Origin of the sequence: Jiella flava, assembly GCF_017349315.1 — a bacterium.
Classification (GTDB): Bacteria; Pseudomonadota; Alphaproteobacteria; order Rhizobiales; family Rhizobiaceae; genus Jiella; species Jiella flava.
Genome location: NZ_JAFMPP010000011.1, coordinates 56,662 through 113,758, shown reverse-complemented (window position 1 = coordinate 113,758; position 57,097 = coordinate 56,662). Strand labels below are relative to the sequence as shown.

The following is a 57,097-nucleotide window of genomic DNA, read 5'->3' as shown; positions in this document are numbered from 1 at the left end:
AAAGCCGATCGAATTGCAGATCATGAAAGAAGTGGCGGCCTGGCGGGAGCGCGAGGCGCGCGACAGCAACAAGCCCCGCGGCCGGATCTTGAAGGACGAAGCGATCTACGAGATCGCCCAGCAGCAGCCTCGCGACGAGCAGACACTCGGCCGCCTGCGCACGCTCTCCAAGGGCTTCGAGCGCAGCTCCGCCGGCAAAGAGATCCTCGCAGCCGTCCAGCGGGCGCATGCCATGCCACAGTCCAATCTGCCGCCCGTTCCCCGGCCACAGGCTCTGCCTGAAGGCACCGCCGCCGCCGTCGAGTTCCTCAAGGTGCTGCTGAAGATCGTCGTCGAGGAAGAGGGCGTCGCCGGCAAGCTGATCGCGTCGGCCTCCGACCTCGAGCAACTTGCCTCCAAAGGCGAAGCGGCCGAAGTGGCCGCGCTGGTCGGTTGGCGTCGACAGATCTTCGGCGAGCGCGCGCTCGAGCTTTTGTCCGGCAAGGCCGGTCTCGTCTATCGCAACCGGCGGGTCGAACTGCTCACGATCGACTGAACTCGCAAGACAATCGGTCGCACAGAGCGTCGTCGGGCCGATGCGAAGCGGTCCGAGGGCGCGGCAAGCACGGCGCCGTCGTGCAATGCAGCGATGGTCTCTGGCAAGCCCACAAACCGTGTCCAATGGCCAAGGCCGTCCTTGCCAAATCCCACGGCTGTTTCGCTCACCCTCACGCCGTTTACAGGAGACGGATTCGGCGGGTAATGACCGCCCCCGCCGGAACAGGCGCGCATTCACGGATTGCATTGCTGCATCGCGAAAAGTGAGTCTCGTCGCTGCGGATCTTTCGGATATCATATCCCTTGAATTTATTCTCTCAGCCAGCATCTATCAGCCTTAATGACAAACTGTGGCTCTGACACAACTGCTTGAATCCGGCCCTTCAAACAATTGCCGCAAACATCGGCTTTTTCGGCGGCAGAGGGGTCGTATTCTACGTCATGTCGGCAAGCAATTGTATGCCACACTGCGACAATGTGGCTGCCATGCATCAATAGGGTTGAAACTGACGGATTCTAAAACACTCGACTCATTTCGGCGCGACTCCGAGTCGATGATCGAGTAATCGCGAATGAAGCTCTTCCACCGGCGCGCAACGCCTGACGGTGGCAAGGATAGAGGGGAGCGTTGCAAACCATGCCGACGAAGCGAATCTTGTTCGTCGGCGCTCCGTTCGGACAGTTCTTCCGTGAATTGGCGGAACGATTGGAAGATGAGGGTGCCGAGGTCTACCGTATTGTGCTGGAAGGCGGCGACTGGGCGGAAACGCCGGCCCGCAACCGCATCATGCTGGACCGTTCCATGAGCTGGGCACGCTTTCTGCGCTCCGTCATCCGCTCGCGTGGCATCCAGACCATCGTCACATATAACGATACCCTTCCCCGAAACCGGATTGCGCTCAGCATCGCCAAGCGGCTCAATCTCACCCGGCTGGTTCTCGAAAACGGCTATCTGCGCCCCCATCATGTGACGCTCGCTCAGAACGGCGTCAACGGCAACAGCGAGCTAAGCTGCGATCCCGCGGTGATCAGTCAGGCGCTGCCGCCGGCACAGGCGTGCAAGACCTTCCCAGTGCACATGCGCCCGCATGTGATGAATACCATCCGGCACTTCCTCTGGAGCACCCTGCTCAAGCCGATTTTACCTTATAATTCAAGCTACTATGGCGACTCCGTTGCTCGTCAAGGGCGGGGATATATCGGCGAATATTGCTGGCGCGCCTTACACAACGAGGACGCCGCTCTCGCGCGGGTCGACGCCCATAAAGCAAAGCCGGGATCGCGCCTCTATCTCGTGCTGATGCAAAAGCCCGGCGACGGTCAGATCCGCTATCACTCGCCCTTCGGCACCAATTCGCGCTTCCTTGAAGAGGTGCTGACATCCTTCGCCGAGAGCGCCCCCGACGAGGCTTTTCTGGTCGTCAAGCAGCACCCGCTTGACTATGGCATCGAACGGCTGCCCCAGATGTTCGCGTCCCTCACTGAAAAGCTCGGTATCCAGGATCGCGCCGTTTACATGCGCAAAGCTGGAATCGCCGGTCTGATGGAGCGAACCAACTGCATGATCACCATCAATTCCACCGGTGGCCTGCAGGGGGTAATGAGCGGCATCCCGGTGAAATGCCTCGGCAAGGCCGTCTACGACGTCGAGGGGCTGACCTTCCAGGGCCCGCTTGCCGACTTCTGGTCGAGCACCCAGAAGCCGGATCCGGAGATGATTCGCGCTTATCGCAACTTCCTGCTGATGACTTGTCAGTTGAATGGCGGGTTCCACACGCAGGAGGCCCGCGCTATTTTGCTGCCGGCGATGGCCGAGCGCATGCTCTCACTCACCGCGCCGAGTGCCGATGCCGCTTTGACGAGCATTGCCGAGAGGAGGTGGTCCGACCAGCCAAGCGGCATGTTCGGGCACGAAGGCCTGGTGCCCGCCGAATAACGCGCGGCTCGGCTGGCTTGCCGACCAGCGTCAGAGGCATTCACGACATCTCGGTCACGCACAGCCGCCGATGAGGTGGCTTATGAATGTGGTCTCCATCTCAAGACTGCGTGCCGCGCCGGCACCGGACAGAGCCGAAAGGCGGGTGGCAGCCCACCACGCCCACCCGTGGCAAGCCGTCTCAAGCAGCGCCGAGAATGGCTTTCACCGCCGGAAGATCGCTGAGCGGGGTTTGCGGCCGGGGACCGATCTGCTGGATGATGTGGCTTGCGGCAGCCACACCGAGGCGCGCCGAGGCTTCGTGATCAAGGCCGAGCGTATAGCCGCGCAAAAATCCCGCCGCAAACAGGTCGCCCGCCCCGGTTGTGTCGATGAGTCTGTCGATCGATTGCCCCGAAACCGCGATTTGCTCGTCGCCCTCGAGCACCACGCAGCCCTTCTCAGAGCGCGTGACGACGGCAAATTGCGGCGCGTCCTTGGCCAGTTGGGCGCAGGCCGCGTCGAAATCCTCGGTTTCGTAGAGCGCCAAGACCTCCGCCTCATTGGCGAAGACGATACCGACCGTGCCGGAGCGCAGAAGATCGAGAAATTCGGCCCGATAGCGATGCACGCAGAAGGCGTCCGACAACGTCATCGCCATCGATCGGCCGTGGGCCTTGGCGATTCTCGCGGCCTTGACGATCGCTTCTTTAGCGCGCGGCGGATCCCAGAGATAGCCCTCGAAATAGGTGACCTTCGACGCTGCGACGACGGCTTCGTCGATGTCCTCGGGGCCGAGCTCGACGCAGGCACCGAGATAGGTGTTCATCGAGCGTTCGCCGTCCGGCGTCACCACCACCATGCAGCGGGCCGTCGGCGGCTCCTTAGCGAGCGGCTTGGTATCGTAGGCAACGCCCAGCGAGCGAATGTCATGGGTGAAGATCGCGCCGAGCTGGTCGTCGGCGACCTTGCCGAAATAGGCGCCTTTGCCGCCAAGGCTCGCGAGGCCGGCGATGGTGTTGCCGGCGCTGCCGCCTGAGGTTTCGACGCCCGGTCCCATCGCCGCGTAAAGATGCTCGGCCCGCTCGGCATCGACCAGCGTCATGCCGCCTTTCTGGATCCCTTCTTTTGCAAGAAAAGCGTCGTCGCCGCGCGCGATCACGTCGACGATGGCGTTGCCGATGGTGAGAAGGTCGTATTCCGCCATGGTGCTGTCCGTCTGATTGCCAGTGGCGCACCGGTATCGTTTCTCAGGCGCGCTGGCTACCGCAGACGAACGAAAAGCCGGTCCCTTGCGGATCGGCTGCCCATGCCGCCATCGCCGAGCGTGTCGTGCGTGCGACGGGACGCACCTTACTGAGCCCGCCGAGCGATCGTGAAATCAGTCGATCTTCTCGTCGGGATAGACGCCCCAGATATCGTCCTGGCGCACATAGCCATCTCGCTCGGAAACCGTGATCTCGCACCATCCCGAGCTGCATTCGTCGACCTTGGAGACGACGCCGGGCTCGAGCCGAGCGACCAGGGGCGCATCGAGCGCCGGGCTGGAGTGAACGTCGATCATCGTCGCCTTGCCCTTCAGCCAGGGCGCCGCGATGGCGGTGCGATCGCCGGACAGCAAGGAATGATAGACCCAGCCCTCAGAGCCCTCGGAGTCGCGAATTCGCCGCCACAGCTCATATTCCTGGATCACCTCGACCGGCAGACCGGGCTTCAGATAGAGCCAGGTAACGGGATAGTCGCGGCCAGGTCCGATGCGGGCATTCACCCGCGCCGCCTTGAGACTGACATAACGCGGCAGCGGCAGCTTGGAGACTGGGCCGAGTTCGACCGACCACGCCACCGGCGGGATCGCCGGAGCGGCGATCGCCAGCGCGGCGAGCCCGAGCAGCGAGCGGCGGATGACGGAACGAAGGACAGTGGACGACATGACGGCTTCTCCTTAGAGCGCCCTGCGTCCGATCGGACGCAGGGCGCTCTCACCCTTTGAATCGACGCATCGTGCTTTGCCGAAAATCGATTCCGATTTTCGGGCCGATGCTGTAGCGGCCGAGACGACACATCCACCACGGCCAGACGCTTGATGAACCGACGGACGATCACGGCGCGGAGCGGAACTTTTTTTCCCGCCGCTCGACTGCTAGGAAGGACCATCGGCATAGCCCGGAATAATCGACTGGTTCGGTTAACAACCCCTTGCGAACGCCCTGCACGCCCATGAGCGCGCAGCAAATGTTCGAAGGCATTGACTGTGAACATCACGGCTTGTTTGAAGATCGATCCAGATTTTCGAGCCGATGGCCTGGAATAAGCCGGAAAGGCGAGCGATGGACGAGCGCAGCAAGCCAATCGTGGTCCTGACGCGCAAGCTGCCCGACACGGTCGAGAACCGCATGCGCGAGCTGTTCGACACCCGCGTCAACATGACCGACCGGCCGATGTCGCAGCCCGAGCTTGTCGCCGCGGTGCGCGAGGCCGATGTCCTGGTGCCGACCGTCACCGATCGCATCGATCGGTCTGTGATCGAGCAGGCCGGGGAGCGGCTGAAACTGATCGCCAATTATGGCAACGGCATCGACAACATCGACGTCGAGGCCGCCCTGGCGCGCAATCTCTATGTGACCAACACGCCGAATGTCCTCAACGAGGACACCGCCGACATGACCATGGCGCTGATTCTCGCCGTGCCGCGCCGGCTGGTCGAGGGTGGAACACGGCTGGTGGCGGGCGGGCGCTGGCCTGGCTGGTCGCCGACCTGGATGCTCGGCCGGCGGATCTGGGGCAAGAAACTCGGCATCGTCGGCATGGGGCGGATCGGCACCGCCGTCGCCCGGCGCGCCAAGGCATTCGGCCTCGAAATCCATTACCACAATCGCCAACGCGTGAGCCCCAGAACCGAGGCCGAGCTCGGCGCCATCTATTGGGAAAGTCTCGACCAGATGCTCGCTCGCATGGACATCATCTCGGTCAATTGTCCCTATACGCCTGCCACCTATCACCTGTTGTCGGCGCGCCGTCTGGCGCTGATCCAGCCACACGCCTTCGTGGTCAACACCGCCCGCGGCGAGGTGATCGACGAGGCGGCTCTCGTCGCGGCGATCGAAAATGACGCGATCGCCGGCGCCGGGCTCGACGTCTTCGAGCAGGAACCGACGGTTTCGAAGAAGCTGCTGCGGCTCGCCGAGGAAAACCGCGTCGTGCTGTTGCCGCACATGGGATCGGCAACGCTCGAAGGCCGCATCGAGATGGGCGAGAAGGTGATCATCAACATCCGCACGCTGATGGACGGCCATCGCCCGCCGGATCGGATCCTACCGGGACGGCACTGATTCACTGACGTGGCGACAGAATCGGCCCGAGAATCGAAATCGACTTTCGGGCCGATGCTGAGACTCAAGCAGAATGCGCGTCCTTTGTGCGTCCTATCGGACACGCGGCGCGCCGAGGCATGGCGCCGACGCGCAGCCCGCAGCCACGCGCGACCCTCAACGCCGTCTCAGTTCGGATCGATCTCGATCTGCGTCGCCGCCAGGATCGGACCGGGACTTCCATCGGACTTCACGGCCTGCAAAAGCACCGCGCAGCCATAGGTCTTGGCGCCATCGTGGATGATCGAGGAGAGCGGCATGTCGACCTCCATGCCTTCGGCACCGACCATGCCCATCAGTTGCCAGCTTCGGACGGGATGGACAGAAACCAGCGTCTTACCCTGGTTCTCACCGCGATCGACCGCCACCGTCGCCACATCACCGAAATTCACGAGCACAAGCATGGGCTTGCGGGCGCCCGGCGGCGTTGCCACGTCGTGGGCGCTGATGTGAATGCTGTCGCCGATCCGCCGAACGCTGAGGCTGGCTGCGCCGGGCCCGGTGGCGAGCCCGCCTTCGGCCATCGTCCTTTCGATCTTGGCGATGTGCGAGCCGACCAAGTCGACATGGCCGTTGATGATCAGCTGCGGCGTATAGACCATCTTGTTGGCGAAAGCCTTGGCGTAGGCGGCTTGGCGATCATCGTTGTGCTCCGAGCCGAAGGTATCGCGCCAGCCGATATAGTCCCAATAGTCGACATGATAGGAAAGAGCGAGAACGTGTGGCTTGTCGACCTGCTCGGCGAGAAACGCGTCCGCCGGCGGGCAGGAGGAGCACCCCTGGCTGGTGAAGAGCTCCAGGACATGGGTGATTTGCTGTTTCGTCCGCTCGCCGCCAAAGGCCAAAGCGGTGGGCAAAAGAACGGCGATCGCCGCGGCCATGACCGGGCGCATCCGTCGGACGTGGGGTCGCTGTCCCAAATCCCGCATCAGGCAAAAACCCTTTCACGACGCGGCCAGCCACCGGCCATCCGTCGTTCGGAATCGGCTTGGGCCCGCGAAGGTGGTGAGGTGACGCCGCTGGGAATGGTTGGATCGACGGCAGACGTGGAATGCATGTGAACAGAAACCCTTTCCGCGTCGGACCCTAAGGGATCAAGCCAGACACGGGCTAGTCAATTGCGGGTGAAAAATGCGTTTGCTCCCGCAAAGCATCCGATAAGTTCGACCCGCGGGATCACGATGAGAAAGGGCCGAGCGACATCGCCGCCCGGCCCCATGATCATGATTTTCAACGCGCCGATTTATCGATCGCGGCACCTGTGACGGGTCGCGGAACGAGCCGTCACAGCATCGCTCAGGCAGCGAGACGGCGCAGAACGTAGTGCAGAATGCCGCCGTTCTTGTAGTATTCGAGCTCGTCCTCGGTATCGATGCGGGCCTTGAGCTTGACCATCTCGCTCGAGCCATCGGCCCGTTCGATCTTGGCTTCCATCTCCTGACGCGGCTTCAAGCTGGTGAGGCCGTCGATGGTCACCGTCTCGTCGCCTTTCAGACCGAGCGAGGCCCAAGACGTGCCCTCTTCGGCAAAGACGAAGGGCACGACGCCCATGCCGACGAGATTGGAGCGATGGATGCGCTCGAAGCTCTCGGCGATCACCGCCTTGACGCCGAGAAGCACGGTCCCCTTCGCCGCCCAGTCACGCGACGAACCGGTGCCGTATTCCTTGCCGGCGAAGATGACGAGCGGCACGCCCTCGTCCTTATAGGTCATCGCCGCGTCGTAGATCGACATCTCGTTTCCGGAGGGATGGTGAATGGTCACACCGCCCTCGGTGCCGGGCACCATCTGGTTCTTGATGCGGATATTGGCGAAGGTGCCGCGCATCATCACCTGATGGTTGCCGCGCCTTGCGCCATAGGAGTTGAAGTCGACCGGCCGGACCTGATGGGAGACCAGATAGTCGCCGGCCGGACCGTCCTTCTTGATCGAGCCCGCCGGCGAGATGTGGTCGGTGGTGATCGAATCACCGAACAGGCCGAGAATGCGCGCCCCCTCGATATTGGTGACGGGCTTCGGCTCAGCGTCCATGCCCTCGAAATAGGGCGGGTTCTGAACGTAGGTCGAGCGATCGTCCCAGTCATAAGTGAGGCCGCCCGACACGGCGATCTTCTGCCAGTGCTCGTCGCCCTTGAAGACGTCGGCATAGCGGGTCTCGAACATCTCGCGGGTGACGGTCTTGCGAACGATCTCGGCGACCTCCTGGGTCGAGGGCCAGATGTCCTTCAGATAGACGTCATTGCCGTCCTTGTCCTGGCCGAGCGGCTCCTTGGTGATGTCCTTGAACATCGACCCGGCGATCGCATAGGCGACGACCAGCGGCGGCGAGGCGAGATAGTTCGCCCTGACGTCGGGATTGACCCGGCCCTCGAAGTTGCGGTTGCCCGACAGCACCGAGCAGGCAACGAGGTCGTTATCGTTGATCGCGTCGGAGATCGGCTCCGGCAGCGGGCCGGAATTGCCGATACAGGTGGTGCAGCCATAGCCGACGAGATTGAAGCCCATCGCGTCCAGATCCTTCTGGAGGTCGGCCTTGGCGAGATACTCCGTCACCACTTGGGAGCCCGGGGCCAGCGAGGTCTTCACCCACGGCTTGACCTTCAGGCCCTTTGCGAAGGCTTTGCGGGCGACCAGGCCGGCCGCCACCAGCACATTGGGGTTCGAGGTGTTGGTGCAGGAGGTGATCGCGGCAATGACGACGTCGCCATCGGCAAGGCCGTGATCGGCGCCTTCCACCGGGAAGCGGGCCGCTTCCACGGCGCCGGTGGCCGCACCCTCGTCCATGAAGCGGGAATCGCCATCCGACTGCGGCGTCTCGCTCTTCTTGCGGCCGCCCTTGATCTCGCTGAGAGCCTTGTCGAAGGCGCCGGCAGCGTCGGTCAGCGCGACGCGGTCCTGCGGACGCTTCGGGCCGGCCAGCGAGGGAACGACCGTTGCAAGGTCGAGCGACAGCGTATCGGTGAACACCGGATCGGGCGTGCCATCCTCGCGGAACATGCCTTGCGCCTTGGCATAGGCCCCGACGAGGGCGATCCGGTCTTTGTCGCGGCCGGTCGCCTCGAGATAGGCGAGCGTGTCCTTGTCAATCGGGAAGAAGCCGCAGGTCGCGCCATATTCCGGCGCCATGTTGGCAATCGTCGCCTGATCCTCGAGGGAGAGGTTCGACAGGCCCGGGCCGAAGAACTCGACGAACTTGCCGACGACCTTCTTCTTGCGCAGCATCTCGGTGACCATGAGGACGAGATCGGTCGCGGTCGTTCCTTCGGGCAGTTTGCCCTCGAGCCGGAAACCAATGACCTCGGGAATCAACATCGAGATCGGCTGACCGAGCATCGCCGCTTCCGCCTCGATGCCGCCAACGCCCCAGCCGAGAACCGACAGGCCGTTGACCATGGTCGTATGGGAATCGGTGCCGACCAGCGTGTCAGGATAGGCGACGGTCTCGCCGTCGACATCACGGGTCCAGACGGTCTGGGCGAGATATTCCAAATTCACCTGATGGCAGATGCCGGTGCCGGGAGGCACGACGCGGAAGTTCTGGAAGGCTTCCTGGCCCCAGCGCAGGAAGGTGTAGCGCTCGCCATTGCGGCCATATTCGGCATTGACGTTCTTTTCGAACGAATCGCTCTGGCCGAAGAAATCGACCATCACCGAGTGGTCGATCACAAGATCGACCGGCACCAGCGGATTGACCTTCTTTGGGTCGGCGCCGAGATTTTCGGTCGCATCACGCATCGCCGCCAGGTCGACCACGGCCGGAACACCGGTAAAGTCCTGCATCAGCACGCGGGCCGGGCGATAGGCGATCTCGTAGCCGGCCTTGCCCTTGTCATTCAGCCACTGGGCGACGGCTTTGACGTCGTTGGCCGTGACGGTGCGCCCGTCCTCGTTGCGCAGCAGATTTTCCAGCAGCACCTTCATCGAGAAGGGCAGGCGCGAGGCGCCCTCAAGGCCGTTCTTCTCCGCTTCCTTCAGGTCGAAATAGATATAGGTCTTGCCGTTGACGTCGAGCGTTTTCTTGGCTTTGAAACTATCTGGGTGGTTAGTCACGAGGCTCACATTCCTTCTCGAACCGATAAAATAGTCCGAAGGGCGAACGGCCTTCATGCGCCGCGGATCAGCGCGCTCGAAGATGCGGGTACGACCATTTCCGCTGTCCGCCCTGACGCCCGTCGGTGCCGATGCGGGCGCCATGAGATCGGCGCTTGAATTGTCCACGCCGGTCGCTGGAGTGGCTGAGCGGGTTATAGGGAAGTTTGTAATGGCTATAAAGGCCCGCGGAGAACAAAGGCGACAAAATATGACAGGGCGCAGCATCCGCCGGGCCGACTCTGCATCGATTTGGCGCAACGCCCTGATCACAAAGGCAATCGCGTGACATCCAGCCAGGTTGCGCTCGACGCACTGATCGTTGGACGAGCAGAAACGGCCGTCGCCGGCCCCTTCGAAATCGCGGTGAAGGCAGGCGAAGCGCTCGTCGTCACCGGCCCGAACGGGGCGGGAAAATCCACCCTTTTGCGCACCCTTGCCGGTCTGCTGAGGCCGGTCGGCGGGGCGATTCGCCTGAACGGCTTGATTGCGGCCGACGGCGAACCGGCCGCGCGGCTGGCCGATGTCGCCCATTATGTCGGCCATCGCCATGGCATGAAGCCGCAGATCACCATCGCCGACAATCTGACGTTTTGGGCCCGCTATCTCGGCGGCGCACCGGGCCTTCGCCCGAGCGCGGCGCTGGCCGCCGTCGGCCTTGCCGGCATCGACGATGTGCCCTTCGGCTATCTCTCGGCCGGCCAGCAGCGGCGGGCAAGCCTGGCCCGCCTGGCGGTGGTGCGGCGGACCGTCTGGATCCTCGACGAGCCGACCGCGGCCCTTGATCTCGCCTCACAGGAGCGCTTCGCCGGCATGGTTGCCGATCATCTTCGAACCGGCGGCATCGCGATTGCCGCGACCCATCATCCGCTCGGCCTCGACCAGGCCGAGACCCTTCACATTCCGGCCCGCGACGCGGCAAGCGAGGCCGCGATGACGATCGACGAAGCGGATCTTGCCACCGCCGAGGGCTGGCTGTGAGGGCTCTGTTCCGGCGCGATCTGAAACTCGCCTTTTCCAGCGGCGGCGGCATGACCGCCGTCATCTTCTTTCTCGCGGTGATCGCGACGGTGCCCTTCGGCGTCGGACCCGATCTCAATCTGTTGTCGCGAATCGGCCCGGCGATCCTGTGGATCGGCGCGCTGCTCTCGACACTCCTCACCCTCGACCGGTTGTTCCAGGCCGACCGCGAGGACGGCACGCTCGATCTGCTGATCGCCGGCCCGGTGCCGATGCCGCTGGTGGTTCTCATAAAATGCCTGGCGCTGTGGACCGCGTCCTGCCTGCCGCTGGTGCTTGCTTCGCCGCTTCTCGGCCTGTTCCTGGCGCTGCAGCCGACGGCGCTCTTCGCCGTCATGCTGACGCTCTTCGTCGGCACCCCCGCCATCGTCTTCATCGGCGCCGTCGGCGCGGCGGTCGCGGTCGCCCTGCCCCGCGGCGGCCTGCTCGTCTCGGTGCTGGTCCTGCCTCTGACGATCCCGGTGCTGATCTTCGGCGTCTCGGCCACCTATGGCGCCGTCACCGACCCCGCCCCGTTCCTGCCACCCTTCCTGATTCTGTGCGCTCTCACCCTGTTTTTCGGTGCCCTTGGCCCATTGGCAGCCGCCGCGGCGCTGAAGGCGAGCGGGGATTGAGGGCTCTTGGCAAACTTTGCCAACAATTGCATGATGCGAGCTGGAGGCTTTGCGATGGCGACCATGAATGTTTCCCTGCCCGATCCGATGAAGGAGTGGGTCGAAGCTCAGGCTCGATCCGGTCGATACAGCAATGCCAGCGATTATGTCCGCGATCTGATCCGCCGCGATCAGGAGCGCGCGGTCAAGATCGCTCAGATGCAGGCGCTCGTCACCGAGGGACTGGAAAGCGGCATCAGTACGCGTTCGATGGACGAAATCGAAGCGGCCGCTCTTCGCACCGCGGGAATCGATCCAGCCGGACATGACCTATAAGCTCACGGAAAAAGCCGCGGACGACGTCCAGCGGATCTACGCCGACAGCATTCGCTTCTTCGGAGCAGCACAAGCAGCACGTTATCATGCACGCTTGCGACAATGCTTCGAGGTCCTGGCCCGCTTCCGGACCTTGCCCGCGAACGCACCGAATTGACGCCGCCGGTCCGTATCCATCCCTGTGGTTCCCATCTCGTCGTCTACACCAGGACGCAGACTGGCGTGTTGATCATTCGCGTCCGCCATAGCCACGAGGATTGGAGCCACGACCAGTCAATCGAGGATCCGTGAGACGATTGCGAGGCCGAAACAGCTATAGCCGGGATGCTGAATGCGCTGGCATCTGAGGCCAGCTGCGCCTATCGGAGGGTGTTCCGCCGCCACCCTTCCGAGGTTTGTCCCCCAATGACCGACTGGAATGCCGACCTCTATCTGCGCTTTGCCGACGAGCGCACACGGCCGGCGGCCGAGCTTTTGGCGCGGGTGCCGCTTGAGGTGCCGGCTCGGGCCGTCGATCTCGGCTGCGGCCCCGGCAACTCGACCGAATTAATTGCGCAACGCTACCCGGCCGCCAAGCTCGAAGGGATCGACACCTCGCAGGACATGCTCGCCAAAGCCCGCGCCCGGCTGCCGCAGGCGCAGTTCACGCGTGGCGATGTGGCCGCGTTTCAGGCCGAACCGCCCGCCGACCTCGTCTTTGCCAATGCCGTCCTGCAATGGCTGCCGAACCATGCGAGGCTGCTTCCAAAGCTGATGGCGTCGCTCGCACCGGGCGGCGTGCTGGCCGTGCAGATGCCGGACAATCTCGACGAGCCCTCCCATCGGCTGATGCGCGAGACGGCGGTCGAGCCGCGCTTTGCCGCCAAGATCGGCGACGCGGACAAGATCCGGGCCCGTATTCTCACCGCAGAGGCCTATTACGATCTCCTTGCACCCCACGCCGCGTCGATCGACATCTGGCGCACCACCTATTGCCATGTGCTTCCCGGGCCGGCGGCGATCATCGACTGGGTGCGGGCAACAGGCCTGCGCCCCTTTCTCGATCTGCTGAACTCCGCCGAGCAGACCGATTTCCTCGCTGCCTATGCGACTCGGATCGCCAAGGCCTATCCGGTCCGTGCCGACGGTAAGGCACTTTTCGCCTTTCCGCGGCTTTTCATTGTCGCGGTGCGCTCCTCAGACCAAGCGCGATAAGCCACCGCGATAGGCAAGGCAGCGACGCCGACCGCTTTGTTCGGCTGGCGCCGGAGTTACTCTCCGCCAGGCGACCGCCCCACCGATCACGGCATTGTGTGCCGTTGCGGAGGATCTGAGCAAAGATTGGAAAACCTCCATTTGCCCCGCGCTTAAAGAGGTTCTAACCTCGCCCCATGACCGACCTCTCCGCCGGCGCCAAGTCGTCTCGCTTCACGATCCTCGCCAACCCGACGCGGTTTCTCGATCTGTCGGGCAAGGTCCAGCCTTGGCTCTACGCCGTTGCGCTCCTGGGCATTGCCGTCGGCCTCGGTCTCGGGCTGACGGTCCCACCGGACTATCAGCAGGGCACGACGGTCGAGATCATGTTCATCCACGTGCCCTTCGCCTGGCTCTGCATGATGATCTGGACGGTGATGAGCGTCTCGGCGCTCGGCACGCTGGTCTGGCGCCATCCGCTCGCCGATGTCGCGATCAAGGCGGCGGCGCCGATCGGCGCGGTGTTCACCGCACTTGCCTTGATCACCGGCTCGATCTGGGGCCGGCCGATGTGGGGCACATGGTGGGTGTGGGACGCGCGGCTGACCTCCGTCTTCGTGCTGTTCATCATGTATCTCGGCCTGATCGCCCTGACCCGCGCTCTGGAGGAACCCGGCAAGGCGGCGAAGCCGGCTGCGATCCTGGTGCTCGTCGGTTTTATCAATATCCCCATCATCAAATTCTCGGTCGACTGGTGGAACACGCTGCATCAGCCGGCGAGCGTGTTGCGGATGAACGGTCCGGCGATGCCAGCGACCTATCTGGTGCCGCTGCTCATCTCGGCGCTCGGCTTCACGGTGCTGTTTTTCGCGCTGCATCTGACGGCGATGCGCACCGAAATTTTGCGCAGGCGGGTCGCCGCACTCTCGCGGCTGGCCGCCCGACGTGCCGAGGCCTGATCCGGAGACGATCATGCAATCGGAATATTTTGCCTTCATCACCGCCGCCTATGGCATCTCTGCCGTGGCGATCGCCGGGCTGTTCGCCTGGATCCTTCTCGATGCTCGCACCCAGCGCCGAGCGTTGAAGACCCTCGAAGCCCGCGGCATCCGCCGCCGCTCCGAAGTCGGCGGCAGAGCCGGTCAGGACACGGAAGCGGCAAAATGACGACCCACGACAACGACGAGACGCTGCTCGCCAGCGCCGATGCCGACACCGCGTCCCCCAAGCGCCGCAGCGGCGCCGCGCGCTTGCTGGTTTTGTTGCCGCTCGTCCTGTTTCTCGGGCTCGCCGGCGCGTTTCTCTATCAGCTGCGCTCTGGCCAGGATCCCAAGGAAATCCCATCGGTGCTGATTGGCAAGAGCGCGCCGATGACCGTGTTGCCGCCGCTCGAAGGCGCAATGACCGGCGACGGCAAGCCGGTGCCGGGGCTCGACCTCTCCGGTCCGGGCGACGGCCGACCAATCCTCGTCAATGTCTTTGCCTCCTGGTGCGCTCCCTGCCGCGAGGAACACCCGCTCTTGATGCAGCTTGCACGCGACAAGCGCTTTCGGCTGGTGGCGATCAACTATAAGGACAAACCGGAAAATGCCCGCAGCTTCCTCGCCAATCTCGGCAATCCCTATGCCGCGATCGGCGTCGACGAAAAGGGCGCGACAACGATCGACTGGGGCGTCTATGGCGTGCCGGAGACGTTTCTCGTCTCGCCTGATGGCGAAATTCTCTACAAGCAGATCGGCCCCTTCACACCAGATTCGATCCGCACCGGCCTGATGCCGGCGGTCGAACAGGCAATGACACGCGAGCCGAAGCCCCGCGCGTCCACCCGTTGAACGTGAAAGCGCAACGGTCGATAATCTCGGATCGCAACCGGCCGCGCTCCGATTTTGGATCGACGGCAAATGTTTGTTGTTGCGATCGGCATTCGTCCCGGGGGTCCCCCAGCGGTCCCGTGACGGCACGCGAGGTCGAAGCGGGAGCGCCGCCCGTGCCGTTTGCCAATTCGCCGGGCGAAACCGATGATGGCCGGCCTGCGGGCGAAACGTTCACCGCCGACGACGGCTGACTGCCGAGCCCGTGCGTCGCTCAAACGAAAAGGCGGCCCGCCATAGAGGCAGGACCGCCGTTTCAACATGCTACGCTTACCGGCCTTGGGAGCAACCGGGAACTGCTATTTCGAGGCCGCCGCCTTCAGCGCCGCCGCCGGATCCTGCTTGCCGCCCTTGGCGTCGAAGCTGGCGAGATAGGCGATGACGTTCTTCAGATCGGCGTCCTTCTTCAGGCCGGGAAACGCCATCTTGGTGGTCTTCACCACGGCGCGCGGATTGGTCAGCCACTGGGTCAAGAGCGTCTCGTTCCACGCGGTCTTGTCGGCCGCCCAATCCTGAAAGCCCTTGGAAAACTTATAGCCGCCCCGATCGGCGCCGGGCTTGTCGCCGACGATCCCGTTCAATTCCGGGCCAATCCTGTTCTTGGCACCCTCGCCGATGGCGTGGCAGGCCTTGCACTTGTTGAAGATTTTCTCGCCGGCAGCGGGATCGCCCATCTCCTGCGCGGATGCCGCGCCGACGGCGTAGCCAAGCGCAGCACCGGCCAGAACAAGAGTGATGATACGCATCTGTCCTCCCTTTCGTGTGATGTTGGTCGGATTGTCCAAGCACCCACAGGACACATCATATTGGCCGAACGCTCACCTTGGCAATCTAAGATAAGAATGAATCCAAACTGATGCGCCGCGTAACCCCTATGGGCAGCCGACCTGGATGATTGTGGCAAAGATCGGGTCACCATCTTCGGTCGCGCCGTAACGCGGTCGCGACGGGGCACATGCGGAGCAAATGGAGAAATCAAGCCCAGTGTGAGGAATTTTATCTTCACATTTTCGCCATACTCGTAAATTGCTGAACTTATTTGAGGAATTTCTGTAAACTTTGATTTTTAAACGTTTTTCAATGGATAAAGTCGACGATTTGGCCACCCAAGTCGTGACGACGACGAGGATGCGACCAAACTGCAACACTCTGGATGAGATCGTATTCCTGCCACGATTCAGCCAATGAGACCAATCACTGATCACGGTTGAATTCGGACGCAATCCGAATCCGTCTTAGGCAGAGACCCTTCCTGCCCCGTCGTCGCGACAGCGACAAACTGGAGTATTTTTGATGAAACGCTTTGCCCTTCTGCTGGCCTCCGCCGCATTCGCCTCCCCGGCCATGGCTGCCGACGTGATCGCGCCGGAGCCGCCGGCACCAGCTCCGGTCGCCATCCAGCCGGTTGCACCGACGATCACCTGGACCGGCCTCAGCCTCGGCGTTCAGGCCGGCGCGACCTTCGGCCACAATGGTGACGCCAGCTTCAGCAGCAGCAACGACCCGACGCTCTATAACGGCAATGTCGGCGGTGACGACACCGGCAACTTCATCGGTGGCGCCAACATCGGCTACGACTATCAGTTCCAGAACAACGTCGTCCTGGGTGCGGTGGCCGACTTCAACTATATCAACCGCAAAAAGGACACCTCCTACACCACGCCGAATGGTGCGGAGTTCTCCGCCCAGAACAAGCTGAACTACCTCGGTACGGCTCGCGCCCGCCTCGGCTATGCCATGGACAACATCCTGGTCTACGGCACGGGCGGTCTGGCTTACGGGAGCGTGAAGAACAGCGTTTCGACGCCGTCGACCACCACCGGCGACTTCGCGGGCTACACCTTCAGCACCGACAACGAGAAGAAGTCGGTCGGCTATACCGCCGGCGCCGGCGTCGATGTGATGGCGACCCAGAACCTGTCCTTCGGTGTCGAGTACCTCTACACCAACCTCGGCAAGAACACCCAGACGGTCACCGGCACCAACGGTGTGAACAACGTCTCGTTCAACAGCAACAGCAACAAGGACCTGGACTTCCACACCGTTTGGGCCAAGGCTGCTTACCACTTCAACTAAGAGGGGGCCGAAGAGCGGTTCTCGCCGCTCTTTGATCCTGACATGAAAAACGCCGGCGGGCTCTCGGCCCGCCGGCGTTTTTTATTGTCCCTGCTGCGCGGCGAGCGCCGCTGCAGCGCTTCGATCAGTCGCGGGCGGCAAGGCCCAGATCGGCCCGCCGCGGCAGGTCCGCGCCCTTGCGGGTACAGGTGACCGCTGCGGCTTTGACGGCAAAGCCGAGGAGATCTTCGAGCTCGGCCGTGCCGAAACCGGCGATCGCCGCGCGCGACAGGCCGTCGCGCTCCTTCAGCGCCACCAGCATGCCGGCCTGGAACGTATCGCCGGCGCCAACGGTATCGACCACCGCGACCGTCTCGCCCGGCACCCGCGCCCCTGCGCCGGTGCCCGTTACGGCAATCGCGCCGTTCTCTCCGAGCGTCGCAACGGCCATCGCCGCCCCCGCATCGACCCAGTCGCCGATGACGCTATCGACGGGCCGTCCTGGATAGAGTTGGGCAATGTCCTCCTCGCTCGCCTTGACGAATCCGGCGAAGGGCACGAGTTCGGCGACCTTCGCCCGCCAGATGTCGAGATCGGGCTCGATCGAGGCGCGAATGTTCGGATCATAGGAGATGAAGCGGCGTGCCGCCTCCTGATTGACCAGTTGCAAGAGAGCGCTCGCCGTCGGCTCCGTCACGGTGGCATAAGAGCCGAGATGGATCGCCTCGACCTCGGCGGGCAGCGCCTGCGGCACCTCCGCCGGTGCGATCGAGCGATCGGCCGTGCCCTCGATATAGAAGGCGTAGGTCGCGGATCCGTCGGCGGCGAGCGACACCATCGCCAAGGTGGTGTTGCGATCGGTCGGGATCAGGAAGCGCTGATCGATCCGCTCGCGCGCCATGAAGGCCCGGATGCGCTCGCCAAAGAGATCGCCGGAGATCTTGGTGAAGAAGGCGGCGTGATGGCCGAGCCGCGACAAGCCCAGCGCGACGTTCAGCGGTGAGCCACCGACCCTGCCGGACAGCCCGATCGTCGCGACATCGGCTTCAGCGCTGGCAAAGAGGTCGAACAGGCAATCGCCACAACTAAGAAACATCCGTGCCCTTCCGGCTTTGATCGGTGATTTTGCTCTGTCAGGCGCTAGCAGGAATGGAGCGTTCGGAAAAGAGAGCTTGGATTGCGAGGGCTATCTTAAAGTCAGCGCACCGCTATCCTCGCATTCGACAGAGTCGAGACCCCGACGCTTTTCGGAAAACCCCTTATGCCCTTCGATCGCATCAATGACATCGTGATTCATCACCGGATCGACGGCCCGGCAAACGCCCCCACCCTGGTCCTCGTCAACTCGCTTGGCACCGACTTCCGGATCTGGGACTCGATAATGCCGCAGCTGACCGATCGGTGCCGGGTGATCCGCTACGACAAGCGCGGCCATGGGCTCTCCGAGGTGCCGCCGGCGCCCTATCGCATGGACGAACATTCGGCCGATCTCCTCGGGCTGCTTGATCACCACCACATCGACGCGGCCCTCGTCGTCGGTCTGTCGATCGGCGGTCCGATCGCGCTCGGCCTCGCGGCCATGGCCCCGGAGCGGCTCGCCGGCCTGGTGATGATGGACACCGCCCCGAAGATCGGTGACGACGCCAGCTGGAACGGCCGGATCACCGCCATCGAAGACAACGGAATTGCCGCCATCGCCGAGCAGATCCTCACCCGCTGGTTCACCCCGGCCTTTCGCACAGCGGACAATCCGGCCTTCGTCGGCTATCGCAACATGCTCTTGAATTCACCGGTCGCGGGTTATCTCGGCAGCTGCGCGGCCCTGCGCGATGCCGACCACACCGAGACCGCCCGTGCGCTGCGGCTTCCTACGCTTTGCATGGTCGGCGATCAGGACGGCTCGACCCCGCCGGCGCTCGTCAAGGCCTGTGCCGATCTCATTGCCAATTCCAGGTTCGAAGTCGTCGCCGGCGCCGGGCATTTGCCCTGCATCGAACAGCCGGACGCGACCGCGCGTCTCCTCAGCGGCTTTGCCGCCAGCGTCTTCGGCCAGGATGCTGCCGCGTGAGCGCCTCGGTCTTCAACCATCCGGTGCTCGGCTCCCTCTTCGGCGACGAGGAGATCGCGAGTTATTTGACCGCAGACGCCGATCTCGAAGCGATGGTCGCTTTCGAGGTCGCGCTGGCCGAGGCCGAAGCGGAGGCGGGGCTGATCGCACCTGACGATCGCGATGCCATCAAAGCCCGCGCTGCCGCCTTCACACCCGATCTGGCGGCGCTTGGCGCGGGCACGGCCCGCGACGGCGTGGTGGTGCCGAGCCTGTTGAAGCAGCTGCGCACCGGATGGGAAGAGCCCGCGGCCGAAGCACTGCATAAGGGCGCGACCAGCCAGGACGTCATCGACGCCTCGATGGCGATGCGGCTGCAGGGCGTCGCCCTCGTTCTCGACCGCCGGCTGGCGGCGATCACCGACGCCTTCACCCGCTGGTCGCTGGACGCCGGCAAGACCAGGGTGGTGGCGCATACCCGCATGCAGACGGCCACGGAAACAGCGTTTGCCCGAAAAATCACCTCCTGGTCCGATCCGCTGGTGCGTTGCCGGCTGCGCCGCGAGGAGATCGCGCCGCGCGCCTTTGCGCTTCGCATCGGCGGGGCCGTCGGCGACCGCGCGGCGTTCGGCGACAAGGCCGAGGCGATCGCGACCGGTGTCGCGACGCGGCTTGGCCTTCCCGCCGCCGCGAGCGCGCTGCATTCCGAGCGCGACGGCATCGCGGAACTCGCCGGCTGGCTGTCGATGGTCACCGGCGCCCTCGGCAAGTTCGGCCAGGATACCGCATTGTCACTACAGACCGAGGTCGGTGAATTGACGCTTGCCGGCGGCGGCGGCTCATCGGCGATGCCGCACAAAAGCAATCCGATCAGCGCCGAGATTCTCGTCACCCTGGCGCGGTTCAACGCCACGCTCGTCAGCGGTCTGCATCAGGCGCTCGTCCACGAAAACGAGCGCTCCGGCGCCGCCTGGTCGCTGGAATGGATGCTGCTGCCTCAAATGGCGATGGCAGCGGGAGCCGCGACACGCATCGCCGAGGATCTGATCGGCCGCCTGTCGCTGGTCGAGCGGTAGGCGGCAGGATGCGAATGGCGAAAACTTAGCCGACTTCCGGAAAGGCCCAGGCGCTGCCCCAACCCTCGGCAAAGACCAGGCTTTCCAGGTCGAGCCGCTTCGACCATTTGCGCGCTTCAAGCTCGGGCCGGCGAAACAGCTCGGCGACGTAGCCGACACAAAGATAGGCGACCGGGACCACCGCATCCGGCAGACCGAGAACCGGCCGCAGATCGTCCGGCTCGAAGATCGACACCCAGCCGACGCCGATCCCCTCGGCTCTCGCGGCGAGGAACAGATTCTGCACCGCGCAGGCGGTCGACAACAGATCGGTATCGCGCTGATGGGTGCGCCCGAGTACGACCTTGCCGCCCCGCCCGCGGTCGCAGGTCACGCAGATGTTGAGCGGCGCCTCGACGATGCCCTCGAGCTTCAGCCGCTGGTAGGCGGCGGCCCGCTCGTCCTCAAACATTGCCGCGGCCTCGTCATTGCGCCGCATGACGATGTCGCGGATCGCCCGGCGCCGGTCGAGATCGCGGATAACGATGAAGTTCCAGGGCTGCATCAGCCCGACCGAGGGCGCGTGATGGGCCGCCTCCAGGAGCCGGGCGATCGCCGCATCCGGCACCCGCTGCGGCAGGAACTCGCCGCGCACATCCCGCCGCGTCTCGATGGCGCGATAGACGGCCGCGCGCTCCGCCTTGGAGAACGGGCCGGCTGCGGCCAACTCGTCCGGATCGAGCCGCACCCCATGAATGTCGAACGCCGGCGCGCCGGCGCCGCCTTTGCCGTCGATCGTCATCGCCGTCCCTTCGCGCTTAAAACTCGATGCCTTTCTGGGCTTTTACCCCAGAGCGGAAGGGGTGTTTGATCATCGTCATCTCGGTCACGAGATCGGCGAGGTCGATCAGCTCGTCCTTGGCGTTGCGGCCGGTGACGACGACGTGCTTCTTCTCAGGCTTGGTCTTCAGGAAGGCAACGACGTCGGCGATATCAAGATAGTCATAACGCAGGACGATGTTCATCTCGTCGAGCAGCACGAGATCATGCTCATCGTCCATGATCAGCGCCTTGGCCCGTTCCCAGGCAGCCTTGGCGGCAGCGATGTCGCGCTGGCGATCCTGAGTTTCCCAGGTAAAGCCGTCGCCCATGGCGGTCATCGTCACCTGATCGGGAAAATGCTCGAGCACCTTGCGCTCACCGGTCTCCCATTTGCCCTTCACGAACTGCACGACACCGACCTTCATCCCATTGCCGAGGGCGCGAAAGACCAGCCCGAAGGCGGCCGTCGACTTGCCCTTGCCCTTGCCGGTGTGGACGATCAGCAAGCCCTTCTCGATCGTCTTGGTGGCAAGGATCTTGTCGCGCGCGGCCTTCTTCTTCTTCATCTTCTCGGCATGGCGGGCGTCGAGTTCGTCCTCGCTCATGCCATCGGTGATCTTGCGGGCACTCGTGTCTTCGCTCATGCGGCCTGCTCCGGTGTCGGCGCCACCTCGTCCCTCAGCGCCCGGGTGACGACTTGCCGGCGCAAAGCTCGGCTTCGGGACGATCGGGCCTTTGATGGTGGGCGTCATGGGGCTCTCATGAGCCGAAGCGCGCCGCTCTTCAAGCCCCGCGCTCATCGCGGACTGGGACCGCGCAGCTCGGCGCGGGCCGAATTCGAGCGCGGCTTCCACAGACCGCGCGCGATCGCCTCGGCGAAGCGGTCGCGAATCTCGTCAAGCGCCGCCGGATTGTTGGCGCGCAGAAAGTCGCAGACCGGCTCATCCATCAAAAACGCGTTGTAGGCGGCCTCGAAATGATGGTCGCGCACCGCCCCGGTGGTCGCCGCGAAGGCGAACATGTAATCGACGGTCGCCGCGATCTCGAAAGCGCCCTTATAGCCGTGGCGCATGACCCCGGCGATCCATTTCGGATTGACCACCCGGGCGCGGATTACCCGGCCGATCTCCTCGTCGAGGGTCCGCACGATCGGTCGCTCGGGGCGCGAATGGTCGTTGTGATAGACCACCGGCCGGGCCCCGGTCAGATGCTCGACGGCGACGCTCATGCCGCCTTCGAACTGATAGTAGTCGTCGGAATCCAACAGGTCGTGCTCGCGATTGTCCTGATTGTGGACCACCGCGTCGAGGCCGGACAGCCGTTGCTCGAAGGCGCCGCGCTCGGCTTCGCCCGCCGCATCGGCGCCATAGGCATAACTGCCCCAGACGAGATAGCTCTCGGCCAGATCGGCGGCGCTGTCCCAGCCCTTCTCGTCGATCAGCGCCTGCAGCCCCGCGCCATAGGCGCCGGGCTTCGAGCCGAAGACGCGGAAGCCGCTGCGCTTTTTCGCCTCCGCCTCACTGGCGCCGGCGTCGATCAGTTCGGCCTGCTCGCGCGCCATCCGGGCGGAGATCGGATTGTCGGCCGCCTCCTCGCTCAGCGCGCCGACGGATCGGACCGCCCGATCGAACAGCGCGATCTGGTCCGGAAAGGCGTCGCGGAAGAAGCCGGAAATGCGCAAGGTGACGTCGACGCGCGGGCGGCCGAGTTCAGCCAGCGTCATGATCTCGTAGCCGGTCACCCGGCGCGAGGCCCGATCCCAAACCGGCTTTACGCCGATCAGCGCCAAGGCCTGGGCGATATCGTCGCCACCGGTGCGCATGTTCGAGGTGCCCCACGCGGAAAGGCCCAGCGCCGTCGGCCATTCGCCATGGTCCTGCAGATGCCGGACAACCAACAGCTCGGCCGATCTGCGGCCGAGCCGATAGGCCGCCTCGGTCGGCACGGCGCGGGTGTCGACGGAAAAGAAGTTGCGCCCGGTCGGCAGCACGTCCGGCCGCCCCCTTGTCGGCGCCCCGGACGGCCCAGGCGGCACGAAGCGACCGTCGAGGCCGGTCAAGAGGCCGGCAATTTCGGCCTCGCCGGAGCCCGTCACCGCCGGTGCGAGCCGCGCGGCGATGTCGTCGAGAACCGCCGCGCTCGCCGGCCAGTCGGCGGCCCCGCACCGACCGGCCGAGACGAGCTCAGCCGCCAACAGCTCCAGCCGCTCGACGGTGTCGCCGGTGCTGCGCCAGGGATCGGCCGACAGCGCGGCCAAGACATCCGGGCGCGGGCCCGCCCAGGTCGCCGCCATATCGCAATCCAATGGATCGAAGCGGGCGGGAGCCGTTCCGCGCGCCGCGTCGGCGCTCGTTTCGCCGTCGACTGAACCATCGTTAAGCTTCAGATCGGCCGCCAAAGCGCGGATGAGCGATGCCTCGCCCGGCGCGTGTCCCCGCGGCAGACGGGCAAGCGCGACGACGAGATCGGTGAGAAGACGGCCCTCCGGCGCGCGGCCGAAGACATGCAGCCCGTCGCGGATCTGCATTTCCTTCAGATCGCAGAGATATGCGTCGAGCTTGGCGAGCGCCGTCTCGTCATTCTCGCCGGCGCCGATCCCGGCGTCATGGTCGAGGCCGATATCGCGAACGAGACCCAGGATTTCACTCTTCAAGAGCGTCAACCGCCGTGGATCACCGCCCGCCGCAGCGTAATATTCGTCGACCAGGGCTTCGAGATCCTGCAGCGGACCATAGCTCTCGGCGCGAGTCAGCGGCGGCGTCAGATGGTCGATAATGACGGCGCTCGTCCGGCGCTTGGCTTGGGTGCCCTCGCCCGGATCATTGACGATAAAGGGATAAAGATGCGGCAGCGGGCCGAAGACGGCTTCCGGAAAGCACCCGGCCGACAGCGCCAGCGCCTTGCCGGGCAGCCATTCGAGATTACCGTGCTTGCCCATATGGACCACCGCGTCGGCGTCATAGACGTCGCGCAGGAAGGCATAGAGCGCCAGATAGTTGTGCGGCGGCACGAGATCCGGCGAATGATAGGTTTCCTTTGGGTCGATATTGTAGCCACGGGCCGGCTGGATGCCGACGAGCGTCTTGCCGAAGCGGGCGAGCGGCAGCGCAAAAGCCGGCCGACCATTTTTGCTGATGACGAACGGATCGCGCTCCGGCGCACCCCAACGGGCGATGACGGCGCTTCGAACGCTTTCCGGCAGACGTGCGAAAAACGCCTGATAGGCGTCCAGCGCCATCGTCTCGCGGATCACCCGTGCGGCCGTCCCGGCATTGGTCGGCCCGGCCATCAGATGAGCGATCAGGCCGTTGCCGTCGTCGGGCAGATCCTCGACCGGATAGCCAGCCTGGCGCATTGCATAAAGCACCTCGATCGTGCCGGCGGGCGTGTCGAGACCGACGCCGTTGCCCAGCCGTCCATCGCGATTGGGATAGTTGGCGAGAAGAATGGCGATCCGCTTGTCGCGGTTTGGCCGGTGCCGCAACCGGGCCCAACGGGCCGCAAGCTCGGCGACGGCGGCAACGCGATCGGGCACCGGGCAGTGGGCAACGATATCGGTCTCGGTCAGCGGGTCGAACGTGCCGGCCGACTTGAAGGCGATCGCCCGCGACAGCACCCGCCCGTCGAGCTCGGGCAGCGCGACGCTCATGGCAAGGTCGCGGGCGGATAACCCTTGCGCGGAGTCCCGCCATGTCTCCTCGCAGCCCGAGGCAAGCACCGCCTGCAGCACCACCGCGCCCTGTTCTTCGAGCACCGTCGGCACCCGCGCTGCACCCGGTCCAGACGCCGGCGATGAAACGGCAAAGCCGGTGAGATTGATCACCACGTCGGGCTGGCGGCGGGCAAACAGGCCGCGCACGGTCTCGACCGAGACGGGATCCTTGAGACTTGCGACAAAGACGGGCAGCGCCGCGACGCCCCGTTCGGCCAGCGCCGCGACGAGCGCGGCGATCGGCCCGGTCTGGCCGCTCTGGACCAGCGCGCGATAGCAGACGATCGCCGCGAACGGCCGATCGGACGGGCGGACGGGCTGCTGCGCCGCGCCCGACCCGGCACCCGACTCGGTGGCCGCGCCGATGTCGACAACGCCGGCCTTCAACAGCGGGATCGCATCGCCCGGCCAGGCCTCGGCGCCGAGCACCGCCCGGCAGCCGCGCAAAAAGCCTTCCGCATTGGCCGGGCCGCCCTCGATCAGCGAACGCCACAGCCGATCACGCGCCGTCAAGGCGATCGTTGTGTAGGCGTCGAGCGCCGGATCAGGCTTGTCGTCGCCGGGCAAGACGGCAAGTTGGGAACCTTGAGCCTGCGCGTTGGCGAGCAGCGCATCGAGGCCGTAGGGCCAATAGGTCTGACCGCCGAGCAGCCGCACCACCACCAGCCTGGCCTGGCGGAGCGTCCGTTCGACATAGGCGTCGACCGACATCGGATGCTTCAGGCGCAACAGATTGGCAAGCCGCAGCGCACCCGCGCCCCAGCCGAGCCGATGGGCGGCCGAGGCGAGCGCGGCGATTTCGGTGTCGGCGGCGGAGAGGACGACGATTTCGCCGGGCGATTGGCCGAGATCGACGGCTTCGCCGCCGTCATCGATCGTTCCCTTTTGCGCAAGCAGCAGATGCATGGCGGGCTATTCGGCGGCCTCGACCGAATCCGAGCCGCTGGCGAGCCCCGCAATGCGCGCCTCGATCGCCACGCGCGCCGCAGCGTCCAGCCCGTCATGCAGGCCGATCACCACGAGCCGCGTCTGCCGCGTCTCGCCGGCTGCCCAGGGGCGGTCGAAATAGGTCTCGATCCGCTGGCCGACAGCCTGGACGACGAGCCGCATCGCTTTGCCCGGCACATCGGCGAACCCCTTCAGCCGCAGGATGTCGTGCTCGCCGATCAGCGCCTTCAGCCCGGCGACGAAGCGGGCCGGATCGGCAATCGGCCCGGCAGCGGCAACGAAGCTCTCGAATTCGTCGTGATCGTGGGCTTCGCCGGCCTCGTGCTCTTGCTCGTGATGCGATTTGCGCTCGGCAATGCGAGTCTCGGTGCCAGCCGCAAGGCCAAGCAGCACATCGGCCGGCAGCCTGCCGTTTTCGGCCGTGATCGTCTTCACCGTGCGGGCCGTCGCTGCCGCCGTCTCCTGGCGTACCTTCTCCAGCGTATCGCGGTCGATCAGGTCGGCCTTGTTGAGGACGATGAGATCGGCCGCCCGGATCTGGTCTTCGAACAGCTCTTCCAGCGGATTGTCGTGATCAAGACTGGTGTCGGCGGCGCGCTGCGCCGCGACCTTCGCCTCGTCGTCGGCAAAGCGCCCGGCCGCCACCGCCGCCGCGTCGATCACCGTGATGACGCCGTCGACGGTCACCCGCGTCTTTACCTCCGGCCAGTTGAAGGCGGCGACCAGCGGCTGGGGCAAGGCCAGTCCCGAGGTCTCGATGATGATGTGATCGGGGCGCCGGTCGCGCTCGAGCAGCTTGGTCATGGTGGGGATGAAGTCGTCGGCGACGGTGCAACAGATGCAGCCATTGTTGAGTTCGACTACATCGTCCTCGCGACAGGTCTCGATGCCGCAGCCGGTGAGGATGCCGCCATCGACGCCGAGATCGCCGAATTCGTTGATGATCAACGCGATCTTCCGGCCGCCGGCATTTTGCAGGAGATAGCGGATCAGCGTCGTCTTGCCGGCGCCGAGGAAACCGGTGATGACGGTGGCGGGGATTTTTTGCTCAGGCATGGCAGCCTCCTTGCAGGCCGGCGGGCGGAACCGCGCTCAGCCCTTCATCTTCAACGGCAGGCCGGCGGCGACGAAGAAGACTTGCGCCGCCGCCGCCGCGATCTGTTGGTGCAGGCGGCCCGCATGGTCGCGAAAGTCGCGGGCCATCACATTGTCCGGCACGATGCCGAGGCCGACCTCGTTCGAGACGAGGACCACCGGCCCGGCGACGCGCTGGAGGGTCGCAACGAGCGCCGCGCCTTCACCGGGCACGTCGCGCCCCTCCAGCATGAGGTTGGTCAGCCAGAGCGTCAGGCAGTCGACGAGGACGACGCGGCTCGCCCGTGCCTCCGCCGCAATCGCCGCGCCGAGTCCGAGCGGCGCCTCGACGGTCCGCCACCCCGATCCCCGCCGCGCGCGATGGTCTTCGATCCGCGCCTCCATCTCGGGATCGAAGGCCCGGCCGGTCGCGATGTAGACCTTCGCAAAGCCGCTGGCCTCCACCAGTCGCTCGGCGAAGGCGCTCTTGCCGGACCGCGCGCCGCCGAGGACGAGCGTCACGGCCGGCGAGGCGAGCCCGCTCACGTGAGCTCGGATCCGAAGCGGTCCATCAGCGCGCCGAGTGCCAGCCCCAGGAGCACCCAGAAGACAGCGCCGGTGGCGAGCGAGGCGACGGCGAATTCGGCCGCGAGCGTCGGCGGGATCGGGCTCGAAAGGTCCGCCGGACGCGGTACGGCGACGAGATGGGGGGCGAAAAGCAGGGCGATGCCCGCAATTTTCGCCACGGTCTCCTGGCGCAGCACCAGGCCGTAGAGCCCGGCCGCCGTGAGCAGCGCCGTCGCGACCCACCAGATCTGGCGTGCCGTCAGGTCCGCCACCGGCATCGCCGGCAATTCCGGCGGCAGGCCGAGGGCCGGCGCAAGCGCCACGCAGGCAAAGCCGGCGAGCCCCCAGAACGCGCCGTTGGCGAAGGTGATCCGCCGGCCGGCGAGCAGCGCGACCGCCGCCAACATCAACGCGAAGCCGCAGCCGGTGACGATGTTGGCGCTCAAGGTGCCGATGAGCCGGCTGGCGAAAAGATTGGCGTTCGCTCGCGCCTCATCGTTGGCCGGAGCCGCGGCGGTGGCATGCACCGGGATCGGCCTGACGCCCTGCGGCGCCGCGCGCTCGGCGGCCTCGGCGGGCGCAACCAGCCCGGCGGCATGCTCGGGCGGCCCGGCGTCGCCGCCCTGCTCGTAAACCTCAGCGTGGAGAATCAGCGGGATGACGCCCGCATATTGGACCGGCGTCATTACGACACCGACGAACAGCCCAGCCACGAGGGTGGCGAGCAGATATCTGACGACCATGGATATCCCCTTTCGCCGGCCCTGTGTCCGGCTATCGCGTCAACCGACTGCAGACCCGGCCGCAGGCGGCCGCCGTCTCCCCGGTCAGTGGCAGGGAAATCCGAAAGCGTGGCGCACGTCGTGGGCGGTGTCGTGCAGCGCCGCAGCATGGGCGAAGCCCGCGCCCCAAATGAAAAACGCCCCGAGCGCCAGCGCCAGCAGTCCGCCGGCGATCCGAGTCGTCGCGGGCATGACACCCGAATGCGTCATGGTTATCGTCATATCAACCTCCGTGACCGCCGCCGATCGCGGATCGATCGGCCTCTGCGAGAAGTCCGGCAGGTCTCCTGGCTCGCGGGTCATCAACAGGCGCCTCGCCTTCCCGGAGAAATCCCCAGTGGCTTTCGAAGGCTGGCATGCCCGAAGACACGCCCAGCCCGTGACGCCGATCTCGCCGCTCTACAGTCGCGGGGTCGGCTGCGATAAAGGCCCCCGGCTTGGGTCGACCCGTCGCATTCCCTCTTCGCCTTTACCGCGTGGCGGCAAAGGAACCGTTCTTCGGCCGGCGGTGCCAAGCACCCACCGGTGATGGCAACCTACCAAGAGTGGCGCCAAGCGCAAGCGAAATCCATGCATCCGCTCGGTTCTCTTGCGCAGCGGAAGATGTCGCCAGCAACAGCCTTGACCGTAAGGTTCGCCCGACCGCCGCCGGGATAGGCTTCCGAGTTGACGCGCCATGCCCAGCGCTGACGCGGCCATCACATTGTAAAACGCCACTTCCGTTCAATCGCCGCATGCAGATCCATGCCTTGCGACTGCGCCAGGAGCAAGATGTGGCCGAGCACATCGGCGGCTTCATCTTCCAGATTTTTGTGCAGCTCGGCCGCCGACCGCTCGCCGCGGCGAGCCCGTCCTCTCAGGCGGTTCCAGGCCTGGGTTAACTCCCCGACCTCGTCCTTCAGCTTCAGCATGAACCAGTCCGGATCGCGCCCCAATCCATGGGCCGCACAATAGGCCCGAGACGCCGCCTCGAAATCCTGTTGCAATCGATCAAGCACGGTCACACCCCACCCCCCGCATGTTCTTTTTATGTTCTACATGTAGGCACCCGACTGGTCAGAGTTGCGACCTGTGCCGTAACCATCGCGCGATCGCCACGCAGGGCCCCGGATGCCGACCAGCGTCTCAGCGGCATCACCAGACCTGTCGCGATGTCCCGATCAGCACCGTCAAAAAACGCGACGATCGCGACAGAAACGATGAACGCGCCAAGGAAATCTCAATGCATTACCGTCATGGTATCCTCCAAGGTTTCCCGGAGCGCCACGATCCATGCCAATCATCGCCAAAAACGAAGCTGCACGCCTCGCCGAGGTCGAGCGCTACCGGCGAAGCGGCGCGATGACCGGGAACAAGCTGCATCATATCGTCAAGCTCGCTGCGAAAACCTTTGGCTTCGACCACGTCAACATCACCACCCATTATGCCGAGGACCAGGTGGTGCATGTCCACCTCGGCGAGATGGTGATGAACCAGCAGCGTCGTTCGACGTTTTGCCTTCGGCCGGTCGAGACCGGCGAGACGCTGGTGGTGCACGATCTCACGCAGAATGAGCTCTTCAAAACATTCCCAAACGTCATCGCCCACCCGCATCTGCGCTTTTACGCAGGCGCACCGTTAATTTCGCCAAACGGTTTTTGCCTCGGGACGCTTTGTCTGCTGGACACCAAGCCTCGGCAGTTCGGACCGAGGGATGCCGAGCTTTTGGCCGATCTCGCCGACCTCGTCGTCGAGCATATGGAGCTGATGCGGCTCACCGAAGAAGCCACCTACGATCAATTGACCGGACTGAGAAATCGGCCGTTTCTGCTCGACACCATGCAAGCCTCGATCGATGCGGGGCGTCCGTCGACCGTGCTTCTGATCGATCTTGACGGCTTCAAGGAGATCAACGATTCGCTCGGCCACACCTCGGGCGACGAGGCGCTGGTCCATGCGGCCGAGCGCCTGACCGAGTTTTCCGGCAAAGACCGCCTGATTGCGCGCCTCGGCGGCGACGAGTTCGTCGTCTTCATCGACGACTTGAACGATGTGGGCGTCGCGGCCGAGATCGCCACGAACCTCGTATCGCGCCTCGGCGAACCGATAACGATCTATGGTCATGTCGTGCATTTCGGCGCCAGCGTCGGCGTGGCGCTGAAGAGTTTGGAGACCAAGGCGATCCAGCTGCTCGGAAATGCCGATCTGGCGATGTATCAGGCCAAAGGCGACGGGCGAAATTGCTACCGGATCTTTTCCCGATCCCTGCGCAACACAGCGCTGGAGCGGGGCAATATCGTGCTTGAAATGCAAGAGGCGTGGGAAGGTGGTGATTTCGAACTCTATTACCAGCCCATCGTCTGTCTGCCGACGGGCGTGTGGACCGGTGCCGAGGCGTTGCTGCGCTGGAACTATCCCTATCGCGGTGTGCTGCAGCCGTCCGAATTTCTTCCGATTCTCGAAAAGAGCCACCTGGCGGTGGACGTCGGCAGCTGGATCATCGACGAAGCGTGTCGGCAGGCGGCGCTGTGGCGCGCCCAAATCACGCCCGACTTCACCATGGCGGTCAATCTCTTCGAACTGCAGTTAAAATCCGGTACGTTGGTTGCTGTCGTCACCGATGCGCTGGATCGCCATGGTCTGCCGCCTCAAACCTTGCAGTTGGAACTGACCGAGCGCATCGTGCTCGCGCAAGATCAGCAGATTATCGACCAGGTCCGCGAGCTTCGCCGGCTCGGAGTCGGCATTGCCTTCGACGACTTCGGCACCGGCTTCGCTTCGCTTTCGGCACTGAAGAGTTATCCGGTCTCCTGTATCAAGATCGACCGCTCCTTCATGACCGGGCTCGCCACCGATATCGCCGATCTGTCGATCGTCACGTCGCTGATCAATCTGGCGAAAAGCCTCAGCCTCGATACCGTTGCGGAAGGCATCGAGACCCGCGAGCAGCGGTCGGTGATCGAAAGCCAGCCCGGCGTTCGCGCCCAGGGTTTCCTGTTCTCCAAACCGCAAACAGCGGCGCGGTTCGAGGTCGCTTGGAGCGCCAGCAGCTCTGCCCCATCGGCATCGAAGATCGCCTGATTTTCAAAGTCGCTGCGACCTGCCGCTTCGCCAATCTGATGGCAAAATCCGCGAACGTCCCACCTCGCCAAGGTTGCGCGCCAAGCGTTGCAGCGCAAAAAACATGGGTGTCCGGCGGTTTTAGTTTCGAATCAGCTTCTATATCTCGATCAAGCGACATCCTGGAACACGAGCGAGATCAGATGGAGGCCGAAGCTTCATGTGCGGAATTTGCGGTGAGATTCGCTTCGACGGAACCTTAGCTTCAGGCGAGCGGCTGCAGCGCATGGGTGATTGCCTGGCGCCGCGCGGGCCGGACGGCTCCGGCCAGGTGATGCGCGGCACGGTCGGTCTCGGCCATCGCCGGCTGAAGATCATCGACCTGTCGGAAAAGGCCGCACAGCCGATGGTCGATCCCGAACTCGGTCTCACCCTCGCCTTCAACGGCTGCATCTACAACTATCCGGAACTGCGCCAGGAGCTGGAGGGCAAAGGCTACCGCTTCTTCTCGACCGGCGACACGGAGGTGATCCTCAAGGCCTATCACGCCTGGGGCCGGGATTGCGTCAAACGTTTCCACGGCATGTTCGCCTTCGCCATTCACGAGCGCGACAGCGGAAGGGTGATGCTCGCCCGCGACCGCTTCGGCATCAAGCCGCTCTATCTCTCGCAGACCGACAAGCGCCTTTATCTCGCCTCCTCGCTGCCGGCAATCCTGGCCACCGGCGATGTCGACCGCACGATCGACCGCGAGGCGCTGCACCATTACATGACCTTCCATGCCGTGGTACCGCCGCCGCTGACCATCGTTAGAGGCGTGCGCAAGCTGCCGCCGGCGACCACCCGGATGATCGAGCCGAACGGCTCCTTCGACGACGTGGTCTATTGGGCGCCGGACTTCGGCGCCCGCGAAGGCGACGACAAGCTGTCACCGACCGATTGGCGCGATCTCGTCATGCAGGCGCTACGCAAAGCCGTCGATCGGCGCATGGTCGCCGACGTCCCGGTCGGTGTCTTGTTGTCGGGCGGCGTCGATTCCTCGCTCATTGTCGGACTTCTGGCCGAAGCCGGGCAAAACAACCTCAACACCTTCTCGATCGGCTTCGAGGACGCCAATGGCGAGGTCGGCAACGAGTTCGAATTCTCCGACATCATCGCCGATCACTACGGGACGGAACATCACAAGATCTTCGTCCCAGGCTCGCAGCTGATGGAGCATCTGCCGGGCACCATCAGGGCGATGTCGGAGCCGATGGTCTCCTACGACAATGTCGGCTTCTATCTGCTCTCGCGCGAGGTGTCCAAGCACATCAAGGTGGTGCAGTCCGGACAAGGCGCCGACGAGATCTTCGGCGGCTATCACTGGTATCCGAAGATGGTCGGTGCCAACGATCCGCTCGCCGCCTATGGCCGCGCCTTCTTCGATCGCAGCCACCAGACCCTGAAGGGTCAGATCGCCCCCGAATGGCAGACTGAGGCCGACGTCTCGCGCGACTTCGTGGCCAAGCACTTCGCCATGCCGGGCGCCGAGAACCCGGTCGATAAGGCACTGCGGATCGACGCTCATGTCATGCTGGTCGACGACCCGGTCAAGCGCGTCGACAACATGACCATGGCCTGGGGTCTCGAAGCCCGCGTGCCCTTCCTCGATCATGAGCTGGTGGAACTTGCCGCTCGCGTGCCGGCCGAAGAGAAGCTGAAGCAGGACGGCAAGGGGGTGTTGAAGGAAGTGGCCCGGCAGGTCGTGCCCTCGGCGGTGATCGACCGCAAGAAGGGCTATTTCCCGGTGCCGCAGCTGAAATACATCTCCGGCCCCTATCTCGATATGGTCCGCGACACGTTGACCAGCCAAGCGGCCAGTTCGCGCGGTCTGTTCCAGCGGCCCTATCTCGACACGCTGTTCGCCCATCCGGCCGACCACATCACGCCGCTGCGCGGTTCCGAACTGTGGCAGGTCGCCCTTCTCGAACTCTGGCTGCAGGAACAGGGGGTCTGATCCGATGGCAGGCGAGAAACAGGCCGATCGCTCTTATCGGGGCGGCGGGCACCGGCTGGAGAAGCTGCGTGCCTTCGGGCCGCGCGGCTCGGCCGCCCGCGAGCGAGCCGATGCCGACGGGCTGAAGCGCAACGCCATTCTGGACTGCGGCTGGGGCCGGCTGGTGTTCGGCCAGACCTTCGACGATCCGCGCGAACTCGCCAATTCGCTGCGCGAGGAAGGCCCGGACCGGCGCGACATCGCCTTTTACGTCAAGGATCCGCACGTTCTCCTCAGCCATGCGCCGCAGGAGCTGTTTCTCGATCCCTCCCACACCTACCGGCTCGACCTCTCCACCTATCGGCCCAGCAGCCGCCGGCCGCGCGGCTATTTCATCCGTCGCCTCGCCTCTGAGCAGGACGCCACCGAGGTCAACCGCATCTACCAGTCGCGCGGCATGGTGCAGGTCCATCCCGCCTTCTTCTGGTCGAACCGCGACAACCGGGCGCTGACCTATTTCGTCGCCGAGGACGAGACCACCGGCGCGATTCTCGGCACCGTCACCGGCGTCCACGGCCATCGCGCCTTTGGCGACCCGGAAAACGGCTCCTCGCTTTGGTGCCTCGCCGTCGATCCGCAGGCGACCCATCCCGGCATCGGCGAGAGCCTGGTGCGCCGCCTCGCCGAGCATTTTCAGGCGCGCGGCTGTGCCTTCATGGATCTGTCGGTGATGCACGACAACGACCAGGCGATCGCGCTTTACGACAAGCTCGGCTTCGTCCGCGTCGCCTATTTCACCATCAAGCGCAAGAACGAGATCAACGAGCGGCTCTTCACCGGCCCGAACGCCGATTACGAGGGGCTGAACCCTTACGCCAGAATCATCGTCGACGAGGCGCGCCGGCGCGGCATCCACACCGAGGTCGTCGATGCGGCGGGCGGGTTCTTCCGGCTAACGCATGGCGGGCGAACCATCTTGTGCCGCGAGAGCCTGTCGGACCTGACCTCAGCGGTCGCCATGTCGATCTGCGACGACAAGGCGGTGACCCGCCGGATGGTCGAAGCGGCCGGCGTCGTCGTGCCCGAGCAGATTGCCGGTGACAGCGACGACGAAACGATCACAAGCTTTCTTCAAAAACACGGTCAAATCGTCGTCAAACCCGCGCGCGGCGAACAGGGGCGCGGCATTTCGGTCGGCATCGAGTGCCTCGACGAGGCCAAGACCGCCATCGCCGCCGCCCGCCAGCATTCGGAAAACGTGCTTCTGGAAGCGTGTTTTCAGGGCAACGACCTGCGGCTCATTGTCATCGACTACCGACTCGTCGCCGCCGCCCTGCGCAAGCCGCCGGTGGTGACCGGCGACGGCCGCTCCAGCGTTCACGAGCTGATCGAGCACCTCTCGCGGCGCCGCTCGGCGGCGACCGGCGGCGAAAGCAAAGTCCCGCTGGATGCGGAGACCGAGCGCTGCGTGCGCCAGGCCGGATTCGGCATGGACGACGTGCCGCCCGAGGGTGAGCGTATCACCGTGCGCAAGACCGCCAATCTTCACACCGGCGGCACCATCCACGACGTTACCTGCGACATTCACCCGGCTCTGGTGGAGGCGGCTGTTGCCGCGGCAAGGGCAATTGAGATACCGGTGACGGGCATCGACCTCATGATCAAGTCGCCGGCGCTGCCCGACTACGTGTTCATCGAGGCCAACGAGCGGCCAGGGCTCGCCAATCACGAACCCCAGCCGACGGCGGAGCGCTTCATCGATTTGTTGTTCCCGCTATCCATGCCATTTTCGGTGAGAGCGGCCCGCACCCAGCAGAGAAGGTCGCGCAAGGAGGACTGACGTGCCCAGGCTTACGATCGATACGGCGTATCTGACCGAACAGCTGAAAGCACTTCTGACCATTCCCAGCCCGACCGGCTATACCGACACCGTGGTGCGCCACGTCGCCAAGGAACTCGAACGGCTCGGCCTGAAGGTCGAGCTGACCCGGCGCGGTGCGATCAGCGCCCTGCGCCAGGGCTCGCGCCGGGCCTCGGCCCGCGCCGTCGTCAGCCATCTCGACACGCTGGGCGCCCAGGTCAAACGGCTGAAGGAAAACGGCCGCCTCGAACTCGTTCCGATCGGCCACTGGTCGGCGCGGTTTGCCGAGGGCGCGCGCTGCATGATCTTTTCCGATGCCGGCACCTATCGCGGCACGATCCTGCCGCTAAAGGCGTCCGGCCACACCTATAACGAAGAGGTCGACAGCCTGCCGGTCGGCTGGCCCTATGTCGAAATGCGCGTCGACGCGCTTTCGAGGGATCTGAAGGAACTCACCCGTCTCGGCATTGATGTCGGCGACACGGTGGCGATCGACCCGCAGCCGGAATTCCTCGACAACGGCTTCATCGTGTCACGCCACCTCGACAATAAGGCCGGCGTCGCGGTGATGCTCGCGGCGATCAAGGCGATGGAAGACGCCGGAATTTCGACCCCTGTCGACACTCACTGGCTGTTCACCATCGCCGAGGAAGTGGGTGTCGGCGCCGCCTCGATCCTGACGCCGGACATCGCCTCGATGATCGCCGTCGACAACGGCACCTCGGCGCCGGGGCAGAATTCGGCCGAATTCGGCGTGACCATCGCCATGGCTGATCAGACCGGACCGTTCGACTACCATCTGACGAAGAAGCTGGTCCGGCTCTGCCAGGACGAGGATATCCGCTATCAGAAGGATATCTTCCGCTACTACCGATCCGATTCCGCCTCGGCGCTGGAAGCCGGTCACGACGTACGCACCGCACTGATCACCTTCGGCATCGACGCCTCCCACGGCTATGAGCGGATCCATATGCACGCCCTGCGCTCGCTATCAGAGCTGATCACCGCCTATCTGACCTCGCCGGTCGAGATCGAACGCGACCGCAACTTCCATGCCGGGCTGCAGGGCTTCACCCGGCAGCCCGACGTCGAAGCGGCGCAGGAACTGGCGAGCGACACGAACCCCGCCGAATAAGGCTGAAATGGGAGCCTCAGGTCGCCGATGAGCGTCGATGGCATCGTCGCCCTGCCGGGGCGGTTCGTGTGGGAACTCTTGAAGCTTCTCGGCGAGCTGGCTGGTGATCTCGTGGTCGCGGCGAAGGCTCACCCGATCCTCGCAATCTGCGTGCTTCTCGCCTTCCTGACGGCGATGGTGCTGTCGCGCGGCAGCGCGTTGCTGATCCTGGTTCTCGGCTTCATCGCCGTCGCCGCGCTGATCGGTGCCGATCCGGTGCGCGAAGTCGACAAGCGCCAAGCCTTCACCGCTCTGTCGATCCTTGCCATGCTGCTGATCGGCTTTGCCATGCGGCAACAGCGCCGACGGCGCCATGCGCTGGAAGACGAGATCGCGGCGCTCGAAGATTCGATTGAAGACGCACGCCGCGACGGTTGGCAGGCCGGACAGAGATACCGGCCGGGCGAAGACGGCACACCCCGCCTCGACCCGCCGGAATGAGGCTCTGATTGCCAGCGTCGACCGGTGGCGAAACTCGATTTGGATTTTGCGCCGGCGCTCGCCGCTCCTACAGCCGTGAGCCGGGCACCACCTGTCGTTTGGCAAGATTTGCGTGGGGGAAGCGGATGTGAACGACATAGGCGTCGTTCTCGACGAGCCGTTCGATCCGACCGTCGAGCTCTCCGCGGATCATCGCGTCCATCAGCTTGGTGCCGAATCCACTGCGAATCGTCGAAAGATCCGGCACGACGCCACCGCTCTCGCGCCATTCGATGGTCACATGTCCGTCCGCCAGCCGCCAGGACACCGCGAGCGAGCCGGTCGGCGTGGAGAGCGCGCCGTATTTCATCGCATTGGTGGCGAGTTCATGAAACGTCAGGCCCAGCGATTGCGCCCCGATCTCGTCGACCTCGACCGCCGGGCCATCGAGCCGCAGATCGGTCCCTTCCTCGCCGAACACCTGCTTCAGCTCGTTTTCGAGCAAGGCGCGGATCTCGGCCCGCCCCCATTTCGAACGGGTCAGCATCTCCTGCGCCGCAGACATCGCATGCAGCCGGGCCTCGTAGCGATCGGTGAAATCGTCGAGCCCTTCCGAGCGGCGGGCCGTCTGGCGGGCGATCGACAACATCCGGGTGATCGAATTCTTGATCCGGTGATTCATCTCGCGAAGGAGCAGATCCTTCTGGTCGAGATTGCGCTGGCTTTCGCGGTTCAGCGCCGCCACCGCTTCGAGACGCCGCGCCTGGACCAGGGTCAGCAGAGCCAGAACGAGCGCCAGGATCAAGACGAAGGTGGCGAGCAGCGCCGCCGGATAATTCGAGCCGAAGCGCTGAAAGTCCTGCGTCGGCACGAAATGAAAGCGCCATGTGCGACCCGCAACTTCAATCTCGCGCCAGATCGCGAGGCGGTCGCTGTCCGGGCCGCCGGCTTGGCTCAGCGTATAGACCAAGTGATCGGCGTCCGCCGGGCCGTCATAGACCTCGGCGTGGACCGGCAGATGTGGCTTTTCGAACAAAGCGGCATTGAGAAAGTCCCCGATCCGGAACGGCGCGTAAACGAAACCAGACGTGTCATTGACCAATCCGGTTCCCGCACTCAAATCGGCACGCATCGGCAGATAGACAAGAAAGCCAAACTGAACGTCGCGATCGATCTCCTGAACGAGACGCACCGCCGCCGAAGCCACCGGACGGCCGCTGCGCGCCGCCGCCTGCATCGCTTCGCGGCGACTGGCATCGGAATACATGTCATAGCCGAGCGCGGCGCGATTGCGTTCGTCTTGCGGCGCGAGCAGCATGACCGGCGTGCGGATCGGCTGCCTGGTCTGCGGCCAGATCGTCAAGGGACGACCGAAGCGGGCATCGAGCTTGCGCTGGGCCTCGTCCGTGTGCGTCGTCGCAATCGTTTGGGCAAACCCGAGGCCCTGAATGCCGTTGTAGCGGCTAGCAAGCTCCAGCCCGGCGACGAATTCCGCGAAGGTCTGCGGCGAAATCGCCGTCCCGGCGACCTCGAAAAACGCTCTCAGCGAATAAAGCAGCGAGATATGCAACTGCAGGCGCTCTTCGACGCGAGCGATGGCATCGTCGGCAAGCTGCCCGAAGTGCCGTTTGTCCGCGTCCTCACGCGAGACCCAAAGCTGTCCCGCCAATGACAAACCAATGGCTGTAGCCAGGGAAAAGACGACCAGCGAGAAGAGCCGCTTACGCAAAATTCCGCGATGCCTCGGCCGCTGCGGACACTGGCCGACAAGCGGTGTGTCATTCTAAGCGAGCATGTTTCAAAACAAAACCGTTTCATGCTCAATGAGCATGGCGCGGTGCCGCAGCTGTACCCAATCAGCCACGGTTTGGCCCATATCACGACACTGACGCAAGGTCATCCCATGAATTGACCGCCATTCACCTCGATCACCTGGCCCGTCAGATAACCGGACAAGACGGCGCTCGCGAGGAACAGATAGGCCGGAGCACAGTCATCGGCGGTTCCAAGCCGCTTCAGCGGGATCGCCGCAGCCGTCGCGTCGAGCTTGGCCTGCGACGAATAGCGCCGATGGAAATCGGTCATGATCGTTCCGGGAGACACGGCATTGACCCGAATTTGGTCGGGCGCGAGCTCTCGGGCGAGCGCCCGCGTCCAGGTCGAGATAAACGCTTTCGACGAGGAATAGAGCGACGAACCCGGGCTACCGCCGACAATCGCCGAGATCGAGGAGGTGTTGACCACCGCGGCCCCGCCCTCGGCCTGACCGCCGGCTTTCAAAGCCGGCAGCAAGCACGACGTCAACGCCACCACCGAGCGCACATTGAGATCGACCACGGCGTCGAACGCCGCTTCGTCGACCTCGGTGGCGGGGATCCGGCCGACCATGGTGCCGGCATTGTTGATGAGAACGTCGAGCGGGCCTGCGAGCTTGGCGCCAATCTCGTCGGCCAGGGCTTGGCCGCCGCCGCGCTGACTGAGATCGGCGGTGATCAGCGTCAGACGCCGGCGATCGTCGCTGCCGAGGCGCTTCAACAGATCGCTTTCGGCATTTTCCAGCGAGCGACCGACATGGCCGATGACGCGCGCGCCGGTCTTGAGAAACGCCGCGGCCACCGCCGCCCCGATCCCGCGGCCGCAGCCGGTGACGACGACGGTCTTGCCGTCAAACAGCGCTCGATCGAAGCCGATTATCATCGCTCGTCTCCCTCCAGTGCGTGCCACCGTGTGCCGATCCCCAGCGCGATCAAGATACCCGCAACCATCACCATCAGCCAGGATAGGATCAGCATCAATCCGCCGGTCGGCGCAGCATTGGCAGACAGCGAATGGCCGGTCGCCGAGCGGGTGGCGAGATCGCCGGAAAACAGGATGACGCCGACGATCATCACCATGCCGGCAAGACCGAGGAGGCGACGCGACCGGTCGAGGACGGCGGCGAGCGCCAGGAGAGCCGGCGCATGAAACAGCGCCATCGACGCCGCGATGGCGACGAATTTGCCGTCGCCGCCGCCGTGGGCGGCCAGCGCCGCGCCGACCACGCCGGCGGCGCCGAGAGCACCGGCAAAGCCGACAAAGAGCGCGATCAAAAGGCGCGGGGCAGCGGTCGGCACGGGGGGCATAGCGTTCAATCGTCCTGGTTTGGCCTTGGCGCTGCGGCCTCGCCGGAGCGCGACTGAACCGTCTGGGCCCGCGCCGGCGTCTCGGCGCGCGCGGTGGTCACGATAACCGCGGGCATTTCATCGAGCACCGAACCCGGCCACATGCGATAGCCGACCGCATAGGCGGCCTTGGCGAGGAGATGCGCCGAGAGCGGCGCGGTGAGCAGAAAGAAAGCGATGGCGGCGATGGCCCGCAGCGCCTCCGGACCGGTGTCGGAGACCAGCGCCAAGGCGAGCAGCGCCATGCCGGAGCCGACCGAGCCGGCCTTCGAGGCCGCATGCATGCGGGTGTAAAGATCCGGCAGCCGCAAGATCCCGAAAGCGGCGATGGCCGCAAAGGCCGAGCCAGCCAGGATCAGGCAGCCGGCGAGGATGGTGGCGATGGTCCCGATCATCGTCCGGCTCCTGTTCGGGACGTGGTCTCTGTGGCCGATGCGAAAGGATCGCCGTCGATCTGGCGCAGATCCTGCCGCTCGTCGTCGTCGGCCGTCTTGCCACGCGCCAGGATGAAACGGGCAAAAGCGACGGTGGCGAGAAAGCCGACGAGGCCGAGCGCGATGGCGATGTCGACATAGAGCGTGAAACCGGTGTCGATGCCGATCACCGCGATGAAGCCGATGGCGACCGAGGTCAGCATGTCGAGACCGAGCACCCGGTCGGGCAGGGTCGGCCCCTTGATGATCCGCACCACGGTGAGGAAGAAGGCGATGCCGAGCAGGATCAGCGAAATATCGAGACAGATTTCGAGAAACTGCCGGGCGAAATCGGAATGGGTCATCGGAACGCCTCGAGGATCTTGCGTTCGAAGCCGTTGGCGATGTCGGCGCGGGTGCCCTCCGGATCGGAACAGTCGATCGCGTGGACATAAAGCGTCGAGCGATCCTCGGAGACGTCGACCGACAGGGTGCCCGGCGTCAAAGTGATGAGATTGGCAAGCAGCGCGATCTCAAAATCGCGGTCGACCTCGAGCCGGTAGGCGAAGATGCCCGGTGTCAGGTCCATCTTCGGCGACAGCACCAGCACCGTGACCCGCCATGCCGACATGATCAGCTCGTAGAGAAACAGCAAGAACAGCGAACCGATCCGCAGGAAACGGCCGATATAGCCGACCGAGCCGATCTCCCGCCGGGTGAGGTAGAGCGACGCCGCCCCGAGCAGAAAACCGAAGATCAGATTGGGCAGGGTGAAGGAGCCGGTGACGATGGCCCAGACCAGCGCCAATAGGATGTTGATCAGGAACAAGATCACGATCCGCCTCCGAAGACCGAGCCGACATAGGCCGCCGGGTCGACGATACCGCGGGCCGCCGTGTCCGTCATGTCCGCCAGCCATTGCGGTGCGATGCCGGCCGCGACGACGAACAGCGCGAGCAGGATCAGCGGCAGCATCGACAAAACGGGCGATGGCTTGCCCGCCGGCTGGAACCCGAACGCTTCGTCCGATCCCGCCGCCTCGGCCTCCGGTGCATTGCGCCAGAAGGCCAGCGCAAACACCCGCGCGCTGGCGATGGTCATCAGGAAGCCGGTGACGAGGATCGCCGCGCCGAGCCAGGGCAGCCCGGCCTGGAACGTGCCGCGCACTAAAATGTATTTCGGCCAGAAGCCCGAGAAGGGCGGCAGTCCGGAGACGGCGAAGAGAAATACCAGCATCAGCGCCGCGAGCGCCGGCTGGCTGCGCCACAGCCCGCCCATCGAACGCAGCGACGCGGTGCCGGCGATCCGCGCCGCCATCCCGGCGGCGAGATAGAGCGCGGTCATCACGACGATCGAATGGAGGGCGTAGAAGGTGGCGCCGGAAAGGCCGATAACAAGGCCGCTGCTGCCGGGCAAAAGCGGTGTGATCGCCGCCGCAGCGCCCGTCGCGGCGGCCCCTGTCGCCCCCGCCGTTGCGGCCTGGGCGGCGCGCGCCATAGCGCTGCCGGCCTCGCCGCCGGCGCCGCCGATGGCCAGGCCGGCGAAGATCGTGCCGATGCCGGCGATGACGAAATAGTTGAGCAGCCGGCGCAGATCGCTCTGGGCGAGCGCCCCGAAGGCGCCGACCAGCATGGTCAGCGTCGCGACCCAGGCGATCAGCGTCGCCAGATCGGCGTGCTGCTGCGGGAACAGCATCAGCAGCACCCGGATCAGCGCATAGACGCCGACCTTGGTCAAAAGCCCGGCAAACAGCGCCGAGACCACGAAGCGCGGCGTATGATAGGAAGCCGGCAGCCAGAAATTCAGCGGGAAGGCGGCGGCCTTCATGCCGAAGGCGACGAGATAGAGCACCGCGATGGTGAGCAACGCGCCGTCATTCTCGAACCGCCCCGCCTTGTCGGCGATGTCGGCCATGTTGAGGGTGCCGAACAGGCCATAGAGATAGCCGGTGGTGATCAGGAACAGCGTCGTGGCGACCAGATTGAGGAAGCAGTATTTCGTCGCGCCGTCGAGCTGCTCATGTTTCGATCCGAGGACCAGTAGGCCGAAGGAGCCGATCAACAGCACCTCGAACCAGACATAGAGATTGAACACGTCGCCGGTGAGGAAGGCGCCCGACACGCCGCCCATCATCAGGAACATGAAGGGAAAGAACCCGTAGCGCCGCTCGGTCCGGCTCATCGAGCCGGTGGCGTAGATCGCCGCCGCGAAGGCGACGAAGCCGGCCGTGGTGACGAACAGCGCGCCCAGCATGTCGACGGTGAACGCGATGCCGAAGGGCGGCTTCCAATGGCCCATCATCATCGTCTGCGGACCGCTCGACGCGACCTTGCGCAGCAACAGAAGATCGGCGGCCAACAAGAGCGCGAAGCCCGGAATGGCGATGAAAGGGTGCCAGTCGACGCGCTTGCGCAGCATCAACAACACCGCCCCGAACAGGAAGCAGAGCGCGACCGGAGCGATCACCAGATAGTCCGACGGCGCGAAGGCGCCATGGACCATTGCCTCGGCCTTCAGGATAGCGATGTCGGAGGAATCAGCCATGAAACGTCAGTATCCCAGCGGCGGCAGGCCGTCGTTCTCGGGCTCGGCAACCCGCATCTGGTCGGTGTCGTCGGTGCCGAGATCCTGATAAGCGCGATAGGCGAGCACCAGGAGGAAGGCGAAGAAGGAAAAGGAGATGACGATCGCCGTCAGGATCAGCGCCTGGGGCAACGGATTGGCGACCGCCGACAGCGGCATTTCGGCCCCCTTCGGCACCAGCGGCGGCGCCACCGAGGCGACCCGCCCGGCGGTGAAGATCAAAATGTTCACCGCATTGCCGAGCAGCACCACGCCGAGCAGCATGCGGATGATGTGCTTGGACAGAAGCAGATAAAGGGCGACGGCGAAGAGGCAGCCGACGACGACGCTGAGGGCGGTTTCCATCAATCGCTCTCCCGTTCCTCGAGGGCGAGGGCAATGGCGCTGATGCCGCCGACGACGACCAGATAGACCCCGATATCGAACAGCATCGGCGTCGACAGCGCGACCTCGGTGCCGAAAATCTTTGGAAACACCCACAAGCCGGTCATGAAGCCGGTGCCGGCAAAGATCGAGACGATACCGGCGGCAACAGCAAAGCACAGCCCCGCCGCGGCAATCGCCATCGGATGGAAATAGAGCGCCCGGCGCACCGGCGCGACGCCGCAGGCAATGCCGTAGATCGCAAAGGCCGAGGCAGCGATCAGCCCGCCGATGAAGCCGCCGCCCGGCTCGTTGTGGCCGCGCAGAAGCACGAAGATCGAGAACAACAGCATCAAGGCGGTGAGATAGGGCGCCGTGAAGCGGAAGATGATCGTCCTCATGGCGTCGCCTCCGTCGGATCGGGGAGCGGCCGATTGCGCTTGGCCACCCGAATGCGGATCAGCGCCAGAACGGCGAGGCCGGTGGTCATCACGACGGCGATCTCGCCCATCGTGTCGACGCCGCGGAAATCGACGATGATGACGTTGACGATGTTGTGGCCGTGGGCGATGGCGTAGCTGTAACGCTCGAAGAAGCTCGACAGCAGCGGGTCGAAGGGCCGCTGGGTGATCGACAGCAGGAAGAGGCCGAAACCGGCCCCGCCGGCCGCCGCGATCGCCGCATCCGGCAGCGTCTCGCGCCACGGCCGGTGATCGGCCGGCGACAGCTTCAAACGGGTCATCACCAGCGCCAGGATCACCACCGACAGGGTCTCGACCATGAACTGGGTGAAGGAGAGATCCGGCGCGCCGAGCAGCATGAAGATCAGCGCGACGGCGAAGCCCTGAATGCCGAGCGAGACGATCGCCGTCAGCCGGTTCTTGGCGATCACCACGGCGACGATGCCGACGAGGATCAGCACCAGGACGAGCCATTCGTAAAAGCGCAGCTGCGGCATTTCGGGCGCGACCGGCAGCGCCTTGCCGACGATCATCGGCACGAACAGCGCCGCGACCATCGCGATCACCGTGACGGTCATGTAGTAGTCGAGCCGGCCGGACTGCAGCCGGCGGGTGATCCAGAACGAAACGCGCAACAGGCCGCGCATCGCCTGATCGAAGCCGCGATCGGGCCCCCAGCCGATGGCGTCGAGAACGCGATTGGTGGCGCGGCGCAGGCCGTTCGAACCGAGATAGATCGCAATGCCGAGCGCGATGGTTGCCATCGAAAGCGCGAAGGCGAGATTGAGATGCGGCATCCAGCCGATGTCGATCGCCACCGGTTTGCCGATCGCAGCGCTCGCCATCGGGCTCGAAAACAGGCTGTGATACGTTCCGTAGAAGAGAGCGCCGAGAAGACTCAGCGCCCCGAGCACGATCGGCCCCAGCCAGATCGTCAGCGCCCCCTCATGGGGATGGTGGATCGCCGCCGGCAGCTTGCCGACAAAGGGTTTCAGCGCAACGATGAAGGCGGCGGCGAACATCAAGGCGTTGCCGAGGATCGCCGATGCCATCAGCGCGACGTGATAAGCGTCGCCCTGTTCGAGGGCGTGATAGAGCGTCTCCTTGGCGAGGAAGCCGATAAAGGGCGTCACACCGCCCATGGAGAACGCGCAGAAAAGCGCGGCGACAAAGGTGATCGGCATATGTTTCGCCAGACCGCCGAGCCGATCGATCTCGCGGGTATGGGCGCCGTGATCGACAGAGCCGGCGACCATGAACAGCCCGCCCTTGAACAGCGAATGGGCGATCAGATAGAGCACCGCGCCCTCGATCGCGCCTTCGGTGCCGACGCCGATCAGCATGACCAGAAGGCCGAGCGAGGACACGGTCGTATAGGCGAGCGTGATCTTGATATCGGTGGCGCGCACCGCCAAAAGCGCACCCATGACCAGCGTGACCGCGCCGAAGATCGGCAGGATGGTCGTCCACAGCGCCGTGTCGCCGAGGGCCGGCTGCATGCGCAAGAGGAGATAGACGCCGGCCTTCACCATCGTCGCCGAATGCAGATAGGCCGAGACCGGAGTCGGCGCCTCCATGGCATTGGGCAGCCAGACATGGAACGGCATCTGCGCCGATTTGGTGAAGGCGCCGGCGAGCACGAGAAAGAAGATCGCGGTGTAATAGGGGCTGGTGCGCAGCGCGTCGCCGGCCGCGAGAATTTCGGACATCGAGTTGAAGCCCGCCAGTTCGCGAATGAGAATAAAGCCGGCAAGCAGCGCCAGACCGCCGCCGCCGGTGATCGCCAAGGCCTGGATCGCGCCGCGGCGGGCCTTTTCACGGTCATGGTCGAAGCCGATCAACAGGAAGGAGGTGATCGAGGTCAACTCCCAATAGACGAACAGGGTCATCAGATCGTCGGCGAGCACCAGGCCGAGCATCGAGCCCATGAACATCAAGATGAAGGAGAAGAACCGCTCCTGATCGCGATGGCCCTGGAGATAGCCGCCGGAGTAAAGGACGATCAGCGTGCCGATGCCGGTGATCAAGAGCGCGAAGGTCGAGGCGAGACCGTCGATGCGAAAGGAAAAGCGGATGTCGAAGGCCGGGATCCAGTCATAGCCGAACTGGATGACGCCACCATTGGCGATGCTTGGAAGAAAAGAAAAAAGGATTGCGAAGGCAAGGGCCGGCGCCAGCGCCAGGATCCAGGCCGCGTGATGCTTGAACAGCCGCTTGAAGATCGGCGCGAGCGCCGCAGCGATGAATGGCAGGGCAAGGGCCAGTGTTCCTCCGGTCGTCGCCTCGATTTGCGCCATTCCCCGCCCTTGTCCTTCACGTCGTCGAGGCGTGGCCGAGCCGCACTCCCCTCCCTCGTTCTATAAGAAGCGATCCCGGCCGCGGCAAGGATTGCCCTGCAGCAATCGGCGTCGACCAAAAGGTTTTGCAATCGGTCATCTTCCACACGCTTGCGCCGGCGCGCGGAACCGCCTACCTGCGGCGTCAAGTTGCCTTCGCGACGATCGATCGATCATCACGAAGCGCCACGGACCTCAATTTTCCGTCGCCCGCCGCTTCGCGGGAGATCGCGGACACCCCGATCGCAACGATCGGTTCCGATCTTGCCGCAGGATGCACGGCAGCTGGCCATCGGCCGTTGGTCCAGACCATCGAACGAAACGCTTGGAAAGCTTGCGCTCATGAAACCTTTCGACCGCTCCGCCCATCGTCCGCAAGCGCCCCTGCCCGAGCAACGTCCGACGACGGAAAACCGGCACGGCCACGAACGGATCGATCCCTATGCCTGGTTGCGGGCGCCGAACTGGCAGGAGGTGTTCAAGGACACGGCGGTTCTGGATCCGGCCATCCGCACCCATCTCGAAGCCGAGAACGCCTATCAAAAAGCCGTCATGGCCGGCACCGAGGGGCTGCGCGCGGCGCTGATCAAGGAGATGCGCGGGAAAATCAAGGAAGACGATTCGTCGGTTCCCGCCCCGGATGGGCCCTTCGCCTACGGCATCGCCTATCAGACTGGCGCCGAATATCCGCGCTTCGTGCGCCAGCCGCGCGAGGGCGGCGCCGAGACGGTGCTGCTCGACGCCGAGACCGAGGCGGCCGAGCGGGCCTATTTCTCGCTCGGTGGCGCCAGCCATTCCGGCGACCACCGCTGGCTCGCCTGGGCCTATGACGACAAGGGCTCGGAATTCTACACGCTTAAGATCCGCGATCTCGACAGCGGCCGAGATCTCGACGAGAGCATCGAGGATACCGGCGGCGGCGGCGTCTGGTCGGCCCGCTCGAATGGCGTCTTCTACACCCGGCTCGACGCCAATCACCGGCCGAGCCGGGTCTTCTATCACAAGCTCGGCACCGATCCGGCGAGCGACACGCTGATCTATGAGGAGACCGACGCGGGCTTCTTCATGGGCGTCGGCAAGACCCAGTCGGACGAGTTCGTGGTGATCGACATCCACGACCACGAGACCTCCGAGTCCTGGCTGATCCCGGCGGCCAACCCAGCGGCCGAACCGCGGCTTCTCGCCGAGCGCGAGACCGGCGTCGAATACGATGTCGACGAGGGCGGCGGCCGGCTTTACATCCGCACCAACGCCGACGGCGCGCACGACTACAAGATCGTCACCGCACCGATCGACGCCGTCGGTCGCGGTGAATGGACCGACTTCGTCCCGCATGAAGACGGCCGGCTGCTGCTCAGCCATTTTGTCCTGAAGAACCATCTGGTCTGGCTGGAGCGCCGCGACGGACTGCCGCAAATCGTCATCAAGCGCCTGTCGGACGGCGCCGAGCATGCGATCGCCTTCGAGGAAGAGGCCTATTCGCTCGGCCTGTCGGGCACTTATGAGTTCGACACGACGACGATCCGCTTTTCCTATTCGTCGCTGACGACACCGTCGCAGACCTTCGAATACGATGTCGAGACCCGCGCGCGCCAGCTGCTGAAGACCCAGGAGATTCCCTCCGGCCACGATCCCGAGGCCTATGTGACACGGCGCATCTTCGCCCCCGCCAAGGACGGCGAGCTGGTGCCAGTGTCGCTGCTGTATCACAAGGATGTCGCTCTCGACGGTTCGGCCCCCTGCCTGCTCTACGGCTACGGCTCCTACGGGATCACCATTCCGGCGAGTTTCAACACCAACATCCTGTCGCTGGTCGACCGCGGCTTCGTCTATGCCATCGCCCATATTCGCGGCGGGAAGGACAAGGGCTTTCGCTGGTACGACGCCGGGCGCCGGCACAACAAGGCGAACACCTTCACCGACTTCATCGCCGCTGCCGATCATCTGGTGGCGGAAGGTTTCACGACTTACGAGCGGATCGTCGCCGAGGGCGGCTCGGCCGGCGGCATGCTGATGGGCGCCGTCGCCAATATGGCACCGGAGAAATTCGGCGGCATCGTCGCCGTCGTGCCCTTCGTCGACGTCCTCAACACCATGCTCGACGACACGCTGCCGCTGACCCCGCCGGAGTGGCCGGAATGGGGCAACCCGATCCTGTCGGGCGAGGATTACGCAACGATCGCCTCCTATTCGCCTTACGACAACATCAAGGCCCAGGCCTATCCGCCGATCCTGGCGCTCGCCGGCCTGACCGACCCGCGGGTGACCTATTGGGAGCCGGCGAAATGGGTGGCGCGGCTGCGCGAGAAGAAGACCGACGACAATCCGGTGCTCCTGCGCACCAACATGGACTCGGGCCATGCCGGCGCCTCGGGCCGCTTCTCCAAGCTCGAAGAGGTCGCCTATATCTATGCCTTCGCGCTGAAGCTGATGGGCAAAGCCGGCTGAGCGCGGCCCGACGCGCGGCATTATAAGCCGGCAAACTTTGTCGAGGTCGGGGGATGCGCCCTATCAGCCGCACCGAAATGCTCTCCGACGCGATCGACGGCGTCATTCACAACGCCGTCCGCCGGGACACGATCAAGGCCCCGGCCCTGCAGAGCGAGCTCGTGCGCCTGATCGTCGCCTATCTCGGCATGGACCCGGACCGCCGGACCGGCCGACGCCTCAATGGGCCGCGATGAAGGCGGTCAGGATCTTGCGCGCGGCCTTCAGATCGCGGGTGTCGATCATTTCGGCGACGGTGTGGATGTAGCGTGTGCCGACGACGATGCCGACCGCCCGGGCGCCGGCGCCGGCCTGCTGGCCGGCTGCGCCATCCTGGCCGCCGCGCGCCAGGATGGTGCGCTGACAGGCGATCTTCTTCTCCCCAGCCAGCGCCTCGATCTCCTTGACGAGCCCGATATCGGCAATGAAGGAGCCGTCCTTGATATGCAGGCCGAAGCCCTCGCCCTGCACTGTCGTGCGGTCCTTTTCCGGCACGCCCGGCGTGTCGCAGGCAAGCGTCGTATCGACGCCGATGACGATGTCCGGGGCAACGCCGAAGGAGGCGGTCTTGGCGCCGCGCAGCCCGACCTCTTCCTGGGCGGTGAAGGCGACCGTCAGCTCGCAGTCGTGGCTGTCCTCGCTCTCGACCAGCTTGCGCACGGCCTCAAGGCCGAGCCAGCAGGCGATGCGGTTGTCGAGCGCCTTGGAGACGATCTTTTCGCCCATCTCTTCGAACGGCTCGTTCATCACGACGTAATCGCCGATCTTGATCTTGTCCTTGGCGGCAGCGCCGAGCCCGGTATCGATGACGAACTGGTTCGGCTCCGGCATCTTCTTGCGCTCTTCGGGCGACTGGATATGGATCGGCTTGCCCTCGGCGTTCATCACGCCCTTGATGTCGCCGTTGTCGGTGCACACCAGCACGCGGCGCGAGAACAGATTGCGCGGATCAAAGCCGCCGACCGGGTCGACATGGACGAAGCCCTTGTCGGTGATGTGGCTGACGAGAAAGCCGATCTCGTCCATGTGGCAAAGCAGGAGCAGCTTTTGCGGCTTGTCGCCCTTGCCCTTGCGGGTGCAGATCAGCGAACCCAGCGCATCGGTGCGAATTTCGTCGAAAAGGCCTTTGGCCTGCTCCTCGATCAGCGCCCTCACCCGGTGTTCGCGACCCGGCACGCCGGGGGTTTCGCAAAGGCGCTTCAACAGATCGAGATTCATGGCTTCAAAGTCCTTTCGACGGAGGATCGGCCGGGGGGCACGGGACACCGCCGGCAGAGGATAAGATGACCGAGCGGCAAGGTCACGGCACGACCGAAGAGGCCCAGCACAGCGCTTAGCGCGCCATCTGTCGAGTCTCGCGGCCTTCGCGCGATCGCGCTTATCGTGGACTGTTGACGAAATACAGGGTCGCGAAGGCGAGCAGAGTCACGCCGATCGGCCCTGCCAGCGCCAGAAAAAAATCGAAATTGCTCATCGCCGCAACTCTCGTCTGAGATAGGCTCTCGTTGCAAGATGTATGGCAGCGGATGCGATCAAGCAAACGATGCTGATCGAGGCCAACTGCCACCAGCTGAAAGACGATTTGCGAGCAGCGTACATGGAATTGAAGATCGGCGCGACGCCGCCGACGATGGCAAGGCCGACCGCCAGACCGTTGAGGAACGCCGCGGTGAGCTTGGCGACCTCGCGGTCGGCTTCTTTATCACCGGGCGGCGCGACCGGGCTGAGATCGTCTTCGGTCGGCAGCACCATGGCTCACCCCGCTCGCGCGCCGCGGTTTTTCTTGAACGGCTCCATACCCGCCCGGGCCAACGCGTCGGCGCGCTCGTTCTCTTCATGGCCGGCATGACCGCGCACCCAGTGGAAGGCGACGTCGTGGCGGCCCTTTTCCGCCTCCAAGGCCTGCCACAGCTCGGCATTCTTCACCGGCTTGCCATCGGCGGTCTTCCAGCCCTTGCGCTTCCAGCCATGGATCCACTTGGTGATGCCGTCGCGCAAATAGGAGGAATCGGAATAAAGATCGACGGCGCAGGCGCGTTTGAGGGCCTGCAGCGCCTTGATCGCGGCGGTCAGCTCCATCCGGTTGTTGGTGGTGTCGGCCTCGCCGCCGGCCAGCTCCTTCTCATTTCCCTGATAGCGCAGGATCGCTCCCCAACCGCCCGGCCCCGGATTGCCGGAACAGGCGCCGTCGGTGAAAATCTCGACCCGCTCGCTCATGCTCGTCCTTTCGTCACCCGGGCCGCTTCCAGACCGTATTCCGCCGTGTCGCGGATGCTGCGATGAAAGCGCAGCTTCTTCAGATATTCCCGCGGATCCTTCTTGGTGACGAAGGAATCGTCCGGCACATTCAGCCAGTCGTAAAGCCGCGTCAGCAGGAAGCGCATCGAGGCGCCGCGGCACAAAAGCGGCAGGCTGCGATATTCCGCCGGCTGCAGCCGCCTGACATCGGCATAACCGGCGATCAGCGCCCGCCCCTTGGTGACGTTGTAGCTGCCGTCGGGCTCGAAGCACCAGGCACAGAGCGTGATCGCAAGGTCGTAGGCGAGCAGATCGGTGCAGGCGAAATAGAAGTCGATGAGGCCGGACAGCTCGCCGGCCAGGAAGAAGACGTTGTCGGGGAAGAGATCGGCATGGATGATCCCGCTCGGCAAGTCGGTCGGCCAGCGGGCTTCCAGATCGGCGAGGTCCGCCTCGATCTCGGCCGACAATCCCGGCTCGACCGTATCGCCGCCGCCGCCGCAGCTTTCATAGAGCGGCCGCCAGTCCTGCGGCGAAAGGCCGTTGCGGCGGGTGAGCGGAAAGCTCGCCGCCGCCTCGTGCATGCGGGCGAGCGCGCCGCCGAGCGCCCGGCAGTTCTCCGGGCTCGGCCGCCGCGTCCACATCCCGTCGAGAAAGGTAAAGATCGCCGCCGGCCGCCCGGCCAATTCGCCGAGCGTGTTGCCCTCGCGATCATGGACCGGCAGCGGGCAGGACAGGCCGCGTTCGGCCAGATGCTCCATCAGGCCGACGAAGAACGGCAGGTCACCACGATCGACCCGCTTTTCATAGAGCGTGAGAATGAACGTGCCGGTGGTGGTGCGTAACAGGAAGTTGGAGTTCTCCACCCCCTCCGCAATGCCCTTGTAGCTTGACAATGCGCCGAGATCGTAGCGCGCGAGAAAGGCCGCAAGCTGCGGCTCGGTCACATCGGTATAGACGGCCACGCGGGTTCAGCCTTCACCATTGACGAAGGCCATGTCGGCGCCCGTCAGAGGAACGTCGCGCAAAGTGCGCATAACGGGAAAATTCTCGTTTTCTTCAGCGGTCTGGACGAGTTCGATCGAGACCGTGAACCGCTCTTTCAGGGCCGTGATGATCGCATCGACCAGCACCTCCGGCGCCGAGGCACCGGCCGACATGCCGACCACGCAATCTTTAGTTCCGAGCACGTCGAAGGGAATGTCCTGCGGGCCCTGGACGAGCACGCCGCGGGTCGAGCCGGCCCGCTCGGCAACTTCGACGAGACGCTTGGAATTGGAGGAATTCGGCGCGCCGACGATCAGGAACAGATCGCTGCCTGGCGCCGACGCCTTGACCGCCTCCTGGCGGTTGGTGGTGGCGTAGCAGATCGATTCCGACGACGGCGCCACCATCTGAGGAAACTTGGCCTGAAGGGCGGCGACGATGGCGGCGGTGTCATCAAGCGACAGGGTGGTCTGGGTCACGAAGCCGAGGGCGGCCGGATCGGCCGGATCGAAGGCGGCAACGTCGTCCACCGTCTCGATCAGGCTGACCGTTCCAGGTTGCAGCTGGCCCATGGTGCCGATCACCTCCGGATGGCCGCGATGACCGATCAGGATGACGTGGCGGCCGCGCTTGACGTGCAGGATCGCCTGCTTGTGGACCTTCGAGACCAGCGGGCAGGTGGCGTCGAGATAGAGCATCGCGCGCTCGGCCGCCGCCGCCGGCACCGACTTCGGCACGCCATGGGCGGAAAACACCACCGGCTGGCCGTCATCGGGAATCTCATCGAGCTCCTTGACGAACACCGCGCCCATGTCGCGCAGACCATCGACGACGTAGCGATTGTGAACGATCTCGTGCCGGACATAGACCGGCGCGCCGTATTTCTTCAGCGCCAGAACGACGATCTGGATCGCCCGGTCGACGCCGGCGCAAAAGCCGCGCGGGTCGCAGAGGCGCAATGTCAGCGTCGGCTTGGAAGCGATGGCGGACACGAAATCTCCTCGGGCTCAAAAAAGCGCCCTGCGCCCGGACGCAGGCACACAGACCGCTCTCACTCATCGATTCCGAGCCCCATGCTCTGCCGAAGATCGATCCCGATCTTCGGGCCGATGCACGCGGCCGGGACGGGCCGGAGCGCGTCGGAATCGTGCGCCGAATGAAGGCATCCGCCCCGGCTCTGTCAAGCGCGGCGGCGATATCGCCGCATCACCATCGACCCGGTCATGACGACGAGAACAACGCCGATGCCGTACCAGGTGATGGCATATTGCAGGTGATCGTTGGGCAGCGAAACGATGGTGGTGCCGCCGACCGGCCAGCCGCCCTTGGCCCGGCCCGGCCCGGCATCGACGATGAAGGGCAACAGCCTGGCGTTGCCGTTAAGAGCCAGACCGCCGGCCATCGCCGCCAGATCCCGCCAGAAGAACAGGCGCTTGTTCGGCTCGTTGTTTGGGGTGAAATAGCCAGGCTTCACCGTCGGCGGCACGCGGGCAAGACCGGTCACGGTCACCGTGCCGGTCGGCTGGCCGGCGCGGCGCCGGGCCGGATCGCGCAGTTCGTAGGGCACGAAGCCGCGATTGACGAAGATCAGATCGCCATTTGCGAGCAGCAGCGGCGTATAGACGTTCCAGCCCGCCTGGCCCTCGAAGGTCGAGAGGAAATAGCGCTCCGCACCGTTGAGAAAGCGGCCGGTGACGTATACCGGCGTATATTCGATCGACTGGCCGGCCTCGGAGCGCGCAAGCAGCGTCTCAAGGTCAACGGGCGGGGCATGGATCCGGTGGTCGATCTCGGCGAGCAGCCCTTCTTTCCAATGCAGTCGTTCGACCTGCCAGGTTCCGAGCCCGAACAAGATGGCGATGCCGAGGAGGCAGAGAGCGAGCGCGACGCGAAAACGCGCCGGGCTCATCGGGCTTCCCGCCGGCTCGCTCGTGTCAGCGGTCGCGGCCGGCGCTCCGGCCACCAGCGTCGACCTTTCCTCGGTGCTCATCTCACCGGCCCTCTTCGCCGGGCTCGTCCAGCCGACCTTCGGCGGCGCGGTTGCGATATTGCAGGCCGATCATCGTGCCCTTGAGGATGCGTAAGAGCGGCAGGCAGAGGATCAGGGTCAACGGCACCCACAGGATGAAATGCACCCACAAGGGCGGCGAAACGGTGACTTCCAGCCACAGCGCCAAGCCGCAAACGATGAAGCCGATAATCAGGATGACAAACACCGCGGGCCCGTCACCGGCATCGGCGAAATCATAGTCGAGGCCGCAATGGGCGCAGCGTTGTTCGAGGCTTAAAAAACCCTTGAACAGCCGGCCTTCGCCGCAACGCGGACAGCGGCCGCGGGTCGCCGCCCGCACCGGATCGGCCTTGGCGTGGAGGGCACTGTCCTCGGCCATTAAAGACTTCCTTCCGAAAATGGCGGGGGCGGCACGGCCAAGCCGCGCCGCCCCGATATCGTCCGCCTCGACGCAGCCTTTCCCTCCCGGGCGTCAGACGCTTGGCCCCGTCTCGGTCAGGCGGCGTAGACCGGCGCGCCCCATCCGCCCCAGACATAGATGCAGAAGAACAGGAACAGCCACACGACATCGACGAAATGCCAATACCAGGCCGCCGCCTCGAAGCCGAAATGCTTCTCGGGGGTGAACTGCCCCTTCAGCGCGCGGATCAGGCAGACGGTCAGGAAGATCGTGCCGATCATCACGTGGAAGCCGTGAAAGCCCGTCGCCATGAAGAAGGTCGAGCCGTAGATCGAGCCCGAAAAGGCGAACGGCGCATGGGCATATTCGAAATACTGCACATAGGAGAAGATCATGCCGAGCACGATGGTGATGGCGAGGCCGAGCTTGAAGCTCTTGCGATCGTTGTGCAGCAGCGCGTGATGGGCCCAGGTGACCGTCGTGCCGGACAGAAGCAGGGTGATGGTGTTGAACAGCGGCAGGTGCAGCGGATCGAGCACCTCGATGCCGACCGGCGGCCACTGCCCGCCCAGAACCTGCACACGCTCGGCCTGCACCGCCTCGTTGGGAAACAGGCTGGCATCGAAGAATGCCCAGAACCAGGCGACGAAGAACATCACCTCCGAGGCGATGAACATGATCATGCCGTAGCGCAGATGCAGCGAAACGACGCGGGTATGCGCGCCCTCTTGGCCTTCGCGCACCGTGTCCGACCACCACGCGAACATCACGTAGAGCACGATCGCGAGACCGAGGAAGAACAGCCACGGATGGGCAAGATTGATTCCGAAGAGGTCGAATTCCAGGCCGCTGTGCCAGCGCATCCAGCCGACCGCGCCGATCATCATGATCATCGCGCCGAGCGAACCGATAAACGGCCAGGGGCTCGGATCGATGATGTGGTAGTCGTGTTTCTTGACGTGCGCGTCCGCCATGGCTCTCCCAGATCCTTCCCTATCGGAACGAAAGACGATCACACGCTCCCCCGCTCCCAACTCTTATGCGTCTTCCCATCATGCCGCTGGGATCGTCAGCAACGATCCGCCGGCACGCATCCGCGCCCACGCAGCTCTACATTACCGAACGGAGAGACTCTGGCAATCTCCCAGGCCAGAGCTTTTCATCCGCATCATGATATCGCGCCCCTCCAAAGGCGCTCTGGGGCCCGGCCCGGTGCCGAGACCGTCACCGGTTGCGGCCATCGCCATGCGTCATTCAGCCCGACGATACGTCAGGCTCAACTATCCGTGCCCTTTTTCTGCTTCCGCGGCGCCGTCGGCGCCGCCACCACCGGAGCGGGGTTGTCGACCGGGAAAAAGGTATAAGAGAGGGTGATGCTTGGCAGCTCTTTCAGTTCCTCCGACTCGGTCATCTTCGGATCGACATAGAAGATGATTTGCATGTCGGTCTTCTCGCCGGGCTTCAGCGTCTGGCTGGAAAAGCAGAAGCAGGCGATCTTGTTGAAGTAGAGCCCGGCCGCGTCGGGCGTGACGTTGAAGATCGCCTGGCCGGTCAGCGTTTTGTCCGACTTGTTCTCGACGTGATAGCTGACCGTCGCCTGTTCGCCGAGATGCACGCGGACCTCGCGCTGGTTCGGCCGGAACGTCCAGGGCAAGCCCTCGGCGACATTGCCGTCGAAGCGGACCGTGACCTCTTTGTCGCTGATCGTCTTCGGCGCAACCCGGGCCCGCTGGGTCGTGCCACCATAGCCGGTCACCTGACAGAACAGCTGGTAGAGCGGGACAGAGGCGAAGGCCGCCCCGACCATGCCGGCCGCAAACGCGCCGCAGGCGATGGCGATGACGAGTCCGGTACGTTTGGAGGCGCGGATCTTGTTTTCTGTGACGTTCTGGTCGTCGCTCATGAGGCCATCTTCGCGATCGTGACAAGGTAGAAGATGATGACGAGCGCGACGAGAACGACTCCGATCGCGATCGAGCGATTGCGGCGCGCCCGCGCTTCAGCCTCGGTCAGTCTGACGCGATCCTGTCGTTCCAACGTCACCCTCCGCGAACCATGAATGCCGTGATGCCCGCGTCGACGAGCAGCATCGTAAAAAGTCCGAAGAGATAGAGGATCGAAAAAACGAACAGGCGCTTGGCCGGGATCATCTCGTCATCGCCGTCGGCCATCTTCAGCACCTGATAGGCGTGGCGCAGGAAATTGAGGCCGAGAAGGATCGAGACGACGCCATAGGCCGGCCCGGCATAGCCGAGGACATAAGGCGCGACGCCGATCGGCGCCAGGACGAGCGAATAGAGGAAAATCTGGTTCCGCGTCGCGCGCTCGCCGGCAACGTTCGGCAGCATCGGCACGTTGGCGCTGCCGTAATCGCGCAGCTTGAACAGAGCCAACGACCAGAAATGCGGCGGCGTCCAGAGGAAGATGATCAGAAAGAGGATCGTGCTTTCGACCGTCACACTGCCGGTCGCGGCGGCATAGCCGATCATCGGCGGAAAGGCGCCGGCGGCCCCGCCGATGACAATATTCTGAGGCGTCGCGCGCTTCAGCCCCATCGTATAGATCACCGCGTAAAAGAAGATGGTGAAGGCGAGGAAGGCGGCCGCGAACCAGTTTGCGGCGAGGCCGAGCAGGCAGACCGACAGAAGCGACAGCGCCAGGCCGAAGGCGAGCGCCGCCTCGCCACTGACACGACCGGTCGGCACCGGGCGCGCGGCGGTCCGGGTCATCAGCGCGTCGATATCGGCGTCGTACCACATGTTCAAAGCGCCGGCGGCGCCGGCACCGATGGCGATCGCGAGGATCGAAATCGCCGCCAGAAGCGGATGCATGTGGACCGGCGCGACGACGAGGCCGGTCACGGCCGTCAGCACCACCAGCGACATCACGCGCGGCTTCAGGAGGGAGACGAAATCTCTCGGCTCCGACAGGCTGATCGCCTCGCGCGGGGTAGCGGCAACAGGCTGGGCGTCGACTAGCGTCACTTCATACCTCGATCATCGGGCATTCGGGATCGGTCGTCGTGCTATCGCGTCGACCGTTGCCGGCATTTTCTTCACATTAGCGAGCATCCGCCCGGTGGCCTCGCCCGTTTCGCCACCCGATTGACGCAAATCGCGCCGCCGGCCGGGATGGGACGACGCGTGACCGGCCGGCCCATCATCGATGGCTGTGCCACCGGATCGGAGCGAATTCAAGTCGACGCGCCGCTGGCCCCCGCATGC

55 protein-coding genes, 1 pseudogene and 1 riboswitch (1 of these 57 cut by a window edge) are annotated in these 57,097 nt (G+C 64.5%); of the genes and pseudogenes, 21 read left to right on the top strand and 35 right to left on the bottom strand.

Annotation, left to right across the window (positions count from 1 at the left end; translation table 11 throughout):
• Both rnd and J1C48_RS13345 read left to right on the top strand, forming a co-directional pair.
• Positions 1-535, top strand: the 3' portion of a protein-coding gene (gene rnd / locus J1C48_RS13350; RefSeq protein WP_207258386.1) for a ribonuclease D. Its footprint begins 620 nt before the window's first position; the window shows 535 of its 1,155 coding nt (coding positions 621-1,155); the start codon falls outside the window, past its left edge; the stop codon is at positions 533-535.
• A 639-nt stretch (positions 536-1,174) separates the two neighbouring features.
• Positions 1,175-2,473, top strand: a complete 1,299-nt coding sequence (locus tag J1C48_RS13345; protein ID WP_207258385.1) for a capsular biosynthesis protein — start codon at positions 1,175-1,177, stop codon at positions 2,471-2,473.
• Positions 2,474-2,654: 181 nt separating this feature from the next.
• Here the strand turns inward: J1C48_RS13345 and J1C48_RS13340 are convergent, their stop codons facing one another.
• Both J1C48_RS13340 and J1C48_RS13335 read right to left on the bottom strand, forming a co-directional pair.
• The gene (locus J1C48_RS13340) at positions 2,655-3,659 is read right to left on the bottom strand and encodes an adenosine kinase (protein ID WP_207258384.1); all 1,005 of its coding nucleotides are present in this window, start codon (positions 3,657-3,659) and stop codon (positions 2,655-2,657) included.
• Positions 3,660-3,833: 174 nt separating this feature from the next.
• Complete coding sequence (locus J1C48_RS13335) at positions 3,834-4,382, bottom strand: SH3 domain-containing protein (protein ID WP_207258382.1); 549 nt, start codon at positions 4,380-4,382, stop codon at positions 3,834-3,836.
• 397 nt (positions 4,383-4,779) lie between these two features.
• Here J1C48_RS13335 and J1C48_RS13330 point away from each other — a divergent pair, with 397 nt between their 5' ends.
• On the top strand, positions 4,780-5,781 hold the full coding sequence (locus J1C48_RS13330; RefSeq protein WP_207258381.1) for a 2-hydroxyacid dehydrogenase: 1,002 nt from the start codon (positions 4,780-4,782) through the stop codon (positions 5,779-5,781).
• Positions 5,782-5,948: 167 nt separating this feature from the next.
• On the opposite strand, the gene J1C48_RS13325 is transcribed toward J1C48_RS13330, so the two are convergent.
• Together J1C48_RS13325 and acnA are read right to left on the bottom strand one after the other, a co-directional pair.
• Positions 5,949-6,701, bottom strand: a complete 753-nt coding sequence (locus J1C48_RS13325) for a DUF1223 domain-containing protein (protein ID WP_207258380.1) — start codon at positions 6,699-6,701, stop codon at positions 5,949-5,951.
• Between the two features lie 415 nt (positions 6,702-7,116).
• Positions 7,117-9,870, bottom strand: coding sequence for an aconitate hydratase AcnA (acnA, locus tag J1C48_RS13320; RefSeq protein WP_231081783.1), 2,754 nt, complete (start codon positions 9,868-9,870; stop codon positions 7,117-7,119).
• Between the two features lie 324 nt (positions 9,871-10,194).
• On the opposite strand from acnA, the gene ccmA reads away from it, so the two are divergent.
• From ccmA to J1C48_RS13280, 8 genes and pseudogenes are all read left to right on the top strand, one after another.
• Entirely contained in the window at positions 10,195-10,890 is a 696-nt protein-coding gene (gene ccmA, locus J1C48_RS13315; RefSeq protein WP_207258378.1) for a heme ABC exporter ATP-binding protein CcmA, read from the top strand.
• Positions 10,887-11,543: a heme exporter protein CcmB gene (gene ccmB, locus J1C48_RS13310; protein WP_207258377.1), complete on the top strand. Its 657-nt coding sequence runs from the start codon at positions 10,887-10,889 to the stop codon at positions 11,541-11,543. The genes ccmA and ccmB overlap by 4 nt, the downstream gene beginning before the upstream one ends.
• Positions 11,544-11,597: 54 nt before the next feature.
• Complete coding sequence (locus tag J1C48_RS13305) at positions 11,598-11,858, top strand: type II toxin-antitoxin system ParD family antitoxin (RefSeq protein ID WP_207258376.1); 261 nt, start codon at positions 11,598-11,600, stop codon at positions 11,856-11,858.
• Positions 11,848-12,149, top strand: a pseudogene (locus J1C48_RS19270) (type II toxin-antitoxin system RelE/ParE family toxin). The gene J1C48_RS13305 and the pseudogene J1C48_RS19270 overlap by 11 nt, the downstream one beginning before the upstream one ends.
• 114 nt (positions 12,150-12,263) lie before the next feature.
• A complete protein-coding gene (gene tam / locus J1C48_RS13295) occupies positions 12,264-13,052 on the top strand; it encodes a trans-aconitate 2-methyltransferase (RefSeq protein ID WP_207258374.1) in 789 nt (262 codons plus the stop codon).
• A gap of 176 nt (positions 13,053-13,228) precedes the next feature.
• A complete protein-coding gene (locus tag J1C48_RS13290) occupies positions 13,229-13,990 on the top strand; it encodes a heme ABC transporter permease (protein WP_207258372.1) in 762 nt (253 codons plus the stop codon).
• Between the two features lie 13 nt (positions 13,991-14,003).
• A complete protein-coding gene (gene ccmD, locus J1C48_RS13285) occupies positions 14,004-14,198 on the top strand; it encodes a heme exporter protein CcmD (protein ID WP_207258371.1) in 195 nt (64 codons plus the stop codon).
• Complete coding sequence (locus J1C48_RS13280) at positions 14,195-14,863, top strand: DsbE family thiol:disulfide interchange protein (protein ID WP_207258370.1); 669 nt, start codon at positions 14,195-14,197, stop codon at positions 14,861-14,863. Before ccmD ends, J1C48_RS13280 begins: the two co-directional genes overlap by 4 nt.
• 338 nt (positions 14,864-15,201) lie before the next feature.
• Here the strand turns inward: J1C48_RS13280 and J1C48_RS13275 are convergent, their stop codons facing one another.
• Positions 15,202-15,648, bottom strand: a complete 447-nt coding sequence (locus J1C48_RS13275) for a c-type cytochrome (protein WP_207258369.1) — start codon at positions 15,646-15,648, stop codon at positions 15,202-15,204.
• Between the two features lie 547 nt (positions 15,649-16,195).
• On the opposite strand from J1C48_RS13275, the gene J1C48_RS13270 reads away from it, so the two are divergent.
• The gene (locus J1C48_RS13270; RefSeq protein WP_207258368.1) at positions 16,196-16,978 is read left to right on the top strand and encodes an outer membrane protein; all 783 of its coding nucleotides are present in this window, start codon (positions 16,196-16,198) and stop codon (positions 16,976-16,978) included.
• Between the two features lie 124 nt (positions 16,979-17,102).
• Here the strand turns inward: J1C48_RS13270 and J1C48_RS13265 are convergent, their stop codons facing one another.
• Positions 17,103-18,053 (bottom strand): carbohydrate kinase family protein, encoded by a 951-nt coding sequence (locus J1C48_RS13265; protein ID WP_207258367.1) that lies wholly within the window; start codon positions 18,051-18,053, stop codon positions 17,103-17,105.
• Between the two features lie 165 nt (positions 18,054-18,218).
• On the opposite strand from J1C48_RS13265, the gene pcaD reads away from it, so the two are divergent.
• Together pcaD and J1C48_RS13255 are read left to right on the top strand one after the other, a co-directional pair.
• A complete protein-coding gene (gene pcaD, locus J1C48_RS13260; protein WP_207258366.1) occupies positions 18,219-19,025 on the top strand; it encodes a 3-oxoadipate enol-lactonase in 807 nt (268 codons plus the stop codon).
• Positions 19,022-20,080, top strand: coding sequence for a 3-carboxy-cis,cis-muconate cycloisomerase (locus J1C48_RS13255; protein ID WP_207258365.1), 1,059 nt, complete (start codon positions 19,022-19,024; stop codon positions 20,078-20,080). The genes pcaD and J1C48_RS13255 overlap by 4 nt, the downstream gene beginning before the upstream one ends.
• Before the next feature lie 25 nt (positions 20,081-20,105).
• Here J1C48_RS13255 and bluB read toward each other — a convergent pair whose 3' ends face one another.
• The 8 genes from bluB to J1C48_RS13215 all read right to left on the bottom strand — a co-directional run bounded on the left by bluB (position 20,106) and on the right by J1C48_RS13215 (position 28,962).
• The gene (bluB, locus tag J1C48_RS13250; RefSeq protein WP_210345391.1) at positions 20,106-20,861 is read right to left on the bottom strand and encodes a 5,6-dimethylbenzimidazole synthase; all 756 of its coding nucleotides are present in this window, start codon (positions 20,859-20,861) and stop codon (positions 20,106-20,108) included.
• 16 nt (positions 20,862-20,877) lie between these two features.
• On the bottom strand, positions 20,878-21,486 hold the full coding sequence (gene cobO / locus J1C48_RS13245) for a cob(I)yrinic acid a,c-diamide adenosyltransferase (RefSeq protein WP_207258429.1): 609 nt from the start codon (positions 21,484-21,486) through the stop codon (positions 20,878-20,880).
• A 191-nt stretch (positions 21,487-21,677) separates the two neighbouring features.
• Entirely contained in the window at positions 21,678-25,499 is a 3,822-nt protein-coding gene (cobN, locus tag J1C48_RS13240; protein WP_207258363.1) for a cobaltochelatase subunit CobN, read from the bottom strand.
• A 6-nt stretch (positions 25,500-25,505) separates the two neighbouring features.
• A complete protein-coding gene (gene cobW, locus J1C48_RS13235; protein ID WP_207258362.1) occupies positions 25,506-26,597 on the bottom strand; it encodes a cobalamin biosynthesis protein CobW in 1,092 nt (363 codons plus the stop codon).
• 36 nt (positions 26,598-26,633) lie between these two features.
• The gene (gene cobU, locus J1C48_RS13230; RefSeq protein ID WP_207258360.1) at positions 26,634-27,161 is read right to left on the bottom strand and encodes a bifunctional adenosylcobinamide kinase/adenosylcobinamide-phosphate guanylyltransferase; all 528 of its coding nucleotides are present in this window, start codon (positions 27,159-27,161) and stop codon (positions 26,634-26,636) included.
• Positions 27,158-27,925 (bottom strand): CbtA family protein, encoded by a 768-nt coding sequence (locus J1C48_RS13225; protein ID WP_207258358.1) that lies wholly within the window; start codon positions 27,923-27,925, stop codon positions 27,158-27,160. Before J1C48_RS13225 ends, cobU begins: the two co-directional genes overlap by 4 nt.
• 84 nt (positions 27,926-28,009) lie before the next feature.
• Positions 28,010-28,174: a CbtB domain-containing protein gene (locus J1C48_RS13220; RefSeq protein WP_255679432.1), complete on the bottom strand. Its 165-nt coding sequence runs from the start codon at positions 28,172-28,174 to the stop codon at positions 28,010-28,012.
• A gap of 50 nt (positions 28,175-28,224) precedes the next feature.
• A riboswitch (cobalamin riboswitch) is annotated at positions 28,225-28,475 on the bottom strand.
• 187 nt (positions 28,476-28,662) lie between these two features.
• Positions 28,663-28,962 carry a MazG nucleotide pyrophosphohydrolase domain-containing protein gene (locus J1C48_RS13215; protein WP_207258428.1) on the bottom strand — a complete coding sequence of 100 codons (300 nt, stop codon included), beginning with the start codon at positions 28,960-28,962 and terminating at the stop codon, positions 28,663-28,665.
• Positions 28,963-29,236: 274 nt separating this feature from the next.
• On the opposite strand from J1C48_RS13215, the gene J1C48_RS13210 reads away from it, so the two are divergent.
• The 5 genes from J1C48_RS13210 (at position 29,237) to J1C48_RS13190 (ending at position 36,454) form a co-directional block, all read left to right on the top strand.
• The gene (locus tag J1C48_RS13210; RefSeq protein WP_207258355.1) at positions 29,237-31,024 is read left to right on the top strand and encodes a sensor domain-containing phosphodiesterase; all 1,788 of its coding nucleotides are present in this window, start codon (positions 29,237-29,239) and stop codon (positions 31,022-31,024) included.
• Between the two features lie 199 nt (positions 31,025-31,223).
• A complete protein-coding gene (locus J1C48_RS13205) occupies positions 31,224-32,999 on the top strand; it encodes an N-acetylglutaminylglutamine amidotransferase (RefSeq protein ID WP_207258353.1) in 1,776 nt (591 codons plus the stop codon).
• A gap of 4 nt (positions 33,000-33,003) precedes the next feature.
• Entirely contained in the window at positions 33,004-34,818 is a 1,815-nt protein-coding gene (gene ngg / locus J1C48_RS13200) for an N-acetylglutaminylglutamine synthetase (protein WP_207258351.1), read from the top strand.
• Position 34,819: 1 nt separating this feature from the next.
• Positions 34,820-35,974, top strand: coding sequence for an osmoprotectant NAGGN system M42 family peptidase (locus tag J1C48_RS13195; protein ID WP_207258349.1), 1,155 nt, complete (start codon positions 34,820-34,822; stop codon positions 35,972-35,974).
• 27 nt (positions 35,975-36,001) lie between these two features.
• Positions 36,002-36,454 carry a hypothetical protein gene (locus tag J1C48_RS13190; RefSeq protein WP_207258348.1) on the top strand — a complete coding sequence of 151 codons (453 nt, stop codon included), beginning with the start codon at positions 36,002-36,004 and terminating at the stop codon, positions 36,452-36,454.
• Positions 36,455-36,521: 67 nt separating this feature from the next.
• On the opposite strand, the gene J1C48_RS13185 is transcribed toward J1C48_RS13190, so the two are convergent.
• The 10 genes from J1C48_RS13185 to J1C48_RS13140 form a co-directional block, all read right to left on the bottom strand.
• The gene (locus J1C48_RS13185) at positions 36,522-38,102 is read right to left on the bottom strand and encodes a CHASE domain-containing protein (protein WP_207258346.1); all 1,581 of its coding nucleotides are present in this window, start codon (positions 38,100-38,102) and stop codon (positions 36,522-36,524) included.
• Between the two features lie 227 nt (positions 38,103-38,329).
• Positions 38,330-39,130 (bottom strand): SDR family NAD(P)-dependent oxidoreductase, encoded by an 801-nt coding sequence (locus J1C48_RS13180; RefSeq protein WP_207258345.1) that lies wholly within the window; start codon positions 39,128-39,130, stop codon positions 38,330-38,332.
• Positions 39,127-39,546, bottom strand: a complete 420-nt coding sequence (locus J1C48_RS13175) for a DUF423 domain-containing protein (protein WP_231081781.1) — start codon at positions 39,544-39,546, stop codon at positions 39,127-39,129. The genes J1C48_RS13180 and J1C48_RS13175 overlap by 4 nt, the downstream gene beginning before the upstream one ends.
• A gap of 14 nt (positions 39,547-39,560) precedes the next feature.
• Entirely contained in the window at positions 39,561-39,989 is a 429-nt protein-coding gene (mnhG, locus tag J1C48_RS13170; protein ID WP_207258343.1) for a monovalent cation/H(+) antiporter subunit G, read from the bottom strand.
• Positions 39,986-40,372 (bottom strand): cation:proton antiporter, encoded by a 387-nt coding sequence (locus J1C48_RS13165; protein WP_207258342.1) that lies wholly within the window; start codon positions 40,370-40,372, stop codon positions 39,986-39,988. Before J1C48_RS13165 ends, mnhG begins: the two co-directional genes overlap by 4 nt.
• Positions 40,369-40,842 carry a Na+/H+ antiporter subunit E gene (locus J1C48_RS13160; RefSeq protein WP_207258341.1) on the bottom strand — a complete coding sequence of 158 codons (474 nt, stop codon included), beginning with the start codon at positions 40,840-40,842 and terminating at the stop codon, positions 40,369-40,371. Before J1C48_RS13160 ends, J1C48_RS13165 begins: the two co-directional genes overlap by 4 nt.
• Positions 40,839-42,551 (bottom strand): proton-conducting transporter transmembrane domain-containing protein, encoded by a 1,713-nt coding sequence (locus J1C48_RS13155; protein ID WP_207258340.1) that lies wholly within the window; start codon positions 42,549-42,551, stop codon positions 40,839-40,841. Before J1C48_RS13155 ends, J1C48_RS13160 begins: the two co-directional genes overlap by 4 nt.
• A gap of 6 nt (positions 42,552-42,557) precedes the next feature.
• Positions 42,558-42,935 carry a Na+/H+ antiporter subunit C gene (locus J1C48_RS13150; RefSeq protein ID WP_207258339.1) on the bottom strand — a complete coding sequence of 126 codons (378 nt, stop codon included), beginning with the start codon at positions 42,933-42,935 and terminating at the stop codon, positions 42,558-42,560.
• On the bottom strand, positions 42,935-43,354 hold the full coding sequence (locus J1C48_RS13145; RefSeq protein WP_207258337.1) for a Na+/H+ antiporter subunit B: 420 nt from the start codon (positions 43,352-43,354) through the stop codon (positions 42,935-42,937). The genes J1C48_RS13150 and J1C48_RS13145 overlap by 1 nt, the downstream gene beginning before the upstream one ends.
• Positions 43,351-45,711, bottom strand: a complete 2,361-nt coding sequence (locus tag J1C48_RS13140; protein ID WP_207258335.1) for a putative monovalent cation/H+ antiporter subunit A — start codon at positions 45,709-45,711, stop codon at positions 43,351-43,353. Before J1C48_RS13140 ends, J1C48_RS13145 begins: the two co-directional genes overlap by 4 nt.
• Before the next feature lie 381 nt (positions 45,712-46,092).
• On the opposite strand from J1C48_RS13140, the gene J1C48_RS13135 reads away from it, so the two are divergent.
• Positions 46,093-48,198: a S9 family peptidase gene (locus tag J1C48_RS13135; RefSeq protein ID WP_207258334.1), complete on the top strand. Its 2,106-nt coding sequence runs from the start codon at positions 46,093-46,095 to the stop codon at positions 48,196-48,198.
• 53 nt (positions 48,199-48,251) lie between these two features.
• Positions 48,252-48,434: a hypothetical protein gene (locus J1C48_RS13130; protein ID WP_207258332.1), complete on the top strand. Its 183-nt coding sequence runs from the start codon at positions 48,252-48,254 to the stop codon at positions 48,432-48,434.
• On the opposite strand, the gene J1C48_RS13125 is transcribed toward J1C48_RS13130, so the two are convergent.
• From J1C48_RS13125 to cyoE, 11 genes are all read right to left on the bottom strand, one after another.
• A complete protein-coding gene (locus J1C48_RS13125; protein ID WP_207258330.1) occupies positions 48,418-49,455 on the bottom strand; it encodes a M42 family metallopeptidase in 1,038 nt (345 codons plus the stop codon). The two genes, J1C48_RS13130 and J1C48_RS13125, sit on opposite strands and share 17 nt — an antisense overlap.
• 252 nt (positions 49,456-49,707) lie before the next feature.
• Complete coding sequence (locus J1C48_RS13120; RefSeq protein WP_207258328.1) at positions 49,708-49,989, bottom strand: hypothetical protein; 282 nt, start codon at positions 49,987-49,989, stop codon at positions 49,708-49,710.
• Positions 49,990-49,992: 3 nt separating this feature from the next.
• Positions 49,993-50,454 carry a ribonuclease HI gene (rnhA, locus tag J1C48_RS13115; protein ID WP_207258327.1) on the bottom strand — a complete coding sequence of 154 codons (462 nt, stop codon included), beginning with the start codon at positions 50,452-50,454 and terminating at the stop codon, positions 49,993-49,995.
• Positions 50,451-51,440: a homoserine kinase gene (locus J1C48_RS13110; RefSeq protein WP_207258325.1), complete on the bottom strand. Its 990-nt coding sequence runs from the start codon at positions 51,438-51,440 to the stop codon at positions 50,451-50,453. The genes rnhA and J1C48_RS13110 overlap by 4 nt, the downstream gene beginning before the upstream one ends.
• A gap of 6 nt (positions 51,441-51,446) precedes the next feature.
• The gene (gene ispH / locus J1C48_RS13105; protein ID WP_207258322.1) at positions 51,447-52,454 is read right to left on the bottom strand and encodes a 4-hydroxy-3-methylbut-2-enyl diphosphate reductase; all 1,008 of its coding nucleotides are present in this window, start codon (positions 52,452-52,454) and stop codon (positions 51,447-51,449) included.
• Between the two features lie 188 nt (positions 52,455-52,642).
• The gene (locus tag J1C48_RS13100) at positions 52,643-53,452 is read right to left on the bottom strand and encodes an SURF1 family protein (protein ID WP_207258321.1); all 810 of its coding nucleotides are present in this window, start codon (positions 53,450-53,452) and stop codon (positions 52,643-52,645) included.
• 1 nt (position 53,453) lies between these two features.
• Positions 53,454-53,852, bottom strand: a complete 399-nt coding sequence (locus J1C48_RS13095; RefSeq protein ID WP_207258319.1) for a DUF983 domain-containing protein — start codon at positions 53,850-53,852, stop codon at positions 53,454-53,456.
• 116 nt (positions 53,853-53,968) lie between these two features.
• Entirely contained in the window at positions 53,969-54,847 is an 879-nt protein-coding gene (locus J1C48_RS13090) for a cytochrome c oxidase subunit 3 (RefSeq protein WP_207258317.1), read from the bottom strand.
• Between the two features lie 302 nt (positions 54,848-55,149).
• On the bottom strand, positions 55,150-55,776 hold the full coding sequence (locus tag J1C48_RS13085; RefSeq protein WP_207258315.1) for a cytochrome c oxidase assembly protein: 627 nt from the start codon (positions 55,774-55,776) through the stop codon (positions 55,150-55,152).
• On the bottom strand, positions 55,773-55,910 hold the full coding sequence (locus tag J1C48_RS13080) for a hypothetical protein (RefSeq protein ID WP_207258313.1): 138 nt from the start codon (positions 55,908-55,910) through the stop codon (positions 55,773-55,775). Before J1C48_RS13080 ends, J1C48_RS13085 begins: the two co-directional genes overlap by 4 nt.
• A gap of 2 nt (positions 55,911-55,912) precedes the next feature.
• Positions 55,913-56,857, bottom strand: a complete 945-nt coding sequence (gene cyoE / locus J1C48_RS13075) for a heme o synthase (RefSeq protein ID WP_207258312.1) — start codon at positions 56,855-56,857, stop codon at positions 55,913-55,915.
• Between the last annotated feature and the right edge of the window lie 240 nt (positions 56,858-57,097).

Bases quoted from the DNA above. Each gene is read 5' to 3' on its own strand.
- J1C48_RS13180 (WP_207258345.1), bottom strand. From the start codon at position 39,130: ATGATAATCGGCTTCGATCGAGCGCTGTTTGACGGCAAGACCGTCGTC.
- J1C48_RS13165 (WP_207258342.1), bottom strand. From the start codon at position 40,372: ATGACCCATTCCGATTTCGCCCGGCAGTTTCTCGAAATCTGTCTCGAT.
- J1C48_RS13225 (WP_207258358.1), bottom strand. From the start codon at position 27,925: ATGGTCGTCAGATATCTGCTCGCCACCCTCGTGGCTGGGCTGTTCGTC.
- J1C48_RS13085 (WP_207258315.1), bottom strand. From the start codon at position 55,776: ATGAGCGACGACCAGAACGTCACAGAAAACAAGATCCGCGCCTCCAAA.
- pcaD (WP_207258366.1), top strand. From the start codon at position 18,219: ATGCCCTTCGATCGCATCAATGACATCGTGATTCATCACCGGATCGAC.
- J1C48_RS13280 (WP_207258370.1), top strand. From the start codon at position 14,195: ATGACGACCCACGACAACGACGAGACGCTGCTCGCCAGCGCCGATGCC.
- J1C48_RS13270 (WP_207258368.1), top strand. From the start codon at position 16,196: ATGAAACGCTTTGCCCTTCTGCTGGCCTCCGCCGCATTCGCCTCCCCG.
- J1C48_RS13205 (WP_207258353.1), top strand. From the start codon at position 31,224: ATGTGCGGAATTTGCGGTGAGATTCGCTTCGACGGAACCTTAGCTTCA.
- J1C48_RS13090 (WP_207258317.1), bottom strand. From the start codon at position 54,847: ATGGCGGACGCGCACGTCAAGAAACACGACTACCACATCATCGATCCG.
- J1C48_RS13265 (WP_207258367.1), bottom strand. From the start codon at position 18,053: ATGTTTCTTAGTTGTGGCGATTGCCTGTTCGACCTCTTTGCCAGCGCT.
- J1C48_RS13330 (WP_207258381.1), top strand. From the start codon at position 4,780: ATGGACGAGCGCAGCAAGCCAATCGTGGTCCTGACGCGCAAGCTGCCC.
- J1C48_RS13150 (WP_207258339.1), bottom strand. From the start codon at position 42,935: ATGGAAACCGCCCTCAGCGTCGTCGTCGGCTGCCTCTTCGCCGTCGCC.
- J1C48_RS13095 (WP_207258319.1), bottom strand. From the start codon at position 53,852: ATGGCCGAGGACAGTGCCCTCCACGCCAAGGCCGATCCGGTGCGGGCG.
- J1C48_RS13140 (WP_207258335.1), bottom strand. From the start codon at position 45,711: ATGGCGCAAATCGAGGCGACGACCGGAGGAACACTGGCCCTTGCCCTG.
- J1C48_RS13130 (WP_207258332.1), top strand. From the start codon at position 48,252: ATGCGCCCTATCAGCCGCACCGAAATGCTCTCCGACGCGATCGACGGC.
- J1C48_RS13210 (WP_207258355.1), top strand. From the start codon at position 29,237: ATGCCAATCATCGCCAAAAACGAAGCTGCACGCCTCGCCGAGGTCGAG.
- J1C48_RS13340 (WP_207258384.1), bottom strand. From the start codon at position 3,659: ATGGCGGAATACGACCTTCTCACCATCGGCAACGCCATCGTCGACGTG.
- cobO (WP_207258429.1), bottom strand. From the start codon at position 21,486: ATGAGCGAGGACGAACTCGACGCCCGCCATGCCGAGAAGATGAAGAAG.
- J1C48_RS13325 (WP_207258380.1), bottom strand. From the start codon at position 6,701: ATGGCCGCGGCGATCGCCGTTCTTTTGCCCACCGCTTTGGCCTTTGGC.
- J1C48_RS13220 (WP_255679432.1), bottom strand. From the start codon at position 28,174: ATGACGCATTCGGGTGTCATGCCCGCGACGACTCGGATCGCCGGCGGA.
- J1C48_RS13190 (WP_207258348.1), top strand. From the start codon at position 36,002: ATGAGCGTCGATGGCATCGTCGCCCTGCCGGGGCGGTTCGTGTGGGAA.
- J1C48_RS13125 (WP_207258330.1), bottom strand. From the start codon at position 49,455: ATGAATCTCGATCTGTTGAAGCGCCTTTGCGAAACCCCCGGCGTGCCG.
- J1C48_RS13155 (WP_207258340.1), bottom strand. From the start codon at position 42,551: ATGGCTGATTCCTCCGACATCGCTATCCTGAAGGCCGAGGCAATGGTC.
- J1C48_RS13275 (WP_207258369.1), bottom strand. From the start codon at position 15,648: ATGCGTATCATCACTCTTGTTCTGGCCGGTGCTGCGCTTGGCTACGCC.
- J1C48_RS13135 (WP_207258334.1), top strand. From the start codon at position 46,093: ATGAAACCTTTCGACCGCTCCGCCCATCGTCCGCAAGCGCCCCTGCCC.
- cobN (WP_207258363.1), bottom strand. From the start codon at position 25,499: ATGCATCTGCTGCTTGCGCAAAAGGGAACGATCGATGACGGCGGCGAA.
- bluB (WP_210345391.1), bottom strand. From the start codon at position 20,861: ATGACGATCGACGGCAAAGGCGGCGCCGGCGCGCCGGCGTTCGACATT.
- J1C48_RS13345 (WP_207258385.1), top strand. From the start codon at position 1,175: ATGCCGACGAAGCGAATCTTGTTCGTCGGCGCTCCGTTCGGACAGTTC.
- J1C48_RS13145 (WP_207258337.1), bottom strand. From the start codon at position 43,354: ATGAGGACGATCATCTTCCGCTTCACGGCGCCCTATCTCACCGCCTTG.
- J1C48_RS13335 (WP_207258382.1), bottom strand. From the start codon at position 4,382: ATGTCGTCCACTGTCCTTCGTTCCGTCATCCGCCGCTCGCTGCTCGGG.
- tam (WP_207258374.1), top strand. From the start codon at position 12,264: ATGACCGACTGGAATGCCGACCTCTATCTGCGCTTTGCCGACGAGCGC.
- J1C48_RS13100 (WP_207258321.1), bottom strand. From the start codon at position 53,452: ATGAGCACCGAGGAAAGGTCGACGCTGGTGGCCGGAGCGCCGGCCGCG.
- cobW (WP_207258362.1), bottom strand. From the start codon at position 26,597: ATGCCTGAGCAAAAAATCCCCGCCACCGTCATCACCGGTTTCCTCGGC.
- mnhG (WP_207258343.1), bottom strand. From the start codon at position 39,989: ATGATCGGGACCATCGCCACCATCCTCGCCGGCTGCCTGATCCTGGCT.
- ccmD (WP_207258371.1), top strand. From the start codon at position 14,004: ATGCAATCGGAATATTTTGCCTTCATCACCGCCGCCTATGGCATCTCT.
- J1C48_RS13120 (WP_207258328.1), bottom strand. From the start codon at position 49,989: ATGGTGCTGCCGACCGAAGACGATCTCAGCCCGGTCGCGCCGCCCGGT.
- ngg (WP_207258351.1), top strand. From the start codon at position 33,004: ATGGCAGGCGAGAAACAGGCCGATCGCTCTTATCGGGGCGGCGGGCAC.
- J1C48_RS13290 (WP_207258372.1), top strand. From the start codon at position 13,229: ATGACCGACCTCTCCGCCGGCGCCAAGTCGTCTCGCTTCACGATCCTC.
- J1C48_RS13305 (WP_207258376.1), top strand. From the start codon at position 11,598: ATGGCGACCATGAATGTTTCCCTGCCCGATCCGATGAAGGAGTGGGTC.
- rnhA (WP_207258327.1), bottom strand. From the start codon at position 50,454: ATGAGCGAGCGGGTCGAGATTTTCACCGACGGCGCCTGTTCCGGCAAT.